At 68.5% G+C, this 57,671-nt stretch carries 52 protein-coding genes (2 of these 52 cut by a window edge); 43 read left to right on the top strand and 9 right to left on the bottom strand.

What is annotated here, in order from left to right; genetic code table 11:
- Together pknB and RCH22_RS08185 are read right to left on the bottom strand one after the other, a co-directional pair.
- Nucleotides 1–295, bottom strand: the 5' portion of a protein-coding gene (gene pknB, locus RCH22_RS08190) for a Stk1 family PASTA domain-containing Ser/Thr kinase (RefSeq protein WP_327013539.1). It extends 1,655 nt beyond the left edge of the window; the window shows 295 of its 1,950 coding nt (coding positions 1–295); the start codon lies at nucleotides 293–295; the stop codon falls past the left edge of the window.
- 60 nt (nucleotides 296–355) lie between these two features.
- Nucleotides 356–1,669, bottom strand: coding sequence for a LysM peptidoglycan-binding domain-containing protein (locus RCH22_RS08185; RefSeq protein WP_327013538.1), 1,314 nt, complete (start codon nucleotides 1,667–1,669; stop codon nucleotides 356–358).
- A gap of 237 nt (nucleotides 1,670–1,906) precedes the next feature.
- Between RCH22_RS08185 and RCH22_RS08180 the strand changes: the two genes are divergently transcribed.
- Nucleotides 1,907–2,248 (top strand): Rv2175c family DNA-binding protein, encoded by a 342-nt coding sequence (locus RCH22_RS08180; RefSeq protein WP_134446104.1) that lies wholly within the window; start codon nucleotides 1,907–1,909, stop codon nucleotides 2,246–2,248.
- 72 nt (nucleotides 2,249–2,320) lie between these two features.
- On the opposite strand, the gene RCH22_RS08175 is transcribed toward RCH22_RS08180, so the two are convergent.
- Entirely contained in the window at nucleotides 2,321–3,409 is a 1,089-nt protein-coding gene (locus tag RCH22_RS08175; protein WP_327013537.1) for a polyprenyl synthetase family protein, read from the bottom strand.
- Nucleotides 3,410–3,479: 70 nt separating this feature from the next.
- Between RCH22_RS08175 and RCH22_RS08170 the strand changes: the two genes are divergently transcribed.
- The 22 genes from RCH22_RS08170 (at nucleotide 3,480) to RCH22_RS08065 (ending at nucleotide 28,516) form a co-directional block, all read left to right on the top strand.
- Nucleotides 3,480–3,890, top strand: coding sequence for a DUF3040 domain-containing protein (locus RCH22_RS08170; protein WP_327013536.1), 411 nt, complete (start codon nucleotides 3,480–3,482; stop codon nucleotides 3,888–3,890).
- A 258-nt stretch (nucleotides 3,891–4,148) separates the two neighbouring features.
- Nucleotides 4,149–4,580: a division/cell wall cluster transcriptional repressor MraZ gene (gene mraZ / locus RCH22_RS08165; protein WP_134446101.1), complete on the top strand. Its 432-nt coding sequence runs from the start codon at nucleotides 4,149–4,151 to the stop codon at nucleotides 4,578–4,580.
- A 98-nt stretch (nucleotides 4,581–4,678) separates the two neighbouring features.
- Nucleotides 4,679–5,632 carry a 16S rRNA (cytosine(1402)-N(4))-methyltransferase RsmH gene (gene rsmH, locus RCH22_RS08160; RefSeq protein ID WP_327015476.1) on the top strand — a complete coding sequence of 318 codons (954 nt, stop codon included), beginning with the start codon at nucleotides 4,679–4,681 and terminating at the stop codon, nucleotides 5,630–5,632.
- Complete coding sequence (locus RCH22_RS08155) at nucleotides 5,629–6,282, top strand: hypothetical protein (RefSeq protein ID WP_327013535.1); 654 nt, start codon at nucleotides 5,629–5,631, stop codon at nucleotides 6,280–6,282. Before rsmH ends, RCH22_RS08155 begins: the two co-directional genes overlap by 4 nt.
- A gap of 65 nt (nucleotides 6,283–6,347) precedes the next feature.
- Nucleotides 6,348–8,135 (top strand): penicillin-binding protein 2, encoded by a 1,788-nt coding sequence (locus RCH22_RS08150; protein ID WP_327013534.1) that lies wholly within the window; start codon nucleotides 6,348–6,350, stop codon nucleotides 8,133–8,135.
- Nucleotides 8,136–8,211: 76 nt separating this feature from the next.
- Entirely contained in the window at nucleotides 8,212–9,693 is a 1,482-nt protein-coding gene (locus tag RCH22_RS08145; protein ID WP_327013533.1) for a UDP-N-acetylmuramoyl-L-alanyl-D-glutamate--2,6-diaminopimelate ligase, read from the top strand.
- The gene (murF, locus tag RCH22_RS08140; RefSeq protein ID WP_327013532.1) at nucleotides 9,694–11,157 is read left to right on the top strand and encodes a UDP-N-acetylmuramoyl-tripeptide--D-alanyl-D-alanine ligase; all 1,464 of its coding nucleotides are present in this window, start codon (nucleotides 9,694–9,696) and stop codon (nucleotides 11,155–11,157) included.
- The gene (gene mraY / locus RCH22_RS08135) at nucleotides 11,154–12,245 is read left to right on the top strand and encodes a phospho-N-acetylmuramoyl-pentapeptide-transferase (RefSeq protein WP_327013531.1); all 1,092 of its coding nucleotides are present in this window, start codon (nucleotides 11,154–11,156) and stop codon (nucleotides 12,243–12,245) included. Before murF ends, mraY begins: the two co-directional genes overlap by 4 nt.
- Complete coding sequence (gene murD / locus RCH22_RS08130; protein ID WP_327015475.1) at nucleotides 12,245–13,789, top strand: UDP-N-acetylmuramoyl-L-alanine--D-glutamate ligase; 1,545 nt, start codon at nucleotides 12,245–12,247, stop codon at nucleotides 13,787–13,789. The genes mraY and murD overlap by 1 nt, the downstream gene beginning before the upstream one ends.
- Entirely contained in the window at nucleotides 13,758–15,041 is a 1,284-nt protein-coding gene (ftsW, locus tag RCH22_RS08125; RefSeq protein ID WP_327013530.1) for a putative lipid II flippase FtsW, read from the top strand. The genes murD and ftsW overlap by 32 nt, the downstream gene beginning before the upstream one ends.
- Nucleotides 15,038–16,153, top strand: coding sequence for a UDP-N-acetylglucosamine--N-acetylmuramyl-(pentapeptide) pyrophosphoryl-undecaprenol N-acetylglucosamine transferase (locus RCH22_RS08120; RefSeq protein ID WP_327013529.1), 1,116 nt, complete (start codon nucleotides 15,038–15,040; stop codon nucleotides 16,151–16,153). Before ftsW ends, RCH22_RS08120 begins: the two co-directional genes overlap by 4 nt.
- A 63-nt stretch (nucleotides 16,154–16,216) precedes the next feature.
- Nucleotides 16,217–17,623, top strand: coding sequence for a UDP-N-acetylmuramate--L-alanine ligase (gene murC / locus RCH22_RS08115; RefSeq protein WP_327013528.1), 1,407 nt, complete (start codon nucleotides 16,217–16,219; stop codon nucleotides 17,621–17,623).
- A gap of 9 nt (nucleotides 17,624–17,632) precedes the next feature.
- Nucleotides 17,633–18,784, top strand: a complete 1,152-nt coding sequence (locus RCH22_RS08110; protein WP_327013527.1) for an FtsQ-type POTRA domain-containing protein — start codon at nucleotides 17,633–17,635, stop codon at nucleotides 18,782–18,784.
- Nucleotides 18,785–18,986: 202 nt separating this feature from the next.
- Nucleotides 18,987–20,168, top strand: a complete 1,182-nt coding sequence (ftsZ, locus tag RCH22_RS08105) for a cell division protein FtsZ (RefSeq protein ID WP_327013526.1) — start codon at nucleotides 18,987–18,989, stop codon at nucleotides 20,166–20,168.
- A gap of 7 nt (nucleotides 20,169–20,175) precedes the next feature.
- Nucleotides 20,176–20,868: a YggS family pyridoxal phosphate-dependent enzyme gene (locus RCH22_RS08100; protein ID WP_327013525.1), complete on the top strand. Its 693-nt coding sequence runs from the start codon at nucleotides 20,176–20,178 to the stop codon at nucleotides 20,866–20,868.
- Nucleotides 20,869–20,903: 35 nt separating this feature from the next.
- Nucleotides 20,904–21,440, top strand: coding sequence for a cell division protein SepF (locus RCH22_RS08095; RefSeq protein ID WP_327013524.1), 537 nt, complete (start codon nucleotides 20,904–20,906; stop codon nucleotides 21,438–21,440).
- Between the two features lie 8 nt (nucleotides 21,441–21,448).
- A complete protein-coding gene (locus RCH22_RS08090; protein ID WP_327013523.1) occupies nucleotides 21,449–21,745 on the top strand; it encodes a YggT family protein in 297 nt (98 codons plus the stop codon).
- Between the two features lie 138 nt (nucleotides 21,746–21,883).
- Nucleotides 21,884–22,510, top strand: a complete 627-nt coding sequence (locus RCH22_RS08085; protein WP_327013522.1) for a DivIVA domain-containing protein — start codon at nucleotides 21,884–21,886, stop codon at nucleotides 22,508–22,510.
- Nucleotides 22,500–23,138 (top strand): signal peptidase II, encoded by a 639-nt coding sequence (gene lspA / locus RCH22_RS08080; protein ID WP_327013521.1) that lies wholly within the window; start codon nucleotides 22,500–22,502, stop codon nucleotides 23,136–23,138. The genes RCH22_RS08085 and lspA overlap by 11 nt, the downstream gene beginning before the upstream one ends.
- An 8-nt stretch (nucleotides 23,139–23,146) precedes the next feature.
- Nucleotides 23,147–24,067: an RluA family pseudouridine synthase gene (locus RCH22_RS08075; protein WP_327013520.1), complete on the top strand. Its 921-nt coding sequence runs from the start codon at nucleotides 23,147–23,149 to the stop codon at nucleotides 24,065–24,067.
- A 35-nt stretch (nucleotides 24,068–24,102) separates the two neighbouring features.
- Nucleotides 24,103–27,642: a DNA polymerase III subunit alpha gene (dnaE, locus tag RCH22_RS08070; protein WP_327013519.1), complete on the top strand. Its 3,540-nt coding sequence runs from the start codon at nucleotides 24,103–24,105 to the stop codon at nucleotides 27,640–27,642.
- 85 nt (nucleotides 27,643–27,727) lie between these two features.
- Nucleotides 27,728–28,516 carry a lysophospholipid acyltransferase family protein gene (locus tag RCH22_RS08065; protein WP_327013518.1) on the top strand — a complete coding sequence of 263 codons (789 nt, stop codon included), beginning with the start codon at nucleotides 27,728–27,730 and terminating at the stop codon, nucleotides 28,514–28,516.
- Between the two features lie 27 nt (nucleotides 28,517–28,543).
- On the opposite strand, the gene RCH22_RS08060 is transcribed toward RCH22_RS08065, so the two are convergent.
- A complete protein-coding gene (locus RCH22_RS08060; protein WP_327013517.1) occupies nucleotides 28,544–29,098 on the bottom strand; it encodes a flavin reductase family protein in 555 nt (184 codons plus the stop codon).
- A gap of 73 nt (nucleotides 29,099–29,171) precedes the next feature.
- On the opposite strand from RCH22_RS08060, the gene hisD reads away from it, so the two are divergent.
- The 3 genes from hisD (at nucleotide 29,172) to RCH22_RS08045 (ending at nucleotide 32,199) form a co-directional block, all read left to right on the top strand.
- Entirely contained in the window at nucleotides 29,172–30,476 is a 1,305-nt protein-coding gene (gene hisD / locus RCH22_RS08055) for a histidinol dehydrogenase (RefSeq protein ID WP_327013516.1), read from the top strand.
- Nucleotides 30,477–30,675: 199 nt separating this feature from the next.
- The gene (gene nrdR, locus RCH22_RS08050; RefSeq protein WP_327013515.1) at nucleotides 30,676–31,167 is read left to right on the top strand and encodes a transcriptional regulator NrdR; all 492 of its coding nucleotides are present in this window, start codon (nucleotides 30,676–30,678) and stop codon (nucleotides 31,165–31,167) included.
- Nucleotides 31,168–31,170: 3 nt separating this feature from the next.
- Nucleotides 31,171–32,199 carry a quinone-dependent dihydroorotate dehydrogenase gene (locus RCH22_RS08045; protein WP_327013514.1) on the top strand — a complete coding sequence of 343 codons (1,029 nt, stop codon included), beginning with the start codon at nucleotides 31,171–31,173 and terminating at the stop codon, nucleotides 32,197–32,199.
- Nucleotides 32,200–32,255: 56 nt separating this feature from the next.
- On the opposite strand, the gene RCH22_RS08040 is transcribed toward RCH22_RS08045, so the two are convergent.
- Nucleotides 32,256–33,302, bottom strand: coding sequence for a phosphatase domain-containing protein (locus RCH22_RS08040; RefSeq protein WP_327013513.1), 1,047 nt, complete (start codon nucleotides 33,300–33,302; stop codon nucleotides 32,256–32,258).
- Between the two features lie 167 nt (nucleotides 33,303–33,469).
- On the opposite strand from RCH22_RS08040, the gene RCH22_RS08035 reads away from it, so the two are divergent.
- From RCH22_RS08035 to RCH22_RS08015, 5 genes are all read left to right on the top strand, one after another.
- Nucleotides 33,470–34,171 (top strand): TetR/AcrR family transcriptional regulator, encoded by a 702-nt coding sequence (locus RCH22_RS08035; RefSeq protein WP_327013512.1) that lies wholly within the window; start codon nucleotides 33,470–33,472, stop codon nucleotides 34,169–34,171.
- Between the two features lie 86 nt (nucleotides 34,172–34,257).
- Entirely contained in the window at nucleotides 34,258–35,148 is an 891-nt protein-coding gene (locus RCH22_RS08030) for an ATP-binding cassette domain-containing protein (protein WP_327013511.1), read from the top strand.
- A complete protein-coding gene (locus tag RCH22_RS08025; protein ID WP_327013510.1) occupies nucleotides 35,145–35,843 on the top strand; it encodes an ABC transporter permease in 699 nt (232 codons plus the stop codon). The genes RCH22_RS08030 and RCH22_RS08025 overlap by 4 nt, the downstream gene beginning before the upstream one ends.
- Nucleotides 35,840–36,577, top strand: a complete 738-nt coding sequence (locus RCH22_RS08020; RefSeq protein ID WP_327013509.1) for an ABC transporter permease subunit — start codon at nucleotides 35,840–35,842, stop codon at nucleotides 36,575–36,577. Before RCH22_RS08025 ends, RCH22_RS08020 begins: the two co-directional genes overlap by 4 nt.
- 2 nt (nucleotides 36,578–36,579) lie before the next feature.
- A complete protein-coding gene (locus RCH22_RS08015) occupies nucleotides 36,580–37,506 on the top strand; it encodes an ABC transporter substrate-binding protein (RefSeq protein WP_327013508.1) in 927 nt (308 codons plus the stop codon).
- Nucleotides 37,507–37,589: 83 nt separating this feature from the next.
- On the opposite strand, the gene RCH22_RS08010 is transcribed toward RCH22_RS08015, so the two are convergent.
- Together RCH22_RS08010 and RCH22_RS08005 are read right to left on the bottom strand one after the other, a co-directional pair.
- Nucleotides 37,590–38,549: a M56 family metallopeptidase gene (locus RCH22_RS08010; protein ID WP_327013507.1), complete on the bottom strand. Its 960-nt coding sequence runs from the start codon at nucleotides 38,547–38,549 to the stop codon at nucleotides 37,590–37,592.
- A gap of 10 nt (nucleotides 38,550–38,559) precedes the next feature.
- The gene (locus RCH22_RS08005) at nucleotides 38,560–38,946 is read right to left on the bottom strand and encodes a BlaI/MecI/CopY family transcriptional regulator (RefSeq protein WP_327013506.1); all 387 of its coding nucleotides are present in this window, start codon (nucleotides 38,944–38,946) and stop codon (nucleotides 38,560–38,562) included.
- Between the two features lie 97 nt (nucleotides 38,947–39,043).
- Here RCH22_RS08005 and RCH22_RS08000 point away from each other — a divergent pair, with 97 nt between their 5' ends.
- The 4 genes from RCH22_RS08000 to cydC all read left to right on the top strand — a co-directional run bounded on the left by RCH22_RS08000 (nucleotide 39,044) and on the right by cydC (nucleotide 44,961).
- A complete protein-coding gene (locus RCH22_RS08000; RefSeq protein WP_327013505.1) occupies nucleotides 39,044–40,456 on the top strand; it encodes a cytochrome ubiquinol oxidase subunit I in 1,413 nt (470 codons plus the stop codon).
- Nucleotides 40,457–40,465: 9 nt separating this feature from the next.
- Entirely contained in the window at nucleotides 40,466–41,470 is a 1,005-nt protein-coding gene (gene cydB, locus RCH22_RS07995; RefSeq protein WP_327013504.1) for a cytochrome d ubiquinol oxidase subunit II, read from the top strand.
- Nucleotides 41,471–41,558: 88 nt separating this feature from the next.
- Nucleotides 41,559–43,283 carry a thiol reductant ABC exporter subunit CydD gene (cydD, locus tag RCH22_RS07990; RefSeq protein WP_327013503.1) on the top strand — a complete coding sequence of 575 codons (1,725 nt, stop codon included), beginning with the start codon at nucleotides 41,559–41,561 and terminating at the stop codon, nucleotides 43,281–43,283.
- Nucleotides 43,276–44,961, top strand: coding sequence for a thiol reductant ABC exporter subunit CydC (gene cydC, locus RCH22_RS07985; protein ID WP_327013502.1), 1,686 nt, complete (start codon nucleotides 43,276–43,278; stop codon nucleotides 44,959–44,961). The genes cydD and cydC overlap by 8 nt, the downstream gene beginning before the upstream one ends.
- A gap of 130 nt (nucleotides 44,962–45,091) precedes the next feature.
- Here the strand turns inward: cydC and RCH22_RS07980 are convergent, their stop codons facing one another.
- Nucleotides 45,092–45,943, bottom strand: coding sequence for a DUF222 domain-containing protein (locus tag RCH22_RS07980; RefSeq protein WP_327013501.1), 852 nt, complete (start codon nucleotides 45,941–45,943; stop codon nucleotides 45,092–45,094).
- Entirely contained in the window at nucleotides 45,832–46,554 is a 723-nt protein-coding gene (locus tag RCH22_RS07975) for a hypothetical protein (protein WP_327013500.1), read from the bottom strand. The genes RCH22_RS07980 and RCH22_RS07975 overlap by 112 nt, the downstream gene beginning before the upstream one ends.
- A 147-nt stretch (nucleotides 46,555–46,701) precedes the next feature.
- On the opposite strand from RCH22_RS07975, the gene RCH22_RS07970 reads away from it, so the two are divergent.
- The 8 genes from RCH22_RS07970 to RCH22_RS07935 all read left to right on the top strand — a co-directional run.
- Nucleotides 46,702–48,243 carry an anthranilate synthase component I family protein gene (locus RCH22_RS07970; protein WP_327013499.1) on the top strand — a complete coding sequence of 514 codons (1,542 nt, stop codon included), beginning with the start codon at nucleotides 46,702–46,704 and terminating at the stop codon, nucleotides 48,241–48,243.
- A 59-nt stretch (nucleotides 48,244–48,302) separates the two neighbouring features.
- Nucleotides 48,303–50,897 carry a leucine--tRNA ligase gene (gene leuS / locus RCH22_RS07965; protein ID WP_327013498.1) on the top strand — a complete coding sequence of 865 codons (2,595 nt, stop codon included), beginning with the start codon at nucleotides 48,303–48,305 and terminating at the stop codon, nucleotides 50,895–50,897.
- A gap of 182 nt (nucleotides 50,898–51,079) precedes the next feature.
- Nucleotides 51,080–51,991 (top strand): helix-hairpin-helix domain-containing protein, encoded by a 912-nt coding sequence (locus RCH22_RS07960; RefSeq protein ID WP_327013497.1) that lies wholly within the window; start codon nucleotides 51,080–51,082, stop codon nucleotides 51,989–51,991.
- A 41-nt stretch (nucleotides 51,992–52,032) separates the two neighbouring features.
- Entirely contained in the window at nucleotides 52,033–54,720 is a 2,688-nt protein-coding gene (locus tag RCH22_RS07955; protein WP_327013496.1) for a ComEC/Rec2 family competence protein, read from the top strand.
- A gap of 414 nt (nucleotides 54,721–55,134) precedes the next feature.
- Entirely contained in the window at nucleotides 55,135–55,788 is a 654-nt protein-coding gene (locus tag RCH22_RS07950; RefSeq protein WP_327013495.1) for a hypothetical protein, read from the top strand.
- Nucleotides 55,789–55,838: 50 nt separating this feature from the next.
- A complete protein-coding gene (gene holA / locus RCH22_RS07945; protein WP_327013494.1) occupies nucleotides 55,839–56,876 on the top strand; it encodes a DNA polymerase III subunit delta in 1,038 nt (345 codons plus the stop codon).
- 96 nt (nucleotides 56,877–56,972) lie between these two features.
- Nucleotides 56,973–57,461 (top strand): histidine kinase, encoded by a 489-nt coding sequence (locus tag RCH22_RS07940; RefSeq protein WP_327013493.1) that lies wholly within the window; start codon nucleotides 56,973–56,975, stop codon nucleotides 57,459–57,461.
- A 93-nt stretch (nucleotides 57,462–57,554) separates the two neighbouring features.
- Nucleotides 57,555–57,671, top strand: partial view of a DUF4097 family beta strand repeat-containing protein gene (locus RCH22_RS07935; RefSeq protein ID WP_327013492.1) — the start only. The gene runs 729 nt beyond the window's last position; only the first 117 of its 846 coding nucleotides appear in the window; its start codon is at nucleotides 57,555–57,557; the stop codon falls past the right edge of the window.

Below are 57,671 nucleotides of genomic sequence, written 5' to 3'. Positions count from 1 at the left end.
GCAGGTATTCCATCACGAGGTACGCCATGTCGGCGTCCTGGCCCTGGTCGTAGACGTTGACGACGTTCGGGTGGGCGAGGCGCGCGGCCGAACGGGCCTCCTGGACGAACCGCGCCTTGAAGGCGTTGTCGTCGGCAAGGTGGCCGTGCATAACCTTGAGCGCCACCCGGCGCTCGAGGCGCAGGTCGGTGGCGAGGTAAACGGTCGCCATTCCGCCGCGGGCGATTCGCGAGCGCACCTGATATCGGCCGTCTATCAGACGGCCGATCATCGGATCGGCAGGACTATCGCTCACCAGTCGAGTCTAGGGAGCAGCGGGCAGATCCGCTGCTGGACACTCGCACGGCACGGCTGATCAGCCGAGTTCGGAGAGCCAGGAACGGGCAGAGGTCTCCCACTTCGCGTAGTAGTCGGGGAAGGCGGAGAGCTGCACAGCCTGAGCCGCCTGGGTCACGGTGAGCCCGTCCCAGCCGGGAATGTCGAGCAGCCCTCTGGTGACCCCGGGGTTCGGGTTTCCGGCGCCGCCGAAGAACGCCTGGCTCGCCCGGACCGGGTCCATCACCTGGTCCGGCGACCCCCACCCCTTGCCGGGGCGCTGCTGGAAGAGTCCGAGTGAGTCCCGGTCGCCGTAGTGGACGTTCCGCAGTCCCGATTCCTGGGCGGCGGCGACGAGGGCGATGATGAGGCCCTGGTCGTTCACGCCGGCCGCACGCCCGGTCGCCACGATGATCCGGGCGTTGGCGCGCATCTCGTCGGAGAGCGGCGTAACCTGGCCGAGCATGGCGGTGGGAGCCGGCCCGGGTCCGGGCGCCGGCAACGGGGTGACGGATGCCGCGGCGACCGATTCCGCCGCGGGCGCGGGGATCGAGAGCTGCTGGCCGGGGTAGATGATGCTCGACCAGCCGAGGTTGTTCGCCTCCAGGATCGCGCGGATGGAGACTCCGGCGGCTGCCGCGATCGTCGAGACGGTTTCTCCCGCTGCGATCGTGTGACTCGCACCGGGGGCGGCGGTCGTCGCGCTGACGAGCGCAACCGCCGGGGCTGCGGCCGGGGCCGAGCCGCTGGGAATGACGAGGGACTGGCCCGGAAAGATGATGCTCGCCCTGTCGAGGCCGTTGGCACTCAGCACGGCCGCGACCGGGATGCCGTGGGTGGTCGCTATCCCGCTGATGGTGTCACCTGTCACGATCGTGTAGCGCGTGAGTGCACTGGCAACCGGCGTGGGGGCAGGCGCCTCTGCCGGGGCGGCGCCCTCGGCGAGGGTGAGTTGCTGGCCGGGGAAGATCTTCGTCGACCAGCTCAGGCCGTTGCGCGCCAGGACGGCAGCGGTCGAGAGCCCGAACCTGCTCGCGATGCCGCTCACGGTGTCGCCGGCGACGACCGTGTACTGGCTCGGTGCAGCCTCGGCCTGCGCGCGTTGTGCGGGGGCGCTGGTTCCAGTGGATGCCGGTAGCTGCGCCGGGCTCTTGAGGGGCTTCCGGCTCAGGGAGGCTGCCTCGGCGGGCGACGCAAGATTGAGACTGATGGCGACCGTGCACGCCACGGCGAGCGGCAGGGCCGCGAACATGCCGAGCGCGCGGAACCGGACGGTGGAGGACTTGTGGGGCCTGGCGGGAACGAGCTCGCTACTGGCAGGCGCTCGAACGATTCTGCTGGACTGTGCTGACATGACGCTCCATTCAGATTGGTCTGACACTCGGATGCTGTCGAGCCGAAAACCGCCGCCCGAGCTTGAGACTGGCTACAACCTTCACCGTGTCCACGAGCGTTAACTTGTCCACGACCTTCAACGTTTTCACACATGACTGCCGGAGTCAATCGGCATGCCCCCCATCCGGGCCGCACCGAGCGCGCACCGGGGCATTCGGTGTTTGAAGTGGCCCGGGAATCATGGGAGGCTTGGAGGGTGACCGATTCGTTTTCAGATCAACCCTGGCTGACCATCCCCGACCTCGTTTCCCTGCTCGGGACCAGTCAAAGCCGGGTTCGCCAACTCATCGATGACAAGCAGCTCCTCGCGATCCGCCGTAACGGTGTGATCTCGGTGCCGGCCGCATTCGTCAAGGACGGTTCCCCGCTCCCCGAACTCCGCGGCACCCTGATCGTGCTCGCCGATGACGGCTTCACCGACGAGCAGGCCATGCAGTGGCTGCTCGAGGTCGACGACAGCCTCGGTGTCCCGCCGATCCAGGCGCTCCTCGCCGGCCGCAAGGCCGAGGTCCGCCGCGTCGCCCAGGCGCTCGCCTAGCCTCAGGTCCAACCCCGGGTCCAGTTCACAGGGCGAGCTCCCGGCTCGCCCCGCTCCCGGCTCGGCCCGGTCTCAGAACGACCGGCGCGTCACGGTTTCGGCGAGGCTCTCGAGCTGGTCCCGCATGTCAGGGGCGATCGGAGAAGCGTGGAGCGCGACGCGCGCATCCGCGACCTGGTCCGTGATGAGCGTCTCGACGCTCTCGACGGCTCCGCTGGCCCTGATGAGTTCCTGCAGCGACAGGATCTGGGCCGGGTCGAGCCCCGGATCTCCGAGGAGTCCGTCGAGATACTCCCGCGCGGCCGGTTCGAGCGCGCGCCTGGCGAGTGCGATGATCACGGTGCGCTTGCCCTCCCGCAGGTCGTCACCGCTCGGTTTGCCCGTCACCGCCGCGTCGCCGAACACACCGAGAAGGTCGTCCCGAAGCTGGTAAGCGATGCCGAGCGGAAGCCCGAAGGCACGCAACGCGTCGAGGTGGGCCGTGTCGGCGCCCGCGAGTGCCGCGCCGATGACGAGGGGAGCTTGGACGCTGTACTTCGCGGACTTGAAGACGATGACCCGCATGGCGCGCTCGAGCAGCTCCTCTTCCTGCTGCACGAGCCAGGCCCGTTCCTCGAGGATGTCGAGGTACTGACCGGCTGTGACTTCCGTGCGCATCTGGTTGAATTCGTGGCGCCCGAGCCTGGCCGCCACAGGATCTGCGGAGGCCTCGAGGCCCTCGTCGAGGAGCTCGTCGCTCCACCCGAGGAGCAGGTCCCCGAGGAGGATCGCGGAGGCCCGGCCGAACTCGACAGGAGCGCCGGCCCAGCCGCCCGCGGCATGCACGGATTCGAAGAGCTTATGGGCGGATGCCGAACCCCTGCGGGTGTCCGAATTGTCGATGATGTCGTCGTGGACGAGGGCGGCGGCATGGAAGATTTCGAGGGCGGCGGCCGCCGCGATGACCGGCGCGGAATCGAGCGCGTCCGAACCGGGTACGCTCTGCCAGCCCTGGTGGCAGAACTGGGCCCGGAAGCGCTTACCACCGCTGAGAAACTGCCGTGAGAAGTTCACCAGCGCGCTGAGATCCGGGCTGACAGTAGTCACAATTAGTTGACGGGTTTTCAGGAATTCGTCGATGCGAGTTTGAACCAGATCGACCAGTTGATTGCTTTCAGCCACCCGCCTAGCCTAGCTATCGCGGCGGGGCTAGAATTGGTATTCACCGGTGGTCCTACAGAGGAGGAATAAGATGCCGCTTTCGGAACAAGAGCAGCGACTCCTTGAAGAAATGGAGCGCGGGCTCTACCACAACGACTCCGACTTCGTCGCGACCGTTGGCGGTTCATCGCTTCGCCCGAACTACCGCTCGATGGCCCTCGGCGTTCTCGCGGTCGTCGCCGGAATCGGGGGACTGATCGCCGGAGTCGCAGTGCAGCAGCTGTGGCTCGGAATCCTCGGCTTCGTCGTCATGTTCGCAGGGGTATTGCTCGCCACGTCACCGGGCAAGGCCGCCCGCAGACTGTCGTCCTCCGGCTTCTCATCCTCCGGTACGTCACCGTCCGCGACGAGCGGGTCACGCCCGTCGGGTTCCGGCAAGTCCGGCCGCGGGTTCATGGACCGTCTCAATGACCGCTGGGACCGACGCCAGGACGGCAACTAGCCCTTCGGCTCCCATCCTCCACAGCACGACCGAAACTTCACAAAAGAAGGGCCGATCACAGATCGGCCCTTTTTTTGTGCCCAAAATCGACTCTCGGCGCCGCCGGCCTTTGGATTTTCCTCCACCCGTCACTTAGCCTATTCATCTGGTATTTTTCTAGAAATTTGCTCGTTGATCGTGGCATTTTACGTTTTCGTGGTCCAAAGTGGAGTAAAGTGGAGTAACACCTGAACTTGGCCGGAAGAGAAGGGGTGATGAATGTTCCTCGGGACCTATGCCCCCAAGCTCGACGACAAGGGACGCGTCATCCTCCCGGCGAAGTTCCGTGAGCAGTTGTCCACCGGCATCGTGATGACCCGCGGCCAGGAGCACTGCCTCTACGTCTTCACGACCCGGGCGTTCGAGGAACTGCACGAAAAGATCAAGCAGGCCCCGATCACGAGCAAGCAGGGCCGTGACTTCCTGCGGGTGTTCACGTCCGGAGCCAGTGCGGAAACTCCCGACAGCCAGAACCGCGTCACCATCCCCGCCAACCTCCGCAGCTATGCCGGCCTCGACCGCGAACTCACGGTGATCGGCGCGGGCGACCGTGTCGAGATCTGGGACACCGAGGCCTGGGACCTGTACCTCGCCGAGCAGGAAACCTCGTTCGCCAACACCACGGAGGAGGTGATTCCGGGACTCTTCTAGAACCTGGCGCCTGACTCCCAGCCGTACGCCCTGACACACTTCCCCGGTGCCAGGACTGCCGGATGGGGATCAGGATCCAGGAACTACTCCCCGGGACCATGAACATCGACGAAATCCATACCCCCGTACTGCTCGAACGCTGTGTCGAGCTCCTCGCGCCGGCGTTGGACCAGCCGGGCGCCGTGCTCGTCGACGCGACCCTCGGCATGGCCGGGCACTCCGAAGCCTTCCTGACCCGCTTCCCAGGACTCACCCTCGTCGGCCTCGACCGTGACCTCGAGGCCCTCTCGATCGCGGAGGAACGCCTCAAGCCGTTCCGCGACCGGATCCACCTCGTGCACACCGTCTACGACGGCATCCAGGACGCCCTCGACTCCCTCGGCATTGCAGAGGTCCAGGGCGTGTTCTTCGACCTCGGAGTCTCTTCGCTCCAGCTCGACCGGGTCGAACGCGGCTTCTCATACTCCAAGGACGCCCCGCTCGACATGCGGATGGACAACACAAGCGACCTGACGGCGGAGCACATCCTCGCGACGTACAGCGAGTCCGAACTGCGCCGGATCTTCCACGAGTACGGCGAAGAGAAACTCGCGGCACGCTACGCCGAGGCCATCGTCGAGGCGAGGTCCACCGCTCCGCTCGTCCGCTCGGCCGAGCTCGTCGCGATCCTCACGAAGGTCACCCCCGTCGTCGTCCAGCGCACCGGACACCCGGCGAAGCGGGTCTTCCAGGCCCTGCGCATCGAGGTCAACCAAGAACTCTCCGTTCTCGAACGTGCGATCCCCGCCGCCCTCGACGCCGTAGCCGTGCACGGCCGGATCGTCGTGGAGGCCTACCAGTCGCTCGAGGACCGGATCGTCAAGAAGGCGCTCGCCCGGGCATCGACCTCGAGCGCCCCCGCCGGCCTGCCCATCGAGCTGCCGGAACACAAGCCACTGTTCACACAGTTGATCCGGGGCGCCGAACTCGCCTCGGAAGAAGAAAAGGCGAGAAACCCCCGTGCGACGTCGGTCAGACTTCGCGCCGCCGAGCGACTGAGGAGAGCCGGATGAGCGACAATCTCGCACGCGTGCTGCGACCGAACTGGGAGAGTGCCCCCCGGCACGACACCCCCGACCAGAAACCGCTGGACGCTCCGGCAGGCCTTCCCGGCTCGCGGCTTCGCCACATAAAGATCGTCGCAACGCGCAGCCAGCGCCGGGCACGACCCAAGATCGCCTTCGCCCTGTCCGCCGTCGCCGGGGTCGCGGTGATCATCGTCGCGCAGCTCCTGCTGAGCGTCGGAATCTCCCAGGGCGCATACGAGGTGTCCCGCCTGCAGGCCAGCCAGACGGAACTCAGCCGCACCGCCGAGAGCGTCACAGAGGACCTCGTCAGGGTCTCCTCCCCGCAGAGCCTCGCGGCCAACGCCGAGGCCATCGGCATGATCAGCAACTCCAACCCGGTCTACCTGCGGCTCTCCGATTCCGCAGTGCTCGGCGCCCCGAGTTCCGCAACGGGCAGTCAGGCCGGTGCGGCGAGTCTCGTACCGAACGCGCTGCTCACCGGCGTACCTTTGGTGACACAGCCAGCCCAGGCCACCGGGCAGGGCGCGAGCGTCGCCGGCGCCGCGACTTCCCCAGCAACCGAGACCGCCCCGACAGCCTCAACCGCCGCCGTGCCAGCCCCTGGCGCCGGGCTCCCGACGCCCACGACTCGCTAGAACGCATTCCCGCACGAGCCGGGGTGCCACAACCGCGGCCCCGTCCGCAGTAAGGAACCGAAACTGTGGGTGTCAGTGCCAGGTCGACGCGCAGCGGCAAGCGCCGCATCGCGATCACGGTCGTTCTCCTCTTCGCGATCGTCGCACTCTTCGTGGTTCGGCTCGTCGACATCCAGGTCGTCCGCGCCGACACCCTCAGCGCCGATTCGCTCGGCAACCGATCGGTCGAGCAGCCCATCTACGGCTCGCGCGGTGACATCGTCGACGCCAACGGCGTCGTGCTCGCCGGGACGGTGATGCGCTACAACATCACGCTGTCTCCCCGCAATGCCGTCGAGTTCACCCGCACAACGGCGGCGGGGGACCAGACGGTCACCGTCGCCCAGGCTGCTGCGGAGGTCGGCGCCATCACCGGTCAGACCGGAGACGCGATCCTCGCGATCATCGCTTCGTCGCTCGCCGCCAATCCCGCCTCGGACTACGCCATGGTGACCAAGGCAGTGGATGTCTCGGTGTTCCGGGCGGTCGACGCGCTCGAGATCCCCTGGATCTACTTCGAGAAGAAGCCCGGCCGGGTGTACCCGGACGGTGCGGTCGCAGGCAACCTCGTCGGATTCGTGTCGTCAGAGGGTGACGCCCAGGCCGGCCTCGAAATCGGCCAGGACTCCTGCCTCGCGAGCACCGACGGAACGGAGACCTACGAGAAGGGCGCAGACGGCGTCCGGCTGCCGCAGAGCACCGTCACGGAGAAGGCGGCCGTCGACGGCGGAGATGTCGTGACGACGATCGACTCCGACCTGCAGTGGTTCGTCCAGCAGGCCCTGGCCAAGCAGGCCCAGGCGACCGGCGCGGCCTGGGGAACGGTCGTGGTGCAGGAGGTCAAGACCGGGAAGCTCGTCGCGGTCGCCGACTATCCCAGCGTCGACCCGAACAACGTCAACGGAACGGCCAACCCCGACGACCGCGGCTCGCGCGCATTCACGGCCTCCTTCGAACCCGGGTCGACCTTCAAGGCGCTCACCGCGGCATCCGTGCTCGATGCGGGCGAGGCCACGGTGAACACCCAGGTCGTCGCGCCCTATCGGTACCTGCCGGGCAACGGCGCGAACATCAACGACAGTTCCGGTCACGCCGACCTGCACCTCACCCTCACCGGCGTGCTGATCGAATCCTCCAACACCGGCATGTCCAAGTTCGGCGAACTGCTGACCGACAAGCAGCGCTATGACTACATGACCAAGTTCGGCCTCGGCACTGCGACGGAGGCGGGGTTCCCCGCCGAAGACTCCGGAATCCTGCATCCCTACGATGAATGGGACCCCCAGACCAAGTACGCCACCATGTTCGGCCAGGGACTGACCACGACGGCGCTCCAGATCGCGAGCATCTACCAGACCATCGCGAACAAGGGCGTCCGGTTGCCCGTCCAGCTCGTCGCCGGCTGCCGCCAGGCGGACGGAACCATGACGAACGTGCCGGCCGCCACGGGAACCCAGGTGGTTTCGGCCTCCGCCGCCCACGACACGTCCGACATGCTCGAGATGGTGTACCAGAAGGCCTGGCTTTCCAAGGTCTGGAACATTCCCGGCTACCGGGTCGCCTCGAAGACCGGAACGGCACAGATGCCGGACGGCCACGGCGGGTACACCCATGGGTATCTCGTGTCGGTTTCCGGGTTCGCTCCCGCAGACGATCCGGAGTACGTCGTTTCGGTCAGTCTCGCCGATCCTGTTAAACTGAATTCATCTGCAGCGCCTGCTCCGATCTTCCAGGAGGTCATGAGCCAGGTGCTGAAGAAGTACCGGGCAGTTCCATCGGGCGCTCCAGCGCCTGCCCTTCCCGGTACCTGGTAAGAAAGCGAGCCCCGTGACCGAGTTGGCACCATCGGCTCTCCGTCCTCAGCACCCGGTTGCGCGGTCGTTGTCGGGCATGGTTGATGAATTCGAACTTTTCCTGCGCGGCGACATCGAGGGTCTCGAAGTCTCCGGCGTGAGTATCTCCTCCCGTTCCGTCCAGCCGGGCGACCTGTACGTCGGCGTTCCCGGGCGAGCCTTCCACGGCGCGAGCTTCGCCGGCGACGCCAGGGAGGCCGGAGCCGTCGCCATCCTGACCGACGAGGCCGGTGCGCTCGTCGCCGCCGGAAGCGGCCTGCCGATCCTCGTCACCCCGGACGCGCGCGCAGCGCTCGGCGCGGTCGCCGCCTGGATCTACCGGACCGACGAGAACCCGGCAACACTCTTCGCTGTGACCGGAACGAATGGCAAGACGAGCGTCGTCTACCTCCTCGTCGCCATCCTGAACCAGCTCGGCGTCGTCACGGGCCTCACGTCGACCGCGGAGCGCCGCATCGGCGACCTTGCCGTCGTGAGCTCGCTCACCACCCCTGAGGCCACCGAACTGCATGCACTCCTCGCCAGGATGCGCGAAGCCGAAGTGCGCGCCGTCGCGATCGAGGTCTCCGCGCAGGCCCTCAGCAGGCACCGCGTCGACGGGCTCGTCTTCGATGTCGCCGGGTTCACCAACCTCAGCCACGACCACCTCGACGACTACGCCAGCCTCGACGAGTACTTCCAGGCCAAACTCGAACTCTTCCAGCCCGACCGGTCCCGGCGCGGCGTCATCACCGTGGACTCCGAATGGGGCCAGCGGATCGTCGCAGAGTGCCGCATCCCGGTGACGACCCTCAGCATCCATCCAGAGGTCGACGCCGACTGGCACCTCTCGATCGTGTCGGAAGACGCCCTCTACACGGAGTTCCTGCTCGAGGGGCCGGAGGGCCGCCGCCTGCAGACCCGCGTTCCGCTGATCGGCTGGTTCATGGCCGCGAACGCCGCACTGGCCATCCTGATGCTCGTCGAATCCGGCTACGACCTCGATGCCATCAATCACACCCTCGCCCGCGACGGCGGCATCGACGTCTACATCCCCGGGCGCACCGAGCGCATCTCCGGAGACCGCGGACCGCTCGTCTACATCGACTACGGCCACAGCCCGGACGCCTTCCTCAACACCCTCGCGGCCATCCGCACCTTCACGCCGGGGCGACTCTTCATGGTCTTCGGCGCCGACGGCGACCGCGACACCACCAAGCGCGCGGCCATGGGTGCCATCGCAGCCAGGGGCGCCGACGTCGTCGTCATCACCGACTTCCACCCCCGCTACGAGGACCCGGCATCGATCAGGGCCGCCCTCATCGCCGGCGCCCGAGAGGCCGTCCCCGATGTGGAGCTCTACGAGGTCGCCGACCCGCGCACCGCATTCCGCACCGCGCTCGGCCTCGCGGCCCCGGGCGACTCGATCCTCTACGCCGGCCCCGGCCACGAGAACTACCACGAAGTGAACGGCGTCAAGATCCCCTATTCCGCCCGCGACGATTCCCGGCTCGCGCTGCGCGAAGCGGGGTGGCAGTAAATGATCGCCCTTTCCCTCTCCGAGATCTCCGGCGCCGTCAACGGCGTCCTGCACCTCGATGGCGCCCTGAACGCCGACGGCTCGCCGACGACGCCGGCGACCGTCGTCTCCGGTGCCGTCGACACCGACTCGCGGGAGATCCGCTCCGGCGGCATCTTCGTGGCGAAGCCGGGGGAGACCACCGATGGTCACCTCTTCGCTCCCGCCGCGATCGACAATGGCGCCGCACTCCTCATCGTCGAGCGCGCGCTCGACCTCCCCGTCGCCCAGATCATCGTCGCAGACGCGGTGGTCGCCCTCGGCGACCTCGCCACCTTCGTCGTGGCCCGCGTCCGTGCGGAGGGTCGGCTCCGGGTGATCGGCGTGACCGGGTCCAACGGCAAGACGACCACCAAGAACCTGCTGCGCGCAATCCTCGAACGGGTCGGCCCGACCGTTGCCGCCCGCGCCTCCTTCAACAACGAGGTGGGCGCGCCGATCACGATGCTCGCCGTCGACTTCGACACCCGGTTCCTCGTCGCCGAAATGGGTGCGAGCGGCATCGGCGAGATCGCCAGGCTGATCCGGATGGTCCGTCCGGACGTGGGGATCGTCCTCAAGGTCGGCCTCGCCCACGCCGGCGAATTCGGCGGCATCGAAGCAACCCTGGCCGCAAAGACCGAAATGGTCACCGACCTCCTCGCAACGGATGTCGCCGTGCTGAACGCCGACGACCCCCGCGTCGCCGGAATGCGGGCACACACCCGCGCCAGGGTGGTCTGGTTCGGCCAGGACGCCACCCGTACCTTACGCGCACCAGACGGAACGGACTTCTCCGGCGTGCACGCGACCGGAATCGAGGTCTCGAGGAGCGGAACGACGTTCACCCTGCACCTCGCGGGCGGCGACACCCGCCCGGTAACGTTCCAGGTGCTCGGCGAGCACCACGTGATGAACGCCCTCGCTGCCGCGGCGACCGCAGAGGTGCTCGGGGTCGGCATCGACGACATCGTCGCGGCACTCGAGTCCGTCGTCACGGCCGAACGCTGGCGGATGCAGGTGCTCGGCGGGCGTGACGGGGTCACTGTCATCAACGACGCGTACAACGCGAGCCCCGACTCCATGACGGCGGCCCTCAAGACCCTCGCCCAGATCCGGCGGCCGGGAGAACGCACCGTCGCCGTCCTCGGCGAAATGAGCGAACTCGGCGAATTCTCCGGGGACGAGCACGACCGCATCGGACTGCTCGCCGTGCGACTCAACATCTCCCAGCTCGTCGTGGTGGGATCCGCCGCCCGCCGGATGCACATCAGCACGATCAATGAGGGGTCCTGGGACGGGGAGTCGCTCTTCGTCGACGACCAGGACGACGCCTTCGCCCTCCTCGCCGCGACCATCCGCCCCGGTGACACGGTGCTCGTGAAGTCCTCGAACTCCGCAGGCCTCCGGTTCCTCGGCGACCGCCTCGGGGAGTTCTTCTCGTGAGAGCCCTGCTCATGTCCGGCGCGATGTCGCTCGTCTTCACCCTATCCCTGACACCGCTGTTCATCCGGCTCTTCCACAAGCTCGGCTGGGGCCAGTTCATTCGCGATGACGGCCCGAAGAGCCACCATGCCAAGCGCGGCACCGCGACCATGGGCGGCATCGTCATCATCCTCGGCACCCTGATCAGCTACTTCCTCGCGATGTGGCTCACGGGCACCCCGATCACAGCGTCCCCGTTGCTCGTGCTGTTCATGATGGTCGGACTCGGGCTCGTCGGATTCCTCGACGACTTCATCAAGACCCGCAACCAGCGCAGCCTCGGCCTCGGCGGCTGGCAGAAAATCAGCGGGCAGGTGCTCGTCGCCGGCGTCTTCGCCGTGCTCGCGCTGCAGTTCCCGAACAAGCACGGCCTCACCCCGGCATCCACCAAGATCTCGCTGTTGCGCGACCTGCCCCTCGACTTCATGAAGCTCGGGACCATCGTCGGGATCGCCCTGTTCATCGTCTGGATCTGCTTCCTCGTCGCGGCGACCTCTAACGGAGTGAACGTGACGGACGGCCTCGACGGCCTCGCGACGGGGTCTTCGATCCTCGCCATCGGGGCGTACATCGTGATCGGCTTCTGGCAGTCCAACCAGGCCAGGTACGGGGGAGCGGACATCGGCGACCTCTACCGTTCATACAACGTGCGCGACCCCCTCGACCTCGCCATCGTCGCCGCGGCGATCGTCGGCGGCCTGATCGGCTTCCTGTGGTGGAACACCTCACCCGCCAAGATCTTCCTCGGCGACACCGGATCCCTCGCCATCGGCGGGGCGCTGGCCGCACTCGCGATCCTCAGCCGCACCGAGCTCCTGCTCGTGCTCCTTGGCGGCCTGTTCGTGATCGAAGCCGGCTCGGTGATCGTCCAGAGAGCGTACTTCAAGGTCACCCGGGGCAAACGCATCTTCCTGATGAGCCCCATCCACCACCACTTCGAGCTCAAGGGCTGGGCCGAGGTCACCGTCGTCGTCAGGTTCTGGATCGTCGGCGGACTTCTCGTCGCGGCGGGCGTCGGCTCGTTCTACCTCGAATGGCTGACCGCATGATGAGCAACGACCCCTACGACACTCACTCGGGCCATCGCCGCCTCGACGGCCTCGTCAGCTGGCACGCCGACTGGACCGGGCTCCGGGTCGCCGTCCTCGGCCTCGGCGTCACCGGCTTCGCCGCGGCGGACACCCTCGCCGAGCTCGGCGCGGACGTTCTCGTCGTCGCGGGCAACGCCCCGGACGACCGGGCAAGGCTCCTCGGCGTGATCGGCGCCGGGCTCGTCCAGGCCGACCTGAGCGAAGTCCCCGCTGAACTCGCCGCGCACCGTCCGGAACTCCTCGTCGTCAGCCCGGGCTTCCACCCCGACCACCCGCTGCTGCTTTGGGCCGCCGCGGCCGGAATCCCCGTCTGGGGCGATATCGAACTGGCGTGGCGACTGCGGGACAAGGTCGGAGCCCCGGCAGAGTGGATCCTCGTCACGGGCACCAACGGCAAGACCACGACCGTGCAGCTCACCGCGACGATCCTCGCCGCAGCAGGCCACCGGGTCGCTCCATGCGGCAACATCGGCGTGCCCGTCCTCGACGCCGTCCGTGACCCGCTCGGCTGGGACGTGCTCGTCGTCGAACTCTCGAGCTACCAGCTGCACCACCTGCCACGCACAGGGCCAGGTGCCCTCGTGCCGTGGGCGAGCGTCTGCCTGAACATCGCGGACGACCACATCGACTGGCACGGCTCCGCGGCCGCCTATCGCGAGGCCAAGGCCACCGTCTACGCCAACACCAAGATCGCGTGTGTCTACAACAAGGACGACGAGGCCACCCGAACGATGGTCGAGGACGCCGAAGTCCGCGAAGGCGCCCGCGCGATCGGCTTCGGCCTCGGCGTCCCCGGTCCGAGCGACCTCGGCGTTGTCGACGGCATCCTCTGCGACCGCGCCTTCCTCGAGGAACGCTTCGACACCGCGATCGAACTGACCACCGTTCCGGAGCTCCGCGCCCGCGGCCTCGGCGCCGCCCACCTCGTGGCCGACATCCTCGCCGCGAGTGCGCTTGCGCGGTCCTTCGACGTCGACCCGCTGATCGTCCACGACGTGCTCGAGACCTTCCAGCTCGACGAACACCGCATAGAGATCGTGGCAGACGCAGCGGGCATCCGATGGATCGACGACTCGAAGGCGACGAACCCGCACGCAGCCGATGCGTCGCTCGCCGCGTTCGACTCCGTGGTCTGGCTCGTCGGCGGCCTGCTCAAGGGCGTCGACATCGACCACCTCGTCCGGACCCACGTGCCCCGGCTCCGTGGTGCCGTGATCATCGGCGTCGATCGGGACGCACTGCGGGCGGCATTCCTGCGACACGCCCCCGGGTTGCCTGTATTCGAGATCGATGCCGCTGACACTGGACAGGTGATGCCGAACGCCGTCGCTGCCGCGGCAGGAATCGCCGAGTCAGGTGACGTCGTGCTACTCGCACCGGCGGCGGCATCGATGGATCAGTTCTCCGACTACGCAGCACGCGGCCGCCTCTTCGCGGAAGCCGTTCATGACTATCTGGGAGGTGAGGCGGATGGCGAGACTGCCCCTGGCTCGAACGCCTAGGACCGCAGCCCCCCACCAGCCGGCGCCCGCGACGCACAACCCCGCCACCCGCATCCATCTCGGACGCGTGTTCAAGGCGGAATCGACGAGCTACTTCCTGTTGCTCGGCACGACCCTCTTCCTCGTCGCCTTCGGCCTCGTGATGGTGCTGTCCTCGTCGTCGGTCGACTCCTACCTCGAGAACGCGGGCTTCTTCGGCACCGTGCTCCGCCAGGGCGGCTTCGCGGCCGTGGGCGTCCCGCTGATGCTCTTCGTCAGCCGGATGCCGATCAAGTTCTGGCAGCGGGTGGCCTGGCCGACCCTGATCATCGCGTGCCTGCTGCAGTGCCTCGTCGTCTTCACCCCGCTCGGCATCACCGTCGCAGGGAACACGAACTGGCTGTCCCTCGGCGGCGTCCAGTTCCAGCCGTCCGAGGCGATCAAGCTCGCGCTCGTCATCTGGCTCGGCCTGATCCTCTCCCAGAAGCAGGACCTGCTCGACGACTGGCGCCACGTCTACATTCCCGTGTTCGGCGTCGGCGGCGGATCGATCATGCTCGTGCTGATCGGCGGCGACCTCGGAACCGTCATCATCATGGCCGGAATCCTCTTCGGCGCGCTCTTCTTTGCGGGCGTCCGGCTGCGGATGCTCGCGTTCCCGCTCCTGATCGGCACTGTCGCAGGGGTGCTCGTCGCCGTCTCGAGCTCCAACCGGATGACCCGCATCCTCTCGTTCCTGAACACCGGCTGCGACGACCACACCGGAACGATTTCCGCGGCGTGCTGGCAGCCGCTGCACGGTACGTGGGCACTCGCCAACGGCGCGATCTTCGGCGTCGGGCTCGGCAACTCCAAGGCCAAATGGTCCTGGCTGCCCGCGGCGGACAACGACTACATCTTCGCGATCATCGGCGAGGAGCTGGGCCTGATCGGCGCCATCGTCGTGCTCGGCATGTTCGTCCTGCTCGCGTTCGCCTTCCTGCGGATCATGCGCTCGAGCACGAGCGTGCAGGCGCGCGTGTCGACGGCCGCCGTGATGGTCTGGGCCATCGGCCAGGCGCTCGTCAACATCGGTGTCGTCCTCGGCGTCTTCCCCGTCCTCGGCGTCCCGCTTCCGCTCGTCTCCGCAGGTGGCACAGCCCTGCTCTCGACCCTGATCGCGATCGGCATCGTGCTGTCCTTCGCCCGCGCGCACCCCGATCCGGTCGGGCGCGTCCCCGGCGGAACCGAGCAGCCGGCGGCACGGCCCGGACCGAGACGGGTGTCCGAGTGACCACGTACCTCCTGGCCGGCGGCGGGACCGCCGGCCATGTCAACCCCCTGCTCGCGGTCGCCGACGCGATCCGCGCGCGCGAACCCGACGCGGTCATGATCGTGCTCGGCACCAGGGAAGGCCTCGAGGTCCGCCTGGTGCCCGCACGCGGCTACGAGCTGATCTTCGTGCCACGGCTGCCGTTCCCGCGCCGCCCGAACCGCGCCGCCGTGCTCTTCCTTCCCCGGTTCAACCGTGCCGTCAGCGAAGTCGCCGCCGTGCTCCGCGCCAGGAACGTCGACGTCGTCGTGGGCTTCGGCGGCTATGTCTCGACGCCGGCCTACCTCGCGGCCCGCCGGGCGGGCATCCCGATCGTCATCCACGAGGCGAACTTCCGCGCGGGACTCGCGAACCGCCTCGGGGCCTGGCTGACCACGTGGGTCGGCGTGGTCTTCCCGGGAACCCGGATCCGCCACGGCCGGGTCGTGGGAATGCCGCTGCGGCCGGAGATCCAGAACCTCGACCGCTCCGGCGTCCGGGCGGAGGCGCTGCGCTTCTTCGACCTCGACCCCGGCCGTCCGACTCTCCTCGTCACGGGCGGGTCCCTCGGCGCGCGCCGCCTCAACGGAACGGCCGTGCAGTCAGCACCGGCGCTGGTCGCGGCCGGCTGGCAAGTGCTGCACATCACCGGGCAGAAATCCGAGGTCTCCGACCCGGGCATCGACCACTACCGGATGATCGAGTACTGCGACCGGATGGACCTCGCCCTCGCGAGCGCGGACTTCACCGTCTCCCGGGCAGGGGCCGGAACGGTCTGCGAGCTCAGCGCGCTCGGCATCCCCGCCGTCTACGTGCCGTACCCGGTCGGAAACGGGGAACAGCGCTTCAACGCGGCCGCCGTCGTCGCCGCCGGTGGCGGGATCATCGTCGACGATGCGGCCTTCCTGCCCGCCTGGGTCGCTGACGAGCTCGTGCCGCTCCTCACCGACCGGCCGCGCGTGCGCAGGATGGGGGAGCTCGCGGCATCCGTCGGAGGCCGCGACGGCGCCGAGCGGATGGCGGACCTCGTCAGCGATGCGCTCGGCCACCCACACGGCGGCGTCAATCCGGCAATCCCTGGCGCCGACGCGTAACGTAGAGGCCGCACCACACCCGATTTCGACACTGAGATTCGACACTGAGAAGAGCGGCACCACGTGATCAAGCCCGACCTGAACCTCGTCATTCCCGCGGACCTGGGAACGGTACATTTCGTCGGCATCGGCGGTTCCGGAATGAGCGGCATCGCCCGGCTCTTCCTTGCGGCCGGCCACACGGTGACCGGCTCGGACGTGCGCGAGTCTGCGAACGTGCTCGCCCTGCGCGAGCTCGGCGCGCGAATCAGCATCGGCCACGCCGCGGAGAATCTCGGGGATGCCGATTCCCTCGTCGTCACCGGGGCGCTCTGGCAGGACAACCCCGAGTACGTCCTCGCCCTCGAGCGTGGCCTCCCAGTGCTGCACCGGGCCCAGGCGCTCGCCTGGCTGATCCAGAAGCACCGCCTCGTCTCCGTCGCCGGCGCACACGGCAAGACCACGTCGACCGGGATGATCGTCACGGGCCTGCTCGGCATCGGCAAGCACCCGAGCTTCGTCAACGGCGGTGTGATCGAGTCCCTCGGCGTCTCGGCGGGCGCGGGAACCGACGACCTGTTCGTCGTCGAGGCCGACGAATCCGACGGGTCGTTCCTGCTGTACAACACGGCCATCGCGCTCGTGACGAATGTCGACCCAGACCACCTCGACCACTACGGGTCCCTCGAGGCCTTCGAAGCCGCCTTCGTGCAGTTCTCCCACGCAGCCAGCGAGCTCGTCGTGATCTCCGCAGACGACCCCGGCGCCGTGCGCGTCACCCGGAGCCTCGCGGGCCAGAAGGTCGTCACCTTCGGCGAGGCCGCCGACGCGACCGTGCGCGTGCACTCCGTCGTGACGGATGGTCCCGTGAGTTTCTCCGTCTCGTATGCTGGCCAGGACTTCTCCGCGACACTGCGGATCCCCGGCAGGCACAACGCGATCAACGCGGCCGGAGCCTTCGCCGTGCTCGTCGGACTCGGCTGCGACCCCGCAGCGTCGCTCGCGGCCATCGCGACCTTCGGCGGCACCCAGCGCCGCTTCGAACTGCACGGCACGGTGAACGGCGTCAGTGTCTACGACGACTACGCCCATCACCCGACGGAGGTCGCGGCCGCGCTCACCGCGGCACGGACCGTCGTCGGGACCGGGCGCATCATTGCTGTGCACCAGCCGCACCTGTACAGCCGCACCCGCCTCTTCGCGCAGGAGTTCGCGGACACCCTCGAGCGCACCGCTGACCAGACGGTCGTGCTCGGCGTCTACGGTGCCCGCGAAGATCCCGAACCCGGCGTGACCGGCGCCCTCGTCTCAGGAAAATTCCACGACGCATCCAAGGTCGCCTATCTGCCCGACTGGCAGGAGGCCGCTGACTACGTTGCGCGCATCGCCCGACCGGGCGACTTCGTCGTGACCCTCGGCTGCGGTGACGTCTACCGGATCGTCCCCCAGCTGCTCGAATCGCTCGGCGACCGCGTCCAGGCCCAGGGATAGCACCGGGGAATGAGGCGACCAGAGGGCTTCGACCGGCCGGAGCAGCCGCCCACCAGGGACGGCACCGCGCCCAGCGCTGCCACACCCGGCGGCCGGGGCACGAAGCGTTCTTCGCGCCGCCCACCGGACACCGCGACTCCCGCCCGCGGCCGGGGAACGACCGACGGAACCCGCGCCGAACCCGTCACGGTCCCGAAACGCCAGCCCGAGCAGCTGCACCTCGCGTCCGTCTCGCCCCTGCACGCGCCAGGAGCGCAGCCGGCGGAACCCGTCACCGAGCCGATCACGACGCTGCCGGCGCCGTCATCGGGTGCACGGTCGCCGCAAGCCCGAGCGTCTGACTCGAAGACGGAGACCGCCGGTACGGCCGGGGAGAACGTAGAGCCCGCGCTGACCCCCGCAACGGCCCGGCGCAAGTTCCGCGCCGCCCGACGCGCGCGCAAGCGCTACGAACGCGAGGAAGTGCGCCGCTTCACCTGGCGCTCGCGCCGCCGCCGCACCGTCTGGCTCGTCCTTCTCGGTACCGTGGCCGCACTCCTCGGTTTCGTTCTCGTCGGGACATACTCGCCGCTGATGGCGCTCCGCACGGTCGAGGTCGTCGGCACCAGCCGGATCTCCGCCGACCAGGTCACCGCCGCGCTCGGCGACCAGCTCGGCACCCCGCTGCCCCTCGTGGACTTCGCGCGGATTCGCGCGGACCTCGGCACGTTCCCGCTGATCCAGAGCTACGTGACCGAGAGCAGGCCACCGGACACCCTCGTGGTCCGGATCGTCGAACGGACGCCCGTTGGAACGGTCGTCGTCCCCGGCGGGTTCAACCTCGTCGATGCCGCAGGCGTCGTGATCCAGAACGGCGCGGCGCGCGTGGCCGGCTATCCCGTGATCGACGCGAGGGCCGGCGTCGGCAGTGCCGGGTTCCAGGCCGCGACGGCCGTCATCGCCGCCGTCCCGGATGCCGTCCGCCAGCAGCTCGACACGGTCACGGCGGCGACGACAGACGACGTGACCCTGGTCCTGACCGGTGGGGCCCGGGTGGTGTGGGGGAGCGCGGAGCGATCGGAGTACAAGGCCGTCGTGCTCGCCGCGCTCATCGTGAGCCACCCCGTCGGCACCGTCAAGGAATACGACGTCTCATCTCCGGACAGCGCCGTCCTGCGCTGATCCGCGGGCTATCCGTCGGCCGCGGAACCGAGTCGTCCCGCGGCGTGAAATCCGCACGGGGATTTTTCCGGGGTTGTTCGCGACACGCGGGCGCGCCTCCCCGGAGGGGGATGCGTGGCGCTTACCTTCGAAATCAGGAATTGCATACTCAGCATAACTTTAAACTTCGACCAGAGGTTTAGGGTTCCACCGGAGGCCGGACGTGTCAACAACAAACCAGAACTACCTCGCTGTCATCAAGGTTGTTGGAATCGGCGGCGGCGGCGTCAACGCTGTCAACCGCATGATTGAACTCGGCCTCCGTGGCGTCGAGTTCATCGCCATCAACACCGATGCCCAGGCGCTGCTGATGAGCGACGCCGACGTCAAGCTCGACGTCGGTCGCGACCTCACCCGTGGCCTCGGCGCCGGCGCGGACCCCGAGGTCGGCCGTCGCGCCGCCGAGGACCACGCCGAAGAAATCGAAGAAGCCCTCGCGGGAGCCGACATGGTCTTCGTCACCGCCGGCGAAGGCGGCGGCACCGGCACCGGCGGCGCACCAGTCGTCGCCCGCATCGCGAAGTCCATCGGCGCGCTCACCATCGGCGTCGTCACGAAGCCCTTCGGCTTCGAGGGCAAGCGCCGTCAGGCCCAGGCCGAGGCGGGTGTCGCCTCCCTCAAGAACGAGGTCGACACGCTCATCGTCGTGCCGAACGACCGCCTGCTGGAAATCAGCGACCGCGGCATCAGCATGCTCGAAGCCTTCGCAACGGCCGACCAGGTCCTCCTTGCCGGCGTGCAGGGCATCACCGACCTGATCACGACCCCCGGTCTGATCAACCTCGACTTCGCCGACGTGAAGTCGGTCATGCAGGGCGCGGGTTCCGCGCTCATGGGCATCGGCTCCTCACGCGGTGCAGACCGCGCAATCAAGGCGGCCGAACTCGCCGTCGCCTCGCCCCTGCTCGAGGCGTCCATCGACGGTGCACACGGAGTGCTCCTCTCGATCCAGGGCGGCTCGAACCTCGGCATCTTCGAGATCAACGATGCGGCCCGCCTCGTCCAGGAGGCCGTGCACCCCGAAGCCAACATCATCTTCGGTGCCGTCATCGACGACACCCTCGGTGACGAGGTCCGGGTGACGGTCATCGCAGCAGGCTTCGACGGCGGCGAACCCGGCGTCAAGGCCGTCGAGGTGCGCCACGCGGACCTCGTGGCCGCCGGTGTCGCCGCCGGCGCCGTCTCCGCTACGGCGGATGCTGCAACGGGCGGCGCTGCCAGCGTCTTCGGCACCGAAGAGGCAAGCGTCGCGACCTGGTCGGCCGGAGAAGCAGGGACGGCCGTCGCCGACCCGGCCTTCGAAGAAGACCCCGACGACCTGGACATCCCCGACTTCCTCAAGTAAACCCATCGTGACCGAATTGCGTTCTGAGCCGTCCGGCCTTGCCGGGCGGCTCGACGTCGTGCGTGAACGGGTCACCTCGGCCGCCAGGGACGCGGGCAGAGACCCGGCGGACGTGACGACGATCGTCGTGACCAAGTTCCATCCCGTCACGATGATCGAGGAACTCCTCCGGCTCGGTGTGCACGATTTCGGCGAGAATCGTCACCAGGATGCCCAGGGCAAGGCCAGCGCCCTGGCCGGCCGCGACCTCACCTGGCATTTCGTCGGACAGGTCCAGGGCAAGAAGGCCCGGCAGGTGCGCTCGTACGCTCACGTCGTGCATTCCGTCGACCGGGAGTCCCTCGCGACGGCCCTCGGCTCTGCCGACTCGTCCATCGACTGCTTCATCCAGGTGAACCTCACGGACGACCCCGCTCGCGGGGGCGTCGATCCCTCCGGGCTCGACGCGCTCGTCGAGCACGTGCTCGGCACGCCTGGATTGCGCTTGCTCGGGCTCATGGCCGTCGCCCCGCTCGGGGCGGAACCGGCAGCGGAGTTCGCCAGGGTCCGGTCACTCGGGGAGGGCATCCGCAGTGCCGCGCCCGAGGCGCGATTCCTGTCGATGGGCATGTCGCAGGACTATCCGGCGGCCATCCGCGAAGGGGCGACACACCTTCGAATTGGCACCGCAATCACCGGGAATCGCCCGACTCTCGGTTAATCTGAGTACGAAGAATCACCAACACGGAGGTCGAGATGTCCAACCCGCTCAAGAAAACCATGGTTTACCTGGGGCTGGCAGACGAAGAGCTGGAGTACGAGGCGCCCGTCGCCCCACCCGCGGCCGATCAGAATGCCGTCTCGAATTCCGCCCAGCCGAAGACTGCCGCGCCGCACCAGGCCGGCCCGTCCGCGACGCGCGTCGAGGGCTCTCACGGCACCAATGGCCGCGCCCCGGTGACCCCGCTGCGCAAGACCTCCACTCCCAAGAATGTGGCTGCCTCAGACATGAATGAAATCCTCACCGTCCACCCGCGCCAGTACCGCGATGCCCAGCTGATCGCGGAATCCTTCCGCGAGGGCATTCCGGTCATCATCAACCTCTCCCAGATGAGCGACGCCGACGCGCGCAGGCTCATCGACTTCGCAAGCGGCCTCTCCCAGGGCCTCTACGGCAAGATCGAACGGGTCACCGCCAAGGTGTTCCTGCTCTCGCCGTCCCACATCGTCGTCTCGGGCGACAACGCCGCCGAGGAGTCCGACACGGAGTCGTCCTTCTTCGCGCAGTCATAGTCTCGGCCGTGTTCGTCGTCACACTGCTCGCCTGGATCATCTATTACGCCCTGCTGTTGTATTTCTTCGTCATGTGGGGACGCTTCATCGTCGACCTCGTCCGCAGCGTCAATCGCTCGTGGCGCCCGCAGGGATTCACGCTCGTGCTCGTCGAATTCATCTACGTGGTCACCGACCCACCGGTCAAATTCTTCCGGCGCATCCTGCCGCCATTGCGAATCGGCCCGATCGCATTCGACTTCGGCTGGAGCCTGACCATGCTCTGCACGATCATCGGCATGGGAATCGTCGGCGCTCTCCGGTAGTTATCGCGTCCGTTCCGGAGTGCGGCATGTATTCTTGATGGAGGCGTACCGGGTTCGCGTGTGCAACACGCTCCATCCGGTAGCGTCAATTATTCGTTCGACAAAAAGTTCTCAACTGAGTTTTAAGGGTGGAAAGCCATGGCGCTAACTCCGGAAGATGTAGTCAACAAGCGGTTCCAGTCGACCAAGTTCCGTGAAGGATACGATCAGGACGAGGTGGATGACTTCCTCGACGAGGTCGTCGTCGAGCTTCGCCGCCTGACTGCCGAAAACGAGGAGCTCCGCGCCGGTGTCAGCACCGAAGCCGGAAGCGCTCCCGTCGTCGCCCCCGTCGAAGCCGTCAAGGCTCCCGAGGTCGTTCCCGCGCCCGTCGTTGTTCCCGCGGTCGTCGCCGCAGCGGCTCCCGTGGCAGAGCCGATCGACGAGACCGCCGGCACCACGAACCTGCTGCAGCTGGCCCGCCGCCTCCACGAGGAACACGTCAAGGAAGGCGCCGAGAAGCGCGACGCCCTCATCGCGGAGGGTCACGCAACCGCGGCCCGCCTCGTTGCGGAGGCCGAAGCCAAGCAGCGGGCACAGAACACGATCCTGGACAAGGAACGCTCCGTCCTCGAGAACAAGATCGACGGGCTCCGCACCTTTGAGCGCGAATACCGCCAGAAGCTGAAGAGCTACATCGAGGGCCAGCTGCACGACCTCGACGCTGCCTCACCGGTCGGCGCCGAGAGCGCGCAGAAGCCGAGCTACCAGGGCTTTGGCTCCTAGGGTCCGAACGAAAGGGCGATCCAGCGCGCTCATCGTTCTGGGCCTCGCCGCGCTGGGCGTCTATGCGTTCGACCAGACGGCCAAGTTCCTCGTCGTCAGTTCCCTGACTGAAGGAAGTACTGTCCGGGTTCTGGGGGATGTGCTGCAATGGCACTACGTCCGGAACCCGGGCGCGGCGTTCAGCCTCGCCACCGGCATGACGTGGATCTTCACGATCATCGCCGCGGCGGTCGTCGTGTTCATCGTGATCTTCGCCGGGCGCATCCGCTCCCTGGCGTGGGCGCTCGTCTTCGGCCTGCTCCTCGGCGGCGTGCTCGGAAACCTCACCGACCGGCTTTTCCGGGAGCCGTCCTTCGGCCTGGGCCACGTCGTCGACTTCATCACGACACCGTGGCTGATCCCTGCCATTTACAACGTCGCAGACGCGTCGATCGTCACGAGCATGGTGATCTTCATGATCCTCACCATCCGCGGCATCGGCCTCGACGGACGCAGGGCCGTGCGCGAGTCGGCCGGCCCATCCGATTCCACCGCCGATGATGCCGATCCGGCCGGCTCCGGCTCGACCCCGGCCGCGCCCCTGCCCGCCGAAGGCACCCCGGCAACACCCACCCAGTTAGCACCCTGATTCCCCCCATGGAAACCCGCTCCCTCCCCCTTCCGGACGGCCTCGCCGGCGTTCGCGTCGACGCCGGCATCGCCAAACTCCTCGGTTTCTCCCGCAGCTTCGCCGCAGAGGTTGCCGAGGCAGGCGGTGTCGCCATCGACGGCGTCGTGGTCGGCAAGTCCGACCGCCTGCACGCGGGAAGCTGGCTCGAGGTGAACTGGCAACCGAAGGACGCTCTCGAAATCATTCCGATCGAGGTTCCCGACCTCACGATCGTCTACGACGACGAGAGCATCGTCGTCGTGAACAAGCCCTCCGGTGTCGCGGCTCACCCGAGCGTCGGCTGGACGGGCCCGACGGTTCTCGGCGCCCTTTCCGCCGGCGGCTACCGGATCGCGACTTCCGGAGCCTCGGAGCGCGCGGGCATCGTGCATCGCCTCGACGTGGGCACGAGCGGACTCATGGTCGTCGCAAAGTCGGAGACGGCGTACGTCGCCCTCAAGAAGGCCTTCCACGACCGCGAGGTCGAGAAGATCTACCATGCCGTCGTGCAGGGCCATCCCGACCCGAGTGCAGGCACGATCGACGCGCCCATCGGCAGGCACCCGCGCTCCGACTGGAAATTTGCGGTCATCGCCGGCGGCAAGGACTCGGTCACGCACTACGAGACCCTCGAGGCCTTCCCCTCGGCGTCCCTGCTCGAAGTGCATCTGGAGACGGGACGCACCCACCAGATCCGGGTGCACATGGCCGCCCAGCGGCATCCGTGCGTCGGCGACGCCATGTACGGAGCAGACCCCTCGATCACGGCCAGGCTGGGTCTCACCCGGCAGTGGCTGATCGCCAAACAGCTTGCGTTCTTCCACCCGGAATCACGGGAATGGGTCACCTTCTCCGCCGAATACCCCGCGGACCTCGAGCATGCCCTGACCGTGCTCAGGGATGTCTAGGCCAGGAACACCACACACCATCTACCGGAGCATCCGTGTCGAATACCACTAGCGCGAACGGATCGACTGATTCTTTCGTGCACCTGCATGTGCACAGCGAATACTCCATGCTCGACGGAGCCGCGCGGGTCAAACCGCTGATCAAAGAGGCTGTTGAACAGGGAATGCCCGCGGTCGCCATCACAGACCACGGCAACATGTTCGGCGCGTTCGACTTCTGGAAGTCCGCGACGGACGCCGGCATCAAACCCATCATCGGCACGGAGGCCTACATCACCCCCGGCACCGACCGGCGGGACAAGACCAGGGTCAAATGGGGCACGAGCGGCCAGAACCGCGACGATGTCGGCGGCAGCGGCGCGTATACGCACATGACGCTTCTCGCCGAGAACACCGCGGGAATGCACAACCTCTTCAGGCTCTCGACGAAGGCCTCGCTCGAGGGCTACTACTTCAAGCCCCGGATGGACCGCGAGCTGCTGAGCGAGTTCTCGAACGGCCTGATCGGCACGACCGGCTGCGTCGGCGGCGAAGTGCAGACCCGCCTCCGTCTCGGCCAGTACGACGAGGCGAAGAAGGCTGCGGGGGAGCTGCGGGACATCTTCGGACCGGAGAACTACTTCTGCGAGATCATGGACCACGGCATCGACATCGAGCGCCGCACCATGAGCGAGCTGCTCCGCCTCGCCAGGGAGCTCAACCTTCCGCTCGTCGCCACGAACGACCTGCACTACACCCACGCCCACGATGCGACGGCGCATGCCGCTCTACTCTGCGTGCAGTCGGCGTCGACCCTCGACGACCCGAACCGGTTCAAGTTCGATTCCGACGAGTTCTACCTCAAGACCGCGGCGCAGATGCGGCACCTCTTCCGCGACAACCCGGAAGCCTGCGACAACACGCTCCTGATCGCCGAGCGCTGCGAGGTGAAATTCGACACCCAGGCCAACTACATGCCGCGCTTCCCGACCCCGGAGGGCGAGAACGAGGAAAGCTGGTTCGTCAAGGAGACCGAGCTCGGCCTGGCCCGCCGGTACCCGAACGGCATTCCCGCCGAGGTGCGCACCCGGGCAGACTACGAGGTCGGCATCATCGCCCAGATGGGCTTCCCCGGCTACTTCCTCGTCGTCGCGGACTTCATCATGTGGTCCAAGACGAACGGCATCCGGGTCGGCCCCGGGCGCGGATCGGGAGCCGGGTCGATGGTCGCGTACGCGATGGGCATCACCGACCTCGACCCGCTCGTGCACGGCCTGATCTTCGAGCGGTTCCTCAACCCGGACCGCGTCTCCATGCCTGACTTCGACGTCGACTTCGACGATCGTCGCCGCGGCGAGGTCATCCACTACGTCACCGAGAAGTACGGCTCCGAGCGCGTCGCCCAGATCGTCACCTACGGCACCATCAAGGCCAAGCAGGCCCTGAAGGACTCCAGCCGGGTGCTCGGCTTCCCGTTCGGGATGGGCGACAAGCTCACCAAGGCCATGCCGCAGCCGATCATGGGCAAGGACATGCCGCTCACCGGCATGTTCGACAAGGACCACCCGCGTTACCGCGAGGCCGTCGACTTCCGCGCGATCATCGAGACGGATGCCGAGGCCCGCACAGTCTTCGACACCGCGCTCGGCCTCGAGAACCTGAAACGCCAGTGGGGCGTGCACGCGGCCGGCGTGATCATGTCGTCAGACCCGCTGATCGACATCGTGCCCGTGATGAAGCGCGAGGCCGACGGCCAGATCGTCACCCAGTTCGACTACCCGGCGTGCGAGTCCCTCGGACTGATCAAGATGGACTTCCTCGGGCTCCGCAACCTCACGATCATCGACGACGCCCTCGACAACATCGCCGTCAACCGCGGCCACCGGCCCGTGCTCGAGGACCTCGGCCTCGACGACCCCATTGCATACGAACTGCTCGCCCGCGGTGACACCCTCGGCGTCTTCCAGCTCGACGGTGGACCGATGCGCGCACTGCTCCGCCTGATGAAACCCGACAACTTCGAGGACATCTCCGCCGTCATCGCGCTCTACCGGCCGGGGCCCATGGGCGCGAACTCGCACACCAACTACGCGCTGCGGAAGACCGGGCAGCAGGAGATCGTGCCGATCCACCCCGAACTCGAGGAAGCCCTCAAGGACGTCATCGGCACCACCTACGGCCTGATCGTCTACCAGGAACAGGTCATGTCGATCGCGCAGAAGCTCGCCGGCTTCTCGCTCGGCCAGGCCGACCTGCTGCGCCGGGCCATGGGCAAGAAGAAGAAATCGGAGCTCGACAAGCAGTTCGCCGGGTTCTCCGCCGGGATGAAGGCCAACGGGTACTCCATGGAGGCCGTGAAGACCGTCTGGGACATCCTGTTGCCGTTCTCGGACTACGCCTTCAACAAAGCGCACTCCGCGGCGTACGGCGTGGTCAGCTACTGGACTGCCTACCTCAAGGCGCACTACCCGGCCGAGTACATGGCGGCCCTGCTGACGAGCGTCGGCGACTCCCGCGACAAGCTCGCGCTCTATCTCAACGAGTGCCGCCGGATGGGCATCCAGGTGCTCCCGCCGGACGTCAACGAGTCCATCGGCTACTTCGCGGCCGTCGGTCCGGACATCCGCTTCGGGCTCGGCGCCGTGCGCAACGTCGGCTTCAACGTCGTCGACGCGATCCGCGCCTCGCGTGACGAGAAGGGCCGCTTCGAGTCCTTCCACGATTTCCTCCGCAAGGTGCCGATCCAGGTCGCGAACAAGCGCACGGTCGAATCCCTCGTCAAGGCCGGCGCCTTCGACTCCCTCGGAGCGACCCGCCGGGCCATGGTCGAGATCCACGAGGGCGCCGTGGAGTCCGCCGTGAAGATCAAGCGCGACGAGGAACACGGCATGGTCGGCTTCGACTTCGACAGCCTCTTCGACGACCCGCAGGAGACCGAGCAGGTCCCGGACCGTCCGGAATGGAGCAAGAAGGAGAAACTCGCCTTCGAACGCGACATGCTCGGCCTCTACGTCTCCGACCATCCGCTCGCCGGTCTCGAGATCCCGCTTGCGAAACACGCCTCGACCTCCATCGCCGACCTGCTCGCCTCCGAGCAGACCCAGGACGCTGACACCGTCACGATCGCCGGCCTCATCACGAGCGTCCAGCACCGGATCGCCAAGAAGAGCGGCAACCAGTACGGCATCATCCAGGTCGAGGACTTCGGCGGCGACATCGACGTGATGTTCATGGGCAAGGCGTACCAGGAGTTCGCGCCCGCGCTGATCAGCGACTCGATCGTCGTGGTGCGCGGCCGGGTGAGCCTGCGGGACGACGGCATGAACATCCACGCATACAGTCTCTTCGCCCCGGACCTCGGACAGACCGGCGACTCTGGCACCCTCGCGATCACCCTCACAGAGGCACGCGCGACGACGGACACCGTCACCGCGCTCGGTGACGTGCTGATCCGGCACCGTGGCTCCTCCGAGGTGCGGCTCAAGCTGATCAAGAACGATTCGGCCCGCGTGTTCGAACTGCCGTACCAGGTCACGATCAGCGCAGACCTGTTCGGCGAGCTCAAGAGCCTGCTCGGACCGTTCTGCCTCAGCTAGAGGTCACGGCCCCAGCCGAGCCGGCCACGCCCGCCGCGCCGGGCGCATAGCCCGTCGGCTATGGGCCCGGGAATAGCCTTGGACCATGACACGTCGCACGAGCGAACCGTTCTACACCCCGGCCATCGTGGCCGGCCGGGCCATCTTCGGGGTTTTCCGGCTCAAGGCTGCGGCGACCGGCTTCGAGAACCTCCCCGATACCGAGGGAGCCGTCCTGGCGATCACGCACTTCGGCTATGCCGACTTCGCCCTCGTCGAATGGCAGGCCTGGCTGCACAACCGCCGGCACATCCGCTTCATGGCCAAGAAGGGCGCCTTCGACAAGCCCGTCGTCGGCTGGCTGCTGCGCGGTATGCACCACATCAGCGTCGACATGCAAGCGGGGGCCGCAGCATACGGCGAGGCCGTCGCCGCCCTGCGCGCGGGTGAACTCCTCGGGGTGTTCCCGGAGGGCGGGGTCAACGCCTCCTTCACCGTGCGCGAACTCAAATCGGGCGCGGTCCGGATGGCGAGGGAGGCCAGCGTCCCGGTGATCCCTGTCGCGGTCTGGGGCGGCCACCGGCTGCTGACGAAGAACCACAAGCCCACCCTGCGGGAGGCGTACCGGGTGCCGCTCCGCTTCGCCGTGGGAGCGCCGTTCGAGCTCGACCCCGCCGTCGCCGCCCAGGAGCTCACCGCGCAGCTCCACGACACCCTCCAGACCATGGTCGACGAACTCCAGGCCGGGTATCCCGTCGACGGTTCCGGCCAGTGGTGGCAGCCGCGCCATCTCGGCGGTGCGGCTCCGACCCCGGAGGAGGCTGCGGTCGTCGAGGCAGAACGCCAGCGACTCCGCGCGCTCAAGCGCACTGCCGCGACACGCGACGACACCTGACCCAGCCAACGGGTCGTTCGCCTCGACTCAGAGCGCCGCTTCCGGCCCGGGCACCCGGTACATCCGCTCGTGGTAGAGCAACGCCTCGTCTTCGTCGCCGAGGCCGCCCTCCTCGATCTGGACGACGATCACGGCGCCGTTGTGCACAGTGACCCGCTCGATGATGTGGCCGACCATCCAGCTCGTCACGTCGTTCAGCACCGGCAGGCCGCGCGGACCCTCATGCCAGTGGTCACCGGCGAAGCGCAGGGCGTTCGGCCCGCTCATCCGCTCGGCGAGGGCGCGATTGCGTGCGCCGAGGGTGTGGATGACGACGCGCTCCGTTTCGGCGATCGCCGGCCAGGAGCTTGCCGTCCTCGCCATGTTGAAGGTCGCGAGTGGCGGCACGGACGACAGCGAGGCAAGCGAGGTCGCCGTGAAGCCGACGGGTGTTCCGTCGGCCTGGCGCGCCGTCACGCACGCAACACCGGCGGCATGGCGCCGGAACGCCTGCTTGAACGCCGCGAGATCGAGAGGGGCGTTCGGATCTCCCTCGAGCCGGGGAACAGTCGGTGTTTCGCGGATGTCGTTCAGTTCGTTCATGTCACTTGCCCCAAGGTCTGTGAAGGCCACCCTATTCCCGTGTTGTGGATGTTGGTGGCTAGGCTGGTCAGACATGATCCAGAGACTTGACCTACGAGGCACCCGGCCGACGCCGGCCGAACTGCTCGCCACCATACCGCGCGCTGTCACCGACGTGACCGCCGCGAGCGCCGTGGCCGCCGAGCTCATCTCTGACGTCCGCGCGCGCGGCGAGGCGGCGCTCTACGACCAGGCCGAACGGCTCGACCGGGTGCGCCCGGACGCGCTCCGGGTCCCGGCCAGCGACATCGCAGACGCCCTCGCCGGGCTCTCGCCCGAGGTGCGCATCGCCATCGAGGAGACCATTCGGCGGGTCAGGCTCGCGAGCGAGGCCCAGGTGCCGCCGCATGTGAGCACGACAATCGCCGAGGGAGCCGTCATCACCCAGCGGTGGCAGCCGATCCGTCGCGTGGGCCTCTACGTGCCGGGCGGCAAGGCCGTCTACCCCTCGAGCGTCGTGATGAACGTCGTGCCCGCGCAGGTCGCCGGGGTCAGCTCGATAGCGCTCGCCTCACCGCCGCAGCAGGCCTTCGGCGGACGCGTGCACCCGACCATCCTCGCCGTCGCCGGGCTCCTCGGCGTCACCGAGATCTACGCGATGGGCGGCGCCGGCGCCGTCGGCGCCTTCGCATACGGGGTGCAGAGCCTCGGCCTCGACCCCGTCCAGCTCGTCACCGGCCCCGGCAACGTCTACGTCGCCGCCGCCAAGCGGCTCGTCCGCGGCGTCACCGGGATCGACTCGGAGGCGGGCCCCACCGACATCCTCGTGATCGCAGACTCCGGCGCCGACCCGCTCCTCGTCGCGGCCGACCTGGTCAGTCAGGCCGAGCACGACGAACTCGCCGCCGCCGTGCTCGTCACCGATTCAGCAGAGCTCGCGGATGCCGTCACCGTGAGCCTCGGGCAGCTCGCGCTCTCGACTCCGCACAGCGAGCGGGTGACCGCTGCACTCTCGGGCACCCAATCCGCGATCGTCCTCGTCGACGACCTCGCCGCCGCCGCCGCGTTCAGCAACGCCTTCGGGCCGGAGCACCTCGAGATCCAGACCAGGGACCCGCACGTCGAACTCGCCCTCATCGAGAACGCGGGCGCCATCTTCCTCGGCCCGAACTCACCCGTGAGCCTCGGCGACTACTCAGCGGGCTCCAACCACGTGCTGCCGACCGGCGGCCAGGCCCGGTTCTCGTCCGGCCTCGGGGCGTACACGTTCCTCCGCCCGCAGCAGGTCGTCGAGTACAGCAGGGACGCCCTCCGCGGTGTCGCCGCAAACATCGCGGCGCTGTCGGACGCCGAGGACCTCCCCGCGCACGGGGCAGCCGTCACCGCCCGCTTCGCCTGACCCGCCTGAACTGACCCGAGCCGACCAGACCCGAACCAATTCGACGGAGATTCTGCCCGAAAAGCACCTGGGAGTGCTCTTTCGGGGTGTGTCAGACAGAATCTCCGTCGAATTGGCTAGGACCTCGGGACGAGTGCGTGGATCGACGCGCCCGGGCGTCGGCGAATCCCCCGGAAAGGGGCGCTAGGCTGGCAGCACAATGTTTTGCCCGTTCTGCCGCTACCCGGACTCCCGAGTCATCGACTCGCGCACGAGCGACGACGGACTTTCCATCCGTCGCCGTCGCCAGTGCCCCGAATGCGGACGCCGGTTCAGCACGACGGAGACCGCGAGCCTCAACATCGTCAAGCGCAGCGGCGTCGTCGAACCGTTCAGCAGGGACAAGATCGTCTCCGGTGTCCGCAAGGCCTGCCAGGGGCGGCCGGTGACGGACTCCGACCTCGCCCTCCTCGCCCAGCGAGTCGAGGAGACCATCCGCCAGACGGGTGCGTCCCAGGTCGCCGCGAACGACGTCGGCCTCGCGATCCTGCCGCCACTTCGCGAACTCGACGAGGTCGCCTACCTCCGCTTCGCGAGTGTCTACCGCGCGTTCGACTCCCTCGAAGACTTCGAGAGCGCCATCGACCAGCTCCGCAGTGAACACGAGGAGAGTCTCCGCAACGGTGCCCTCGACGACAAGCCCGAACTGTAGCCCGTGTATCCCTTCTTCTTCCGGCACGTGCTCGCGCGGCTCGATCCCGAGCGCGCACACCACCTCGCCTTCACGGTGATCCGTCTCATTCCGAGCCTGGGCATCGGGCGGCTTGTCCGCGCTTTCACCCGGCCGAGAACCGACCAGGCCGTGTACACCCTCGGCTTGCGCTTCGATTCCCCGTTCGGCGTCGCCGCAGGCTTCGACAAGGACGGCCTCGCCGTGATCGGCCTGGGTCGCCTCGGTTTCGGCCACGTCGAGGTCGGCACGATCACGGCGCTGCCGCAGCCGGGAAACCCGAAGCCGCGGCTGTTCCGGCTGGTCCCCGACCGCGCCGTGATCAACCGGATGGGCTTCAACAACCAGGGCGCTGCAGCAGCAGCAGTGCGCCTCGCCCGGGTGCGCGGCGTCGCCGGCCGGCCCGTGCTCGGCATCAACATCGGCAAGAGCCGCGCGACCGCGGTGGACGACGCCACGAGCGACTATCTCGTGAGCGCCAGGGCCCTCGCGCCCCTCGCCGACTACCTCGTCGTCAACGTGAGCTCGCCGAACACCCCCGGCCTCCGCGGCCTGCAGGAACTCGACCAGCTCGCCCCGCTCCTCACCGCCGTCCGTGCGGCGTCCGGGAGCACCCCCCTGCTCGTCAAGATCGCTCCGGACCTCCGCGACGAGGAAGTCACCCGCATCGCCGAACTCGTCGTGCGGCTCGGCCTCGACGGCATCATCGCGACCAACACGACCATTTCACGCGAGGGTCTCACGGTGGATGCCGCACGGATCGAGGCCATCGGAGCCGGCGGCCTGTCGGGGGCCCCGCTCCGGGCCCGCTCGCTCGCGGTGCTGCGCCTGATCCGCGGGAGCGTTCCCGCCGACCTCTGCGTGATTTCCGTCGGAGGAATCGAGACCGCCGCCGACGTCGCCGAGCGGCTCGACGCGGGGGCGACCCTCGTCCAGGGCTATACGGCGTTCCTCTATCGTGGCCCGCTCTGGGCGCGCCAGGTCAACCGCGGCCTCGACCGGTTCCGCGCGTAACCTGCCCGCGTAACCGCCGCGGCCGGTGCGAGCGTGTGCGGGCATCCGCCAATCGCTTAGATGATCGGTGTGCCCGGCGCGAGGACTCCGAGCGCCACGAGTTGCCTGGCGAGGCTCGCACCGTCCGGTCCGTAGACCCAACGGGGGTCCGTGGACTCGAGGGCGGCATCCTTTGCCCGTCGTCCGGCGAGAACGGCCTCGCTCGGTGAGAGCTCGCGAACGGCGACGGCCTCGACGCTGCCGGGGAACTCGCGCTGGAACTCGCTGTAGATGTCCTCGTCGTGCTGGCCATCGTCCCCGACCAGGATCCAGCGGATCCCGGGAAACTCCAGGGCCAGGCGACGCAGGTTGGCGCGCTTGTGGTCGGTGCCGCTGCGGAACCAACGGTCGTGGGTGGGCCCCCAGTCGGTGAGCAGCAACGCGCCGGCTGGGTAGAGGTTACGGGAGAGGAACCGGGTCAGGGTCGGCGCGACGTTCCAGGCGCCCGTCGACAGGTAGATCACGGGGGACCCCGGCGCGGTCGCGGTGAGACGGTCGAGGAGCACGGCCATGCCGGGGGTGGGCACCCTCGCGTGTTCGTCGAGCACAAACGTGTTCCAGGCGGCGAGCAACGGCCGGGGGAGGGTCGTGACCATCACGGTGTCGTCGACGTCGGAGATGATGCCGCGATCGACGAGCGGGGCGACGACGAAGAGCGGCGCATCGACGGGTGCCGAGGCATCCGTGCTGAGTCGGGCGACCTGCCAGCCCGGTGTGAGCGGCAGCCGGATGACCGTGTCGACGACGCCGCCGCGGTCGGCGCTCACGCGGTGGGTGAAGCCGTTGATCTCGATCGTGACAGTGACGTCGTGCACGGGAACCGCGGTGAAACTGCGCCAACCGCGGATGCCGGCCTCACGCCGTTCGGCCCGCCAGCGTCTCCGCGCGACGGCCTTCTTGGCCCGGGTCGGCTTCGCGAGCAGAACCCGGCAGAGAATACGCGCCCATTCGGTGCTGCCGTATCCCGCGTAGGGGATGACCGTGGGCAGATAACCGCGTTTGCGGGCGCTACGCTCGCGACGTTCGTGCATCCAGTCTTCGATCCGGGCTGCGCGATGCATCATTTTCGCAGGTCGGCCCGCATTCGTCGTTCTGGAAGGCTTCGGCACACCTCCTAGTTTGTCATGTGCCGCCCCTTTCGGGAGGATCCAGTCGTGCCGCGTCCCGTTTGGCATCGCCGGGAGGACAAGACCCGTAGGATTGGGTCCTACTTCAAGGAGGACAAGTGTCAGTGAGTGACCTTTTCGAGGGGGACATCGTTGAGGCCGGCGCACAGGTCCGGATCGAACCCATCCAGCAGCGCAGCACGGCACGCCTGTCAGGCCTTCTCGATGCCGCGGCCGTCGTCGTCGATGAGGTCGGTTTCGACCGGATCACGACCGCGATGGTGGCGGAACGCGCGGGGGCATCGATCGGAACCGTGTACCGCTACTACCCGGACCGGGTCGCAGTGCTGCATGCCCTGCGTGAGCGGGCCATTCAGCGGTTTCGACTCCGCGTCGCCAGGGACATCAAGCTTGCAGACCCGAAGACTGCCTGGGAGACCATCGACTGCGCCATCACGGCCTTCGTCGAAATGTACCGGACCGAACCGGGCTTCCGCATCATGCACTTCGCCGACAGGGAACGGCTTCCGATCAGCTCCGCGAGCCCGGCCGACGGGATCGAGGTCGGCTTCCTGGCCGGCCAGCTCGCAATCGCCCTCTCCGAGCGGTTCGGCCTCCCGTACGGGCCGGATCTGCTGTTCAGGCTGGAAGTCATGGTCGAGATGGCCGCAGCGGTCCTGTCGAGAGGGTTCCAATCCAACGTCCTGGGGGACGAACGATACATCGCGGAGGCGAGGCGGGTCATCGCGGTATACCTGGCGGGCTACTACGGCGAGGAACTCGAGCAGGACGGTGCCGCAGTCCCAGCCTTGGAATCTGCTGAGTAGAGCTTGGCATCCGGCGGCTTTCCTGATTGGGTGGAAGATCGCTGGCACGTGTTGATTCGACATCAAGCGAGGAATGGGCCACTTCCATGATTGAGTTCCGATCGGTGACGAAAGAATTCCCGGACGGCACCCTTGCGGTCGACGACTTCAGCCTCACGATTCCCTCGCACCGCACGACTGTGCTCGTCGGTTCCTCCGGTTCCGGCAAGACCACCCTGCTGCGGATGATCAACCGCATGGTCGATCCGACGTCCGGCACGATCGAGATCGACGGCGTCTCCGTTGCGTCCCTGGAACCCGTGAAGCTGCGGCGCAGCATCGGTTACGTGATGCAGAATTCGGGACTGCTCCCGCACCGCACCGTCGTCGACAACGTCGCGACCGTGCCCCTTCTGCGCGGCGTGCCGCGCAGGACGGCGCGGGCGGATGCCCTGCGCCTGCTGGACACAGTCGGGCTCGACCGCGCCATCGCCGACCGTTACCCGAGCCAGCTGTCCGGCGGCCAGCAACAGCGCGTCGGCGTGGCCCGCGGCCTCGCGGTCGATCCCAACATCCTCTTGATGGACGAGCCCTTCGGCGCCGTGGACCCGATCGTGCGCGCGGAGCTGCAGCAGGAGCTCATCCGGCTGCAGCACGAGCTCGGCAAGACCGTCGTGTTCGTGACCCACGACATCGACGAGGCGTTCCTGCTCGGCGACCAGATCGCCATCCTGCGGGAGGGCGGCCGGATCGCCCAGCTCGGCACCCCGGCCGAGATCCTCGCCAACCCGGCCGACAACTTCGTCGCGAGCTTCGTCGGTGCCGACCGGGGAAAGCGCGCCCTGCACGTCGAGAGCCAGGACGGCTCGGACGTGCTCGTTGACTCGGACGGGCGACCCGCGGGCGTTCTCGTCGGCCAGCGCTCCGGCACGGGGCCGTCCGGCGGGGCGCGGTCCGACGTCCCGCGCATTGTGCCGGCGGAAGGCCCGCCCCGGTGACGTGGCTCTGGTCGAACCTCGACCTGGTCTGGCTCCGTACCCTCGACCACATCGTGCTGAGCCTGCCGCCGATCCTGCTGAGTTTCGTGTTCGCGCTCCCGCTCGGCTGGCTGGCCAACCGGTACCGGCCGACCCGCGGCGCGATCCTGTCGGTCGCCGGCCTGTTCTACGCCATCCCGTCCCTGCCGCTCCTGTTCATCTTGCCGGTGATCATCGGGACGAGCCTCCGCTCGCCGGCGAACCTGATCGCCGCACTCACCCTCTATGGGCTCGCGCTCATGGTGCGTGTCGTCGCCGACGGACTAGCTTCCGTCGACCCCGACGTGCGGCAGTCGGCCACCGCGGTCGGTTTCTCGGCGTGGAGCAGGTTCTGGCTCGTCGAACTCCCGCTCGCCGGGCCCGTGCTCCTCGCCGGGGTGCGCGTCGTCGCCGTCAGCACGGTGAGCCTGGCGACCGTCGGCGCCGTGATCGGAGCAAAGAGCCTCGGCAGCCTGTTCACCGACGGTTTCCAGCGCGGCATCCAGGTCGAGATCATCACCGGCATCGTGGCGACCGTCCTGCTCGCCCTCGTGCTCGACGGGGCGGTCGTGCTGCTCGGCCGGGTGCTGATGCCGTGGACCCGCCGGACCCGGCGCATCCGCCCGGCGCCCGCCGCGGTGCTCGGACCCATGCCCGTCGTCCGGGGTGTCGCATGAATTACTTCACGGATGCCGTCGCCTGGCTCCTCGACCCGGCGCACTATCCCGGGCCGACCGGGATCCCGGCCCGGCTCGGCGAGCAGCTCCTCTTCACGGTGGTGACCCTCGTGCTCGCCTCTGTCATCGCCATCCCGGTCGGATTCCGGATCGGGCACACCGGGCGCGGACGGGGGATTGCCGTCGCGACCTCCGGCGGGCTGCGCGCCATCCCCACCCTCGGCCTGCTCACCCTCGTCGCCCTCTGGATCGGCATCGGGCTCGGCGCCCCATACGTTGCCCTGACCGTGCTCGCGATTCCGCCCATCCTCGCCGGCGCTTACACCGGGTTCGAGGCGGTCAACCGCGCGACGATCGACGCGGCGAGGGCCGTCGGCATGACGGAGCTTCAGATCGTGCGCCACGTTGAGATACCCCTCGGACTGCCCTTGCTCATCGGCGGGCTGCGGTCGGCGACCCTGCAGGTCGTCGCAACGGCCACACTTGCCGCATACGTCGCCGACTTCGGGCTCGGCCGGTTCCTCTTCGCGGGGCTCAAAACCAACGATTACGCCCAGATGCTCGGCGGGTCGATCCTGGTGATCCTGCTCGCCCTCGTTCTCGAGGGCCTTTTCGCCGGTCTCCAGAAACTCGTCGTACCCCGCGGCGTCGCAGTCGGACGCCCCCCAGTCGACCGGAAGGCGTCGACCCGACGTCGCCCGGGGATGGAACCCGCCATCACGAAAGGAATCTGACAATGTTCACAGCGAAAAAAGGCCGGCTCGCGGCAGTCGCCGCGGTCGCGGTTGGGGCCGTCGTAGCCCTTGCAGGGTGTGCGTCCAGTAATCCACTGGGCACCGGAAGTAACGCGTCGAGCGCACCGACGACACTCGTCGTCGGGTCTCAGGACTACTACTCGAACGAGATCATCGCCGAGATCTACGCCCAGGCGCTCGAGTCGAACGGATTCACCGTCGACCGCCAGTTCCGGATCGGACAGCGCGAGGTCTACCTGCCCGAGCTTAAGTCCGGGTCGATCGACGTGTTCCCCGAGTACACCGGAAGCCTGCTGCAGGCGCTCGACAAGGCCGCGGCCGGCGGAACGAGCGATGCGGTCCACGCCCAGCTCGTCAAGGCCCTCCCGAGCGGCCTGACCGCCCTCGACAAGTCCGACGCGAGCGACCAGAACTCGTGGACAGCGACACAGGCCTTCGTCGACACCTACAAGCTCACCGATCTCGCCTCCCTGAAGAACGTCACTGAGCCCATCACGGTCGGCGGCAACTCCGAACTGGAGACGCGGCCATACGGGCCGACGGCGCTCAAGGACAAGTACGGCATCACGATCGCCGGATTCGTGCCCGTGGAGGACAACGGCGGACCACTCACCGTCAAGGCGCTGGTCGACAACAAGATCCAGCTCGCCAACATCTACACGGCCGACCCGAACATCAAGTCGAACAACCTCGTCGCCCTCGCCGACCCCGACGGCCTGTTCTTCCCGGACAACGTCGTGCCCATCGTCTCCAGCAAGGTCGACGAGAAGGCCGCCGGAATCCTGAACAAGATCAGCGCGGCGATGACCGCTGCGGACCTCGTGAGCCTCAACGCCCAGAGCGTCAACGACAAGGAGTCGGCGGAAAAGATCGCCTCCGCGTGGCTCGCGCAGGCGAAGCTCTTCTAGTTCGTCGCTCTCTCCCCGCGTTCACCCGCGAAGTCCAGGACCGCCCGGTTGCCTCGCAGCCGGGCGGTCCTGTCTGTGTACGGTCAGGCCTGGGCGAGGAGCACGGCGGGCAGGACGAGGAGGGCAGCGGAAGAGCCGAGAACGGCGACGGAGGCCGCCGCGGTGAGGCGGGGCGGTGGGGTCAGCAGCCGGCGGACCCGGGGCGTGACGAGATCGACGGGACGGTCGCGGGAAACGAACGCCGCGGCATCCTCTGCCTCGGTGGAGAACTGGGGTTCAGGCACCCGGCCGAGCCCCGCCGAGCCGACGAGTGCGATCGCCGTCGCGAGGGTGTGGTCGTCGACGGCGAGCCTGGCCTGGTCGTCCGCGAGCATCTCGACGAGAAGGGCGACGGCGTTCTCGGCCCGGTTCGCGATCGGGAACCAGGGCAGGGCACTGTGCCAGGACTTGAACGCGACGAGCACGAGGTGGTGCCGCTGGGCGAGGTGGGCCTCCTCGTGGGCGACGACGGCGCGTACCTGCGGCGGGTCGAGCAGGCTGAGCAACCCGCGCGAGAGCACCGTCGCCGAGTGCGTCACGCTCGGCAGGCAGTATGCGACCGGGGAGGCGTGGTCGATGACGCGGGTGCCCGGTCGTCCCTCGAGGGGCTCGCTGAGCAGCCGGACCAGGTTGAGGTGCCTGCGCTGCTGGCGCTCCGCGTGCACGAAGGTCACGGCGAGGTTGAGCACGAGGTGACCGCCGAGCAGGAGCGCCCCGCAGAGGGCGAGCACGTGGTCGAGGGAGGTGCCTGCCGGGACCGAGCCGGTCGCGAGGTGCTCCGCGAGCGAGCGGATGCCGGCGACCGGGTTCGCGCCGAACGGGATCAGCCCGTAGACGAGGAGCGCCCCGATCATCGCGAGCCCGCCCGCGAGGGCGATCGACTGCCAGAGCACGAGGGCGACGCCGGGGGAGCCTGCCGGCCAGGCCGACCGCGCGAGCAGCACCGGAACCGGCCAGGCCAGCAGGACCGCGAGCACGCCGAGGGCGAGCGCCGTCGTCAGCACGACGTCCGGTTCACTCGCGGTGCAACGGGATCGTGTCGAGGAGCCTGCGGAGAGTCTCCGCCTCCTGGGGGCTGACATTGCCGATGAACCGGGCGAGCGCATCCTGCCGGTCGGGGGCGGAGCCCAGCACCTCGTGCATCAGCCCTGCGGTGTGTTCGGCGCGGGTTGTCATGGCACGGTAGCGATGCGGGCGGATGCCCCGGTTTCGAACGACGAAACCCTTGGTTTCGAGACGCGACAGCACGGTGAGCACGGTCGTGGTCGCGAGGGGCTTGCGGTTCGCCGCACTCGCGGCCGGCGTGAGCAGGCGGTCACGCAATTCATTCGCCGGCAGCGATTCCCCGGAATCCCAGAGGACATCCATCAGCAATCTCTCCAGCACACCGAGACTTCCCATAGTCAGGCAGTTTAGTCTGCCGTTCCGCCTTCTTCTACGGGGTGTAGAAGTGTATATTTTCTACGTACCGTAGAAATGACGATCGCCGGGAGGGCGCATGAACGAGTGGCTTGACCCGCTGCTGCTGTCGAGATGGCAGTTCGGACTGACAACCGTGTACCACTTCCTGTTCGTCCCGCTCACGATAGGCCTCGCGCTCACCGTCGCGATCTTCCAGACCGCGTGGGTGCGCACCGACAAGACCAAGTGGCTCCAGCTCACGCACTTCTTCGGCAAGCTGTTCCTGATCAACTTCGCCATGGGCGTTGTCACGGGCATCGTGCAGGAGTTCCAGTTCGGCATGAACTGGTCGACATACTCCCGCTTCGTCGGCGACGTCTTCGGCGCACCGCTCGCCTTCGAGGGCATCACAGCGTTCTTCCTCGAGGCCACCTTCATCGGCCTCTGGATCTTCGGCTGGGACAAGCTGCCCAAGGGACTGCACCTCGCGACGATCTGGCTGACCGTGGTCGGATCGATCGCTTCCGCGTACTTCATCCTCGCCGCGAATGCCTTCATGCAGAACCCGATCGCCTTCCGGATCAATGAGGAACGTGGCAGGGCCGAGCTGACCGACATCGGCACACTGTTGACGAACCCGATCTCGCTCGCCTCGTTCCCGCACACGATCTTCGCGTGCTTCATGGTGTCCGCCGGCCTGATCATCTCGGTGGCTGCCTTCCACCTCTACCGCAAGCAGCACGTCGACACGATGCGTCCGGCGCTCAAGTTCGGCCTGTGGATGATGGTCATCTCCGGCGCCCTGACGACCTTCTTCGGCGACTCCCTGAGCCTCGCGATGGTCAAGGCCCAGCCGATGAAGATGGCCGCGGCCGAGGCGATGTACCACACGGCGACGGGCGCCAACGCGTCCTTTTCGCTCTTCACCCTCGGCACTCCCGACGGCGTGAGCGAACTGTTCTCCGTCCGCATCCCGTACCTGCTCTCGTTCCTCTCGACGCACACCCTCGACGGCACCGTCGAAGGCATCAATAACCTGCAGGACCAGTACACGACGCTGTACGGGCCCGGCGACTACACACCGATGATCTGGGTCACCTATTGGGCCTTCCGCTGGATGATCGGACTCGGCATCGCGCACATCCTGGTAGCCGTCGTCGGCCTCTGGCTCACCCGCAAGGGCCGCAGCCCCCGGGCCACCTGGGTCTGGAAGATCGCCATCTGGTCCTTCCCGTTCTCCCTCGCCGCCATGAGCGTCGGCTGGGTCTTCACCGAGATGGGACGTCAGCCCTGGCTCGTGTTCGGGCTCCTGAAAACCCAGGACGGCGTCTCGCCCAACGTGACCGGCCTGACCATCCTGATCTCCCTCATCGCCTTCACGCTGATCTACGGCGCCCTCGCGGTCGTCGAGTTCCGGCTCATCCTCCGTGCCGTACGGAAGGGCCCAGAGGATGCCCCGGTGCCGGACGCTGAGACCGGCATCACCTCCCAGCGCGTCACCGTCTACTAGGAGCAACTGATGGAACTCAATATTCTCTGGTTCTGGATCATTGCCGTGATGTTCATCGGCTACTTCGTCCTCGACGGCTTCGACTTCGGCGTCGGGATGTCCCTGCCCTTCCTCGGCAAGGACGACACCGACCGCCGGGTGCTGATCAACTCGATCGGACCGGTCTGGGATCTCAACGAGACCTGGGTCATCGTCGCGGGCGCCTCGTTGTTCGCCGCCTTCCCCGAGTGGTACGCGACGATGTTCAGCGGCTTCTACCTCGCCTTGCTCGTGATCCTGCTTGCGCTGATCGCGCGCGGGGTCTCTTTCGAATACCGGCACCAGCGGCCGGAATCCGAGTGGAAGAAGTGGTTCGACGGCATGATCGTCGTCGGCAGCGCCCTGCCGGCCCTGCTCTGGGGCGTCGCATTCGCCAACGTCGTCCAGGGCGTCCAGCTCGATGCCGGGCATAACTACACCGGCACATTCTTCGACCTGCTCAACCCGTACGCCCTCCTCGGCGGGGTGACGACGCTGCTCCTCTTCTTCACCCACGGCGTCGTCTTCGTCTCCCTCAAGACGGAAGGGGACATCCGTGTCCGTGCCCGCACGCTCGCCACCAAGGCGGGGCTCGTGACGATCGTCGTCGCAGCGTCGTTCCTGCTCTGGACCGTGCTCGCGTTCGGCAGCCTTTTCAGCGCCCTGTTCGCCGCCGCCGCGGCCGTCTCGCTGATCGGGTCGTTCCTGCTCAATCTGCGCGGCAAAGAGGGCTGGGCATTCACGCTGATGGCTGCGACGATCGGCCTGGCCGTTCTCACCCTGTTCGCCTCGCTGTTCCCGGACGTGATGCCGGCGAGCAACGATGCCGCGAACAGCCTGACCATCGACAACGCGTCGTCGACGCCGTATACCCTGCAGGTGATGACGTGGACCGCGGTGATCGCCGCCCCGGTGATCTTCCTGTACCAGGGCTGGACCTACTGGGTTCTGCGCAAGCGCGTCAGCCGCAGTAGCATCGAGTTCGCCGCGCTCTGACCTGCGGACCCTCCCGCCGCGGCAGCCGCCGCGGCAGCCGCCACCGAATAGTTTCCGGCGAACAGTTTCCACCGAACAGAACGAGTACATGCGACCCCTCGACCCCCGGCTGCTCCGCTACGCCTCTGCCGCGCGGTGGTTCCTGGTCATCGGTGCCGTGCTCGGTCTGGCGCAGACGTTCGTCGTCGTCGTCTTCTCCTGGTTGCTCAGCCAGGTGATCACGCTCGCGGTGGGAGGCCACGACGTGACCGAACTCGGTCCGTACGTCGGGGGGATCGCCGCGGTCGTGGTCCTGCGGGCCGCGTTCGTCTGGCTGCTCGAGGTCGCGGCGAGCCGCGGCGCGGCATCCGTCAAGAGCCAGCTGCGCACCCGGGTGCTGCGCGGGGTCGCCGAGCGTGGCCCGGACTGGCTTGCCGGCCAGCAGGGCGCACGCGTCTCCACCCTCGCGACCCAGGGCCTCGACGCCCTCGACAACTACTTCGCCAGGTACCTGCCGCAGCTGCTCCTCGCCGGGATCGCGACGCCGATCCTCGTACTCGTGATGCTGTGGCAGGACCTCCCGAGCGGCATCACGGTGATCATCGTGCTCCCGCTCATTCCGCTGTTCATGGTCCTGATCGGCCAGGCCACCCAGGCCGTGCAGAAGCAGCAGTGGGAGTCGCTGCAACGGCTCGGCACCGGCTTCCTCGACCTCGTCGGCGGCCTCGGCACCCTCAAGATCTTCGGCAGGGAACGCCGGCAGACCGAACGGGTGCGCACGATCACCGAGGACTACCGCGCTCGCACCATGAAGGTTCTCCGGGTGTCATTCCTGAGCGGCTTTGTGCTCGAGCTTGGGGCGAGCCTTTCGGTCGCGCTCGTTGCGGTGTCGATCGGCCTGCGGCTCGTCGACGGGTCGCTCGGACTCGGCGTCGGACTGTTCGTGCTGCTGCTCGCGCCGGAGGCGTTCCTCCCGGTGCGCCAGATCGGGGTTCAGTTCCACGCCGCCGCTGACGGGCTCGCCGCGGCCGAAGAAGTCTTCCGGATCATCGAGGGCGGTCCGGCAGCCGAGACGGCGACGGAGACAGCGGAGACAACGGAAACAGCGGAGACGGCGGATGCCGCGGCGCCTGCGGTGCCGGCTCCGGTCGCGACGCCGCCGGGCTCCCTTCGCTTCGACGCGGTCACCGTGCGGCGCGGCACGACCGTGACGCTCGCCGCGTTCAGTGCGACGGTCGCGCCCGGCCGGTTCGCGGTCATCGCCGGGCCGAGCGGCGCGGGCAAGTCGACGCTCGTCGCGACCCTCCAGGGCTTCGTGCCGTATTCCGGCTCCATCACCCTCGGCGAAACGGCCGTTGTGCCCGGGGGTCCTCGACCCTGGCTCGCCTGGGCCGGCCAACGGCCGGGACTGCTCTCCGGGACGATCGCAGACAACGTCGCGCTCGGCGCCCCCGGCGTGGACCGGGCCCTCGTGGCGCGCGCACTCGACCTCGCCGGTGGCGGCGACCTGGATCCATGGACCGCCCTCGGCGTGAACGGCGACGGGCTCTCGGGCGGCCAGGCGCAGCGCGTCGCCGCGGCGAGGGCCATCTATCGCACCCTGTCGGACCGATGCCCGGTGCTCGTCCTCGACGAACCGAGCTCCGCCCTCGACGAGGCCGCAGAAGGCCGGTTGATCGCGGGCCTCCGCGAGCTCGCGGCCGCCGGCACGATCGTGATCGTGGTGAGCCACCGCCCGGCCGTCGTGGCCGCGGCCGACCTCGTGCTGCCGGTCGTCCCGGTATCCGCTGCGCCGGCATCCGTCGTTTCGCTCGGGGAGGACGCCCATGTCTGAGTTCCTGCCCCCCGCCAGGGTCCGCGCGATCCTGCGGCTCGCCCAGCCGTCCGCGCGCCTTTTCCTGCCCGGGCTGGCCGCCGGCGTCGCGAGCGCCCTCTCCGCCGTGGCCCTGCTCGCGACGAGCGCCTGGCTGATCACCCGCGCCGCCGAACAGCCGCCGATCCTCTACCTGTCGATGGCGATCGTCGGCGTGCGCGCCTTCGCCCTCGGCCGCTCCGCGTTCCGCTACCTCGACCGGCTCACGAGCCACGATGCCGCCTTCCGCCAGCTCGCCGCGCTCCGGGTCGGCGTCTTCGAACGCATCCTGCCGCTCGCCCCCGCCGGACTCGCGAACACCCGCCGCGGTGACCTGCTGACGCGTCTCGTCCGGGACGTCGACGACCTGCAGGACTTCCCGCTGCGGGTCGTGCAACCGCTGGCAACGGCCGGGGTGCTCACCGTAGTGAGCGTCCTGGGCGTCTGGCTGCTCTCGCCGCTCGCGGCTCTCGGACTCGCGCTCTGTCTCGTCCTCGCCGGAGTGCTCGGCACGGCCGCGTCGGGGAGCGTCGCCGCCGGCTCCGAGCGGGAGCTCGCTCCACTCCGCGGGGACCTTGCCGACCGGGTGCTCGAACTCGTCGAGAACATCGACGTGCTCACGGCGTTCGGAGTGCTCGATTCCCGTCTGGAAGGGCTGGTCGGCGCCGACGACCGGCTGCGCCGGGCGACCCTGCGCCGATCCGTCGGCGTCGGCATCCAGGGCGCCGTGCTCTCCCTTTTCGCGGGTGCCGCGACCGTCGTCGCGTTGCTCGCCGGGTTCGGCGGGCTCTCGGGCGGCAGCCTGCCCGGGCCCGATTTCGCCGTGATCGTGCTCGTTCCGATGGCGGTCTTCGAGATCTTCGCCGTCGTGCCGGCCGCCCTCGGCGCCTGGCGCCAGGTGCGATCGAGCGCCCAACGTGTTGCGGATGCCGTACCCACCACGGTCCCGCGGGAGATCCCGATCGAGAACGACGCCGATTCCGGGCAGGACGCCGTCGCATCCGCCATCTCCGCGCAGCCTGCGTTGCTGCTGAGCGGGGTCGGCGCCTCCTGGCCCGGCGCCACGGAGCCCGGCGTCTCCGGCGTGACCCTCCGCCTCGGCCCCGGTGAACGCGTCCACCTCGCCGGCCCGAGCGGCGCTGGCAAGACCACGCTTGCGCAGGTGCTCGTCCGTTTCCTCGACTACACCGGTTCGTACACGCTCGACGGCGTCGAGGCGAACACGCTCGCGCCCTCCGCCGTGCGCCGCGCAGTCGGACTGTGCGAGCAACAACCCTGGCTCTTCGACGACAGCATCCGCCAGAACCTGCTGTTCGCCAGGGAAACCGCGAGCGACGACGACCTGCTCGCCGTGCTCGATCGGGTCGGCCTCGGCGACTGGACCGCACAGCGCGGAGGACTGGACGCGAGGGTCGGCGAACGCGGCGCCCTCGTCTCCGGCGGCCAGGCCCAGCGGATCGCCCTTGCCAGGGCGCTCCTGGCGGACTTCCCCGTGCTCGTCGTCGACGAACCCACCGCGAACGTGGACGAGGCACAGGGTGACCGTCTCGTGCGGGACATCCTCGCGACGGCGGCAGAGGACGGCAGGGCCGTCCTGCTCATCTCGCACACCCCGGTGCCCGACGAGCTCATCACCGCACGGGTGACCCTTCCCGCCTGACGCTGCGCGCCTGATCTTGCCCGCGTGACCATGCCCGCCTGACTTGCCGGGTGACCCGACGCGCCTGACTCTGCCCGCGGGACCCCGCTGGCCTCAACCTGTTTGTTCCGGAGATCGCCGGAGGTCCCTGCTAGAACGGTGTCGGGTCGTCGGGGTCTTCGGGTGTGGGGTCGAGGGTCCAGACATCCACGAACGGGGCCGGCGGTTTGGGTACGGGCGTGGGATGTCGGGGTGGTCTCATGTCCGCTGAGGGTTCCACGATGTAGCTGTACCCGGCCGGGGACGTCCATTCGATGCGGCCGTCGCCGAGGTGCTTCGGCGACCACCTCGTGTAGCTCTTCACCGCGTGGTGATACGGGCAGAGATGGGCGAGGTTCATCGCGTCGGTCTCCCCGCCGTGCTGCCACTCGATGCTGTGGTCGAGGTCGGACCGTTTGGCGGAGCGGCGGCAGCCCGGGAAGGTGCAGGTTTCATCCCGCACCTCGAGCCATTTCTTGAGCGCGGCGGGTGGTTTGTAGGTGTCGCGTCCCATCGAGAGCACGACGCCGGTTTCCGGGTGGGTGAGTAGCCGGGTGAAGCTCGGCGCCCCGGCGGCGAGACGCCTCGCGGTGTCGGGGTCGATGGGTCCGTACCCGGCCAGGTACCCGGGTTCCTCGCTCTTCCCCAGCAGGGTCAGCACCGGAACGGTGACGTTGACCTGCGCGGCCACCCCGGCACCGAGACCGTCCGGGGTGACCCCGCCGATCAGGACGTCGGTGAGGACGTCTGCCGCCAGCTGGGTCAGCGTGCGGGTTTCCTCCGGGCCCTGCAGGGAGAGCGCCGTGTCGAGGGTGCGGTGGTAGGCCGCCTGCACCTTCTCCGCGTCCCCGGTCAGGTACAGGGAGGCCATTCCGTCGTTGAGGGCCTGGAACACGACGTGCCGGTCTTCGACACTCTTCTGGTGCCTCGCGGTGATGGTTTCCGGGTGGGTGCGTTCCCGCACCCGCCGGGCCGGTCGGCGAGCTTCGCGACGGTGAGCACTTCCGCGTCGGGCACGAGGACGTCCTCGAACACGGCGCGGGCCCGCGCGGCCGCCACCGGGTCATCATCCATTCGGATGCCCCAGGCCTGTTCCATGATCACCTGCGCGTGCCGGTAACTGATCGCCCCGCGGGTCAAGGCGTCCCGTGTTGCGGGGAGGTCCTCGGCGAGGGTGCGGCTGGCTTCGATCAGGGTCTCCGCCGTGCGCCGCGGGAGCCGGAGCAGGGCGCCGACCTCGCAGGTGAACTCCTCCTTCGTGGCTTCTTCCGGCGACCACGGCATTCGTGGCCCACCGGCGCGTTCTGCGGCTTCCGCCCGGGCCCGGCCGACATCGGCCAGCACCCGCTGCGCGGCATAGATCGCAGCGGCCCGCTTCGCGGCGGCCCGGTTCATTTCCCGGTCCGCCTCCCGGATCGCGTCATACACCTCGGGCAGGGACGGCTCCACGAGACTGAGGTGCCGGGGGTTGAGGTAAGTCTCGGGAGGGTTGTCGGGCGGGGTCCCGGGCGGGGGTTCCGCCGTGTTTTCCACCGTGCTTTCCGCGTGAACTTCTGAGGGTTCTTCAGCTGTCATACCGGTCACTCTACGGAGGACCACCGACATTCCACCGGTCTCCGCCACCCCGCAAATCACCTGTGGATAACCCGGTCAGAACCGTTTAACAGCGGGACGGGTCGCCATCAGCGCCCAGACAGATCAGCAGGCTCCTAGGCTAGGGGCGTGTCCGCATCCTTTCGTCTCTGTCGCCGTCCCGGCCGGGGCGAAGACTTACGATGGGAGCTCGACGGCTGGTGGGACCCGGCAGACGCCTTCGAGGCGCTCTACCGGGACAGTGCCCACGCGATCTGGCTCGACGCCGGCCCCGGAGCGAGGGCCGGCTTCAGCTATCTTGCCGGGCCGACCGAACGCTCCCGCTTCGTGACCGCCTCGGTAATGGATGGCACCGTGACCGTGACTGTTCCCGGCGACCCGCTCACCCCGCCCGTCACGAGTATCGGCACCGTCTTCGACTTCCTCAACACCGATCTCGCCGCGCCGGGCGGCCCGCCGGGCGGCGAGGCAACCGGTGACGCGGCGGGGCCGGGCAGCAGGAGAGCAGGCGACTTCACCCTCGGCTGGGTCGGCTGGTTCGGGTATGAGCTCGGCGCCCAGACCCTCGGCGTGCCGCAGCCTCCCTCGCGCTACCCCGACGCTGCCCTGCTCGAGGTCGACCGGATGCTCGCCTTCGACCACGAGAGCCGCACTGTCACCCTGCTCGCCCGCAGGCAGCCGGGGGAGCCGGCCCGGCTTGCCGAGGACTGGGCCCGAGCTGTGCGGGCGCGACGGGACAGTGCTCCTGCGGAGCGGCATCCGCTGTCGTCGGCCGGCATGGTGGCTGCGGCGGACGTCGCGCCCGAGCAGCCCGGATCGCCGCCCCGCGCCCGCTGGCGGCACGGCGGAGCCGACTACGCTGCCCTGATCGAACGCTGCCAGGCCTTCATCGCCGCGGGGGACGCATACCAGCTCTGCCTCACCAATGAGATCACCGTCGACGTGCGACCGCACCCCGTCGTGGCCTACCACCGGCTGCGGGCCGGCAGCCCGAGCCACCACGGCGGCCTGCTGCGCTTCGGGGACACCGCCCTGTTGAGCGCATCGCCAGAGCAGTTCCTCACCGTCAGCACCGACGGCAGACTCTCGAGCAAACCGATCAAGGGCACCAGGCCGCGCTCCGCCGATCCCGCCACCGATGCCCGCCTCCGCGCCGACCTCGCCGCGAGTGACAAGGAACGCGCCGAGAACCTGATGATCGTCGACCTGATGCGCAACGACCTCGGCCGGGTCGCCGAACTCGGCACCGTCGCCGTCACGCGCCTCCTCGACGTCGAGAGCTACGCGCACGTCCACCAGCTCGTGAGTACGGTCGAGGCACGACTCGCCGCGGGGCTGACGGGCACGGATGCCGTCCGGTCCTGCTTTCCGGCCGGTTCGATGACGGGGGTGCCCAAGCAGAGCGCCGTCAGCCTGCTGCGCGGCCTCGAGGACGGTCCGCGCGGCATCTACTCGGGTGCGTTCGGCTACTTCGGCCGCGACGGAGCCGTCGACCTCGCCATGGTGATCCGCAGCATCGTCCTCGATCCCGCAGGAGCCTCGATTGGAACCGGCGGCGGAATCACCACCCTGTCCGTCGCGGCGGAGGAGGTCGAGGAGACCCGGATCAAGGCCGCGGCACTCCTGACCGTGCTCGGTATCGGCCCTGACCTCGTTACCGGCGCGGGTTGAGTAACCTAGAAGCTTGGACTGTGAAGCGTTCACGCCCGAATCACCAGAATGAGAGTCCCGTGGCACACGAGCACGACCGCACCCCACACGGCGTAGAGATCGACGAGGACGTCTATGACTTCGCCGCGATCCAGGCGAAGTGGCAACCCATCTGGGACGAGCTCGAACCGTTCCGGACGAGCGACCCCGACGACACCCGTCCGCGCAAGTACGTGCTCGACATGTTCCCGTATCCCTCAGGCGACCTGCACATGGGCCACGCCGAGGTCTACGCGCTCGGCGACATCGTCGCCAGGTACTGGCGCCAGCAGGGCTTCAACGTGCTGCACCCGATCGGCTGGGACTCCTTTGGCCTTCCCGCCGAGAACGCGGCCATCAAGCGCGGCATCGACCCGCGCGGGTGGACCTATGACAACATCGCGCAGCAGAAGAAGAGCATGAAGCTCTACGCCGCCTCCTTCGACTGGTCCCGCGAACTGCACACGAGCGACCCCGAGTACTACAAGTGGAACCAGTGGCTGTTCCTGCAGCTGTACAAGAAGGGCCTCGCCTACCGCAAGGACAGCTGGGTCAACTGGGACCCGATCGACCAGACCGTGCTCGCGAACGAGCAGGTCCTGCCGGACGGCACGAGCGACCGCAGCGGCGCGATCGTGGTCAAGAAGAAGCTCACCCAGTGGTACTTCAAGATCACCGACTACGCGGACCGCCTGCTCGACGACCTCAACCAGCTCGAGGGCACCTGGCCGGCCAAGGTCCTCAACATGCAGCGCAACTGGATCGGCCGCTCCATCGGCGCCGACGTCGACTTCGCCATCGAGGGCCGGGAGGCCGTCGTGAGCGTCTTCACGACCCGCCCGGACACCCTCTTCGGCGCGACCTTCATGGTCGTGGCCCCCGACTCCGACCTCGCCGCCGAGCTCGTCGCCGACTCCACTCCCGAGGTGCGCAAGCGCTTCCAGGACTACCTCGTGCAGATGCAGAAGAGCACGGACATCGAGCGCCAGGCCACCGACCGGCCGAAGACCGGCGTCTTCCTCGAACGCTTCGCGATCAACCCCGTGAACGGCGAACGCCTGCCGATCTGGGCCGCAGACTACGTCTTCGCGGACTACGGCCATGGCGCCGTGATGGCGGTTCCCGCGCACGACCAGCGCGACCTCGATTTCGCCCGGAAGTTCGACCTGCCCGTCCGGGTTGTCGTCGACACGACGGCCCCCCTGACCGGAACCCTGCCCGTGATCACGCCCGGCATGATCGACGGCACGGAGGAACTGCCGCTCGACCCCACTCCGCTCGATCCAGCGGAAACCGGTGTCGCGCTGGCCGGGGAAGGCCGCCTGATCAATTCCGGAGCCCTCACCGGCCTCAGCAAGAACAACGCGATCAAGCGCATCGTCGAGCAGCTCACCCAGGACGGCACCGGAAGGGCCGCGAAGAACTACCGGCTGCGCGACTGGCTCATCTCCCGCCAGCGCTACTGGGGCACCCCGATCCCGATCATCCACGGCCAGGACGGCGCAGAGATCCCTGTGCCCGAAGACCAGCTGCCGGTGCTGCTGCCCTCGACGGAGGGCCTCGATCTCAAGCCGAAGGGCACGTCGCCGCTCGGCGGCGCCACGGACTGGGTCAACGTACCCAACCCGATCGACGGCACCCCGGCCCGCCGCGACGCCGACACGATGGACACCTTCGTCGACAGCTCCTGGTACTTCCTCCGGTTCCTGAACCCGAACGACGACACCCAGGCCTTCGACCCGAAGGAAGCCGAGAAGTGGGCTCCCGTCGACCAGTACGTCGGCGGCGTCGAGCACGCGATCCTGCACCTGCTCTACGCCCGGTTCATCACCAAGGTGCTCTTCGACCTCGGCTACGTGACGTTCACCGAGCCGTTCACCGCACTGCTCAACCAGGGCATGGTCATCCTCGACGGCACCAAGATGTCCAAGAGCAAGGGCAACCTCGTCTACTTCACCGAGGAGATCGACCAGTTCGGCGTCGACGCCGTGCGCCTCACGATGGCCTTCGCCGGCCCGCCGGAGGACGACATCGACTGGGCGGAAGTCTCCCCGGTCGGGTCGGCCAAGTTCCTCGCCCGCGCCTGGCGCATGGCCAAGGACGTCACGAGCGCGCCCGACGTGCTGTGGAAGACCGGTGACCCCGCCCTCCGCCGGGTCACGCATCGCTTCCTCGCCGACGCGCCCGGCCTGATCGAGTCCTTCAAGTTCAATGTCGTCGTCGCACGCCTGATGGAGCTCGTGAACGCGACCCGCAAGGTCATCGACACGGGCGCAGGCCCGGCGGATGCCGCGGTGCGGGAGGCCGCTGAGGCGACCGCCATGGCGCTCAACCTCTTCGCGCCGTACACCGCGGAGGACATGTGGCAGCGCCTCGGCTACGAGCCGTGCGTCGCGCTCGCCCAGTGGCGCAAGGCCGACCCGCGGCTCCTCGTCGAGGAGTCCGTCACGGCGATCGTGCAGGTCGACAGCAAGGTGCGCGAGCGCCTCGTGGTTTCGCCGAAGATCTCCGCTGACGACCTCGAGGGCCTCGCCCGCGCATCCGCGTCGGTCATTCGCTCGATCGGGGACCGGGAGATCGTCCACGTGATCGTCCGGGCGCCAAAGCTCGTGAGCATCGTCACCAAGCCCGTCTGAGGTCCTGACGTATGGACGTCGTGAGGTCCTGAGGATCCCGGAGGATCCCTGAGGGTCCACGAGGGTCCACGGGCCCTCGCCGATGCGCATCGCGCGCCCTCGACAGGCCTGGGTTCGGTCCGGTTGTCCACCGGTCCGGCCCGGGCCGGTGCCCCGCGCGGCGGCGCGCATAGCCTGCCCGGATGGAGACTCCACGAACCCCGGCCTGGCCGGCAGGGGAACCCGGGACAGGGCAGGGAGGGCGGCCCGGCCGGGGTCACGACCTGGAGCCGAGCCCAACCGACGCTGCCGACCCGTTCCCCGTCCGGATATCGCCGCTCGACACCCTCGCGCCTTCTGCCCGCCGGCCAAACCGGGCCAGGCTCCGGATCGGACTGGGCGCGGCGGTCGTGCTTGTGCTGGCCGCTCTCCTCATCGCGGTGATCGTCACCGCGCTCGGGCCGCAGGCCGGGCGGCAGGTCCTCGTGCCCGCGGCGGGCGGAGCCGCAGGCCACGGAACGCCGACGGCATCCCCTGGCACAGGCACAGCGACCGATTCGTCCGGGTCCACCACGGGCACGTCCGGTCCTGCCTCCGGAGCGGCCGGCTCCGGAACGGGGCGGGCCTCGCCGTCTCCGGATGCGGCTCCCACACCCGTCATCCTCGTGCACGTCCTCGGTGCCGTTCTCCGGCCGGGCCTGTTCGAACTGCCGGTCGGCGCCCGCGTGGTCGACGCCGTGTCGGCAGCAGGGGGATTCACCGCGGCGGCCGATCCGGCAGGGACCAATCTCGCCAGGCCGCTCTCGGACGGCGAACAGGTCTACCTGCCCGCCATCGGTGAGACGGTACCGGGGGGAGCGGCCGGCACCGGCGGCACCGGCGGAAGCGCCGCCGGTTCGGGTGGAGCGGCCGGTCTTCCCGCGGTGAAGGTCAATCTCAACCGGGCGACGGTGTCCGAGCTGGACGCGCTGCCGCGGATCGGCCCGGCGATGGCGCAGCGCATCGTCGACTACCGGTCCGCGAACGGACCCTTCGCCGCCATCGAGGACCTCCGGAACGTGACCGGGATCGGAGAAAAGACCTTCGAGACCCTGAAAGACCTCGTGACGGTGTGAGACCGCCGGCGGGAGGTGGTTCCAGGGCGGACGCACGCCTCGTGATACCCGCGGCAACGGCCTGGGCAACGGCCTGGTGGCTCACGGGAGCCCCGGTGTCCGCAGGGCCGACCGCGGCGGTCCTGTGGGCGGCCGTGCTCGCTGTGGCCGGGTACGCGGTCCTCATGGCGGGCAGGGGACACGCGCGCTCGGCGTCCAGTCCCGCGGCCGGCGCGGGGATCCGCCTGGCGATCCGGCGCCGGGCGACCCGGTTGCCCGCGAACCGGTTGCCCGCGAACCGGACGGTGAGCTCCGGAACCGTCCTGGTCTGCTGCACGGCCGCGGCCCTCCTGGCCACGCTCGTCGCGGTCGCGGCTCCCGCCCGGCTGCCGGCCGGGGTCGCACAGATCTCGGCGGCCCATGCGTCTGTCGCGGCGCGGATCGTTGTCGGTTCCGTGCCGGCCAGAGCCCCGGCACTGTCGGGATTCGGTGGTTCCGATGCGGGTGCCGGTGCCAACGCAGGGGGCGGGCGCATCCGGTTCCGGGGCACCCTTGTCGCACTGCGCGCGGGGACCGGTTCGGCTGTGGCAGCCGCGCGGGACACGTGGGACAGCCTGTCCGTGCCGGTCCTCGTGTTCGCCGCGGGGTCTGCGGGGGATTATTCCCTGCGGATCGGTGCAACCGTTGGCCTGGACGCGACACTCGTGGCCACCCAGCCGGGCGACGCCGCAGCGCTGCTCGTCTTCGGCGACGGACGACCGGTGCCCGTCGCCGCAGCGCCGTGGTGGCTCGACTGGGCCGACGAATTGCGCGCCCGCTTCGCCGCCGCGTCCGCAACCCTCCCCGGCGACGGGGGAGCGCTGTTGCCCGGGCTCGCGATCGGAGACACGAGCGCCGTCGGTGACGACCTCGGTGCGGCAATGAAGTCCAGCTCGCTCAGTCACCTTACCGCGGTCTCCGGAGCGAATTGCGCGGTCGTGATCGCGATCATCATGCTGCTCGGCGCCAGGCTCAGGCTCGGCCGGTTCCGGCTCGGGCGAGGTGCGCGCATCACCCTGTCGCTCGGCGTCCTGCTCGGCTTCGTCGTGCTCGTCACCCCAGAGCCGAGCGTGCTGCGCGCCGCCGTGATGGCGGCGGTGCTCCTCATCGGACTGGGCATCGGCAGGCCAGGTCGCGGCCTGCCCCTGCTCGCGCTGTCTGTCATCGTGCTGCTTGCGACGGACCCCTGGCTCTCCCGCAGCTACGGATTCGCGCTCTCCGTGCTCGCCACCGGCGGGCTTCTCGTGCTTGCCGGGCCGCTGACCCGGTCCCTGGCCCGCTGGCTGCCGACCGGGCTCGCCGCCCTGATCGCGATCCCGCTCGCAGCGCAGCTGGCCTGCCAGCCCGTGCTCGTGTTGCTGAGCCCGACCTTTCCGCTCTACGGCGTTCCGGCCAACCTGCTCGCCGAGCCGGCGGCCCCGCTCGCGACGGTCGTCGGCCTCGCGGCGTGCCTGCTGCTGCCCTGGCTCCCCGGCGTGGCAGGCGTCGTTCTCTGGGCGGCGTGGGTCCCGTCCGCTTGGATCGCCGCGGTCGCGCGGACCGCGGCGGCGCTGCCGGGCAGCAGCCTGCCCTGGCTCGGTGGCCCGTTGGGGGTGCTCGTGACCCTGCTCCTCAGCGCCGCCGTGCTCGTGTTGCTCCTGCGTCAGGGCACAGGGACCGAGTCAGCGGCAGGAATCGGGGAGCGAATGCGCGAGCGCGACATCGACGTCGATGGCACGCCTCGATCGCGGCAGGGCGAGCGGCGGGGACTCCGGGACAGACTCCGGCACAGGCTTTCGCGCAGACTCCGGCGACGCCTCCGGCCGGGTGCAGGCGGCGCCTGCCGGACCCGATCGACGCTCGACGGCTGGTCGGCCGTCGCGCTCGTGGTTCTCGTGCTGGTCGTCGGCGGATATGCGGGCGCCCTGATCGGAAAGGGCATCGGCCGCGCCCTGACCTTCCCCGCCGATTGGCAGATCGCAGCGTGCGATATCGGCCAGGGAGATGCCGTCGTCGTCAGGGACCACGGGGCCGACCGGGACCGCTTTGCCCTTGTCGACGTCGGGCCGGACCCGAAACCGCTCAAGCAGTGCCTGCGCTCGCTCGGGATCGACCGGATCGACCTGCTGGTGCTGACCCACTACGACATGGACCACATCGGCGGAATCGCGGCCGTGATCGGCCGGGTCGGTACCGCACTCATCGGCATCCCCGAGAACGCGCAGGACGAACGGCTGCATGCCCGGCTCGCCGAGGGCGGCGCCGAGGTGCGGCAAGCTGCGAAGGGCGACTCGGGCACGCTGGGCGGCCTGCGCTGGGACATCCTCTGGCCCGTGCGCGGCGGATCGGAGATGCAGACCGGCAACCCGGGGAGCGTCACGATCGAATTCGACGGGCGCGGAATCCGCTCGGTGTTTCTCGGCGACCTCGGCGAGGACGCTCAGGACGCGCTCGACCGGGTGTCCGCACCGGGCAGGGTTGACGTCGTCAAGGTCGCCCACCACGGCAGCCGGGACCAGAGCCCGCACTTCTATGCCGAGTTGCACGCAACCGTGGGCCTTATCTCCGTCGGTGCCGACAACGGCTACGGGCACCCGACCGCCTCCTTGCTCGACCTGCTCCGCTCGGTCGGCACCCTCGCCGTGCGCACCGACCGGCAGGGGCTCTCGGTCGTCGCGCCGGCCGCTGCTGGGGGAGGCGCCCTCACGGTCTGGACGGAGAAGGGCGGGTGAGCCAGTGCGTTCCTGCACTTGTGACTTGACGGGGAGGATCATCGACAAGCAGAATCTGGCGGGTATGAGCTGATCGCACCAGCGGAGGAGAACCGTGGGATCGAACCGGATGCGCCGGGGAAGCCGCCTCCGGTGTTGTCGCCGCGCCGACGGCTCCTTCGGCGCCTCGTTCGGTACGAGCCCGTGGTCGGTTCGCCGTCTGGATCCGATGCGCGGCGGGTGCTCTTTCACTCCACTGATGTCGCCGGTGCTGACATCCTCGTGTCAGGTAGTGTGATCGTCCCGGATGGCTCGGATCCGAACGGCGGGCGCACGATCGTGTCATGGGCACATCCGACAACGGGCACGGCGCCGCGGTGTGCCCCGTCCAGCAGAGTCTCCCCGTTTGCGCTTATCGAGGGGCTCACAGACCTTTTGTCGAACGGCTACATCGTCGTCGCCACCGACTACGCACCTGAGCTTGTTCTGCTCGGTGTCGGTGTCGGTGTCGCCGCCCCGGCAACCGATCTGACCAGCTTGCTCGATGCCGATATCGGCGACGTATCAGGTGTGACGATCGGTGCGTACGCCTTCGATTCCTACGCTCGGGCGTACTCGTCACAGCTGCCCGAGGATCCGCCGGCGAGCATCCTGAGCCCGGCTGGAGTCGCCGCTGTTGCCCAGATGGCGAAGCTGTGCCTGCTCGGCCAGAACGGCGAGCTGCACACTATCGCGACCCCGCTGATCGGTAAATTCACGAGCGCCGACTCCGCCACTGCGCCTGGCTGGAGTGAGCTCCTCGCAGAGAACTCGCCGGGCAGTCACCTGGCCGTGCCGCTCTTCGTCGCGCAGGGTTCGAAAGACACGCTCATCAAGCCCAAGATCACCGCGCGCTTCGTCGCCGCCCGGCAATCCGATGGCACCGCTGTCACTTCGCACATCTATCCGAATGCTGACCACGGGGCCGTCGCCATCACCGCGCTCCACGACCTCAGGGCCTGGATGCGAACACTCGCGTTGGACGGAAGGTCACCGACCGCCCAGTGCTCGAGGTTCTCCGCACCGCCCAGTGTCCCCGGTGCCGGTTAGGCTGGAAACCCTGAGCCCGCCCGTGAGCAGGCCCAGGGGAGAGGACTCGCGTGGCCGTCCGCAGCGCAGCACCCGCCAAGACCACGCGCACTGGCAAGGCCGTCGCGATCCCGCAACTCGCCTGGCACGAGGTCCGTCCCGCTCCGATCGTGCTCGTCTCCGGCACAGAGACCTTCCTCGCCGAACGGGCCATCCGGCAGCTGAGGGACTTCCTCAAGCTCGAGGACCCGAGCCTCGAGATCAGCGACGTGCTCGCCGACAGTTACGCGCCCGGTGAGCTGCTCACGATGGCGAGCCCGTCGCTCTTCGGGGAGCCGCGCCTGATCCGGGTCACCAACGTGGAGAAGTGCAGCGACACCTTCCTCGCCGAAGCCCTCGACTACCTGGAGAACCCCGCGGACGACACCTACGTCGTGCTCCGCCACGCCGGAGGAGTGCGCGGCAAGAAACTCCTCGACACCATCCGGTCCGGTCTCGGCTGCGGCATCGAGATCGTCTGCGCCGAACTCAAGAAGGACACCGACCGGCACGACTTCGCCGCGGCCGAATTCCGCACGGCAGGCAAACGGGTGAGCGGCAGTGCCCTGCGCGCCCTCGTGGCTGCGTTCTCCGGAGACCTCGCCGAACTCTCCGCGGCGTGCCAGCAGCTCATCGCCGACTCCACGACCGAGGTCACCGAAACCACGGTCGACCGGTACTACGGCGGCCGCGTCGAGGCGAACGCCTTCAAGGTCGCCGACGCCGCGATCGCGGGCAAGTATGGCGACGCCCTCGTCATCCTGCGGCACGCGCTCGCCTCCGGTGCAGATCCGGTCCCCGTCGTCGCGGCGTTCGCCATGAAGATCCGCACGATGGCCAAGGTCTACGGCGCCCGTGGCGGGTCCGGCCAGCTCGCCGGCCAGCTCGGCCTGGCGCCCTGGCAGGTCGAACGCGCCCAGCGCGACCTGCGCGGCTGGACCGACGAGGGACTCGGGCGATGCATCGTCGCCCTCGCCGAAGCGGATGCCGCGGTCAAGGGCGCCGAAAGGGATCCCGTTTTCGCCCTCGAACGCCTCATCGGCGTCATCGCCCGCCGCGGCGAGGACTGACCTGCCGACCTACCCCTGCCATCCCGTCACGGCCCAATCCGCAATGTGACACCATAATCGCTTGACATGACACCATCGTGGTGTCAGTCTGGTGGTATGGAACTCGGACAGTACGTCACCGACCTGCAGCGCCAGTTGGCGAAAACCGCGGCGAACGGCGCGGAGGAGACCCGCGCCGTCGCCGAACTGCTCGCCACCGGACTGGATGCCGCGACGAGGCTCGTGCTCCTCGACGTCCTGTCGGCCGCGGTCGGCGAGATCACCCGTGACCTCGCGCCCGGTTCGGTCGACCTGCGACTTCGAGGCCGCGAGATCGAGTTCGTGGTCACCCAGCCGAACCCCGAGTCCGACGCCGAGGATCGGCAGCCCGCCGCCGTCGACCTCGACGACACGAGCACCTCCCGCACGACGCTCCGTCTCCCGGACGCACTTAAGACCCGGGTGGACGAGGCGGCGGCGGCCGACGGGCTCTCCGTCAACACCTGGCTCGTCCGCGCGATTGCGGCCGCACTCCAGCCCCGTCAGCGCCGCTCCGCGCAGCGCACGCTGCGCACCGGGGACAACTTCGCGGGCTGGGCGCGCTGACCGGCCCGACCCCCGGCATCCATCAGCACCACCCCGCCGCACCAGGCACACACATCGGTCACAGACCACACCCACAGAAAGGGACGCGCCAGCATGCCCGCATACAGTACCCCCGGCCCCATCGACCTTGCCATCAACCTGCCCGTCGGCATCGTCGAGGTGCTCGCCGGCGACCGCACAGACACGATCGTGACGGTGTCGCCGACCAAC

Source organism: Cryobacterium sp. GrIS_2_6, from assembly GCF_035984545.1.
Classification (GTDB): Bacteria; Actinomycetota; Actinomycetes; order Actinomycetales; family Microbacteriaceae; genus Cryobacterium.
The sequence above is the reverse complement of the archived record's forward strand: the minus strand, read 5'-3'. Positions and strand labels throughout refer to the sequence as shown.

What these genes read in the sequence shown, in the direction of transcription:
- RCH22_RS08110 (WP_327013527.1), top strand. Translation starts at nt 17,633, where the DNA reads ATGAGGCGACCAGAGGGCTTCGACCGGCCGGAGCAGCCGCCCACCAGG.
- RCH22_RS08085 (WP_327013522.1), top strand. Translation starts at nt 21,884, where the DNA reads ATGGCGCTAACTCCGGAAGATGTAGTCAACAAGCGGTTCCAGTCGACC.
- RCH22_RS07960 (WP_327013497.1), top strand. Translation starts at nt 51,080, where the DNA reads ATGGAGACTCCACGAACCCCGGCCTGGCCGGCAGGGGAACCCGGGACA.
- cydC (WP_327013502.1), top strand. Translation starts at nt 43,276, where the DNA reads ATGTCTGAGTTCCTGCCCCCCGCCAGGGTCCGCGCGATCCTGCGGCTC.
- RCH22_RS08040 (WP_327013513.1), bottom strand. Translation starts at nt 33,302, where the DNA reads ATGATGCATCGCGCAGCCCGGATCGAAGACTGGATGCACGAACGTCGC.
- RCH22_RS08095 (WP_327013524.1), top strand. Translation starts at nt 20,904, where the DNA reads ATGTCCAACCCGCTCAAGAAAACCATGGTTTACCTGGGGCTGGCAGAC.
- cydD (WP_327013503.1), top strand. Translation starts at nt 41,559, where the DNA reads ATGCGACCCCTCGACCCCCGGCTGCTCCGCTACGCCTCTGCCGCGCGG.
- RCH22_RS08185 (WP_327013538.1), bottom strand. Translation starts at nt 1,669, where the DNA reads ATGTCAGCACAGTCCAGCAGAATCGTTCGAGCGCCTGCCAGTAGCGAG.
- RCH22_RS07940 (WP_327013493.1), top strand. Translation starts at nt 56,973, where the DNA reads ATGGAACTCGGACAGTACGTCACCGACCTGCAGCGCCAGTTGGCGAAA.
- RCH22_RS07975 (WP_327013500.1), bottom strand. Translation starts at nt 46,554, where the DNA reads ATGACAGCTGAAGAACCCTCAGAAGTTCACGCGGAAAGCACGGTGGAA.
- RCH22_RS08170 (WP_327013536.1), top strand. Translation starts at nt 3,480, where the DNA reads ATGCCGCTTTCGGAACAAGAGCAGCGACTCCTTGAAGAAATGGAGCGC.
- rsmH (WP_327015476.1), top strand. Translation starts at nt 4,679, where the DNA reads ATGAACATCGACGAAATCCATACCCCCGTACTGCTCGAACGCTGTGTC.
- RCH22_RS08000 (WP_327013505.1), top strand. Translation starts at nt 39,044, where the DNA reads ATGAACGAGTGGCTTGACCCGCTGCTGCTGTCGAGATGGCAGTTCGGA.
- RCH22_RS08020 (WP_327013509.1), top strand. Translation starts at nt 35,840, where the DNA reads ATGAATTACTTCACGGATGCCGTCGCCTGGCTCCTCGACCCGGCGCAC.
- cydB (WP_327013504.1), top strand. Translation starts at nt 40,466, where the DNA reads ATGGAACTCAATATTCTCTGGTTCTGGATCATTGCCGTGATGTTCATC.
- RCH22_RS08155 (WP_327013535.1), top strand. Translation starts at nt 5,629, where the DNA reads ATGAGCGACAATCTCGCACGCGTGCTGCGACCGAACTGGGAGAGTGCC.
- murF (WP_327013532.1), top strand. Translation starts at nt 9,694, where the DNA reads ATGATCGCCCTTTCCCTCTCCGAGATCTCCGGCGCCGTCAACGGCGTC.
- murD (WP_327015475.1), top strand. Translation starts at nt 12,245, where the DNA reads ATGAGCAACGACCCCTACGACACTCACTCGGGCCATCGCCGCCTCGAC.
- RCH22_RS08145 (WP_327013533.1), top strand. Translation starts at nt 8,212, where the DNA reads ATGGTTGATGAATTCGAACTTTTCCTGCGCGGCGACATCGAGGGTCTC.
- RCH22_RS08075 (WP_327013520.1), top strand. Translation starts at nt 23,147, where the DNA reads ATGGAAACCCGCTCCCTCCCCCTTCCGGACGGCCTCGCCGGCGTTCGC.
- mraZ (WP_134446101.1), top strand. Translation starts at nt 4,149, where the DNA reads ATGTTCCTCGGGACCTATGCCCCCAAGCTCGACGACAAGGGACGCGTC.
- RCH22_RS08015 (WP_327013508.1), top strand. Translation starts at nt 36,580, where the DNA reads ATGTTCACAGCGAAAAAAGGCCGGCTCGCGGCAGTCGCCGCGGTCGCG.
- ftsW (WP_327013530.1), top strand. Translation starts at nt 13,758, where the DNA reads ATGGCGAGACTGCCCCTGGCTCGAACGCCTAGGACCGCAGCCCCCCAC.
- RCH22_RS08065 (WP_327013518.1), top strand. Translation starts at nt 27,728, where the DNA reads ATGACACGTCGCACGAGCGAACCGTTCTACACCCCGGCCATCGTGGCC.
- RCH22_RS08005 (WP_327013506.1), bottom strand. Translation starts at nt 38,946, where the DNA reads ATGGGAAGTCTCGGTGTGCTGGAGAGATTGCTGATGGATGTCCTCTGG.
- nrdR (WP_327013515.1), top strand. Translation starts at nt 30,676, where the DNA reads ATGTTTTGCCCGTTCTGCCGCTACCCGGACTCCCGAGTCATCGACTCG.
- hisD (WP_327013516.1), top strand. Translation starts at nt 29,172, where the DNA reads ATGATCCAGAGACTTGACCTACGAGGCACCCGGCCGACGCCGGCCGAA.
- RCH22_RS08030 (WP_327013511.1), top strand. Translation starts at nt 34,258, where the DNA reads ATGATTGAGTTCCGATCGGTGACGAAAGAATTCCCGGACGGCACCCTT.
- RCH22_RS08060 (WP_327013517.1), bottom strand. Translation starts at nt 29,098, where the DNA reads ATGAACGAACTGAACGACATCCGCGAAACACCGACTGTTCCCCGGCTC.